Raw genomic sequence first — 56206 nt, 5'->3', positions numbered from 1 at the left:
CTCCGCGAGCCCCGTGCGAAAATCGAAGAGCGTCGCCGCCTTCGGATCAAACGTCCCTTCGGGCGCGCGCAGCAAAACCCCCGTGAAGTGTTGCCGCAACGAATGCCATCGCCGCTCGTCGACCCGCAAATCCGCGAGCCGGAAGCGGCTATCCATCACCCACCTCGCAGAAAACGCCTCGGCCCCGACGCGCACCGTCACGTGGTCCCCACGGTCCACGACCTCCTCCGCGCGCCCGTCGATCACCCGGCACCGCGGCGCGCGCCGGATCTCCTCGAGCACGAGCCGCTGCAAATCGGCCCAGAACAACGTGCGATACGTGCACTCCCCGAGCGGCACGGCATGCATCGCCTCCTGCCCAACGATCCGCAGCTCCTTCCACGCATGACGCACAATCGATTCGAACACGCTCTCCACCGGCGACCAGAACGAGAACGTGCGCAACGTCGCGTCATCGCGCGCGCCGTCAATCACCAGGATCGATCGAAAAGGCGTGTTCGCCTGGAGCCAGAGCCGCGCCAAACAAAGCCCCGACACGCCCGCGCCGACGATGATCACATCAAACGAAGCCACACCGTCAGCCTCGAACGCCGCCCCGCTCAAGCGCCCTCCGCGCGCGCCCCGACGAGCCGCGCCTCCTCCTCGAAAAACGTCGCCAGAATCGGCGCAAGCAGCGCCTCCGCGCGCGCCCCCACGAACGGCGCATCAATCACGAGCACACCCTCGATCCGCCGCTCCGTGCACGTCAGCCCGCGCGACACGAGCACATACCGCCCCTCGCACCGCGCCCGCCGTTCAAGCGGCGCAGGCACCTCCGGCGCAACCACGAACGTCCCCCCATGCTCACGCCGCCGCCACGTGACACGCTCCGTCCAAGCGATCCGCGGCATCAACCGTCGCCCCGCCCCAGGCCACGCCTCCGGCCTCAGCGCATAAAACGCCTCACGCCGCACCACCTCGTCCGCATCCTCGTACGCGCGAAGCTCCGCAGACGCGATCACCCGCGAACCCGCGCCAAACGCCGAGACGATCGTCGGATCGAGCAGCGCAGCTTCCACAGCATCGAGCCTCGCCGAGAGCAGGTGCACGAAGTCGAGCCGCATCACGACCGGTATCGTTCATCCCGCGCGTTTTGTATAGCCCCCCCCGACCTGGGGCCGCCGCGCCGGGGCGCTGCCCCGGGCCCCGCGGGGGCTATCCGCCCCTCGACCCGGACCAGCGCAAGCGCTGGACCCTTTGGGGAAGAACTGCGCGATGCGCAGTTCTTCCCACAGGCCGGTGGCAAGACCAGGGACGGCGTTGCCAGGTGAAGGGGTCTTGACTGGCAACGTCGCTCGCCGGCTCGTTCGATGAACTGCGCATCGCGCAGTTCATCGACCCCGAGTCCAGCGCTTGCGCTGGTCCGGGTCCAGGGGCGGACAGCCCCTGGTCGGGGTCCGGGGTGAAACCCCGGCGCCACGCCACCCCTCAGAACACCCCAAGCAATCCGATCTGCGTGTAGAGCGCGGTGAGTCCGACGGACTGGCCGCCGGTGCCGCTGTCGGGTTCGGTGATCATGTGGTTGCCTGAGATGCCTGTGACGAGGCTCATGGCCACGTGCGGGTGGACCCAGTACCGCACGCCTGGCGCCACGCGCCACCGCACGCGCAGACGCAGCTCGTTGTTGACGGGCACTGGCTGCGGGAACGGATCGGGATCCGTCGTCGTCACCGAATCCCACGTCCCGAGGCCCACGGACACTGCGCCGAAGAGCTCGGCTCGTTTGTCGGCGGACCTTGCGAGGGCTACCTGGAGTTCTGGGGCCACGACGAAGGAATACATGCGCCTCGTGCGCTCGCCCTCGACTTCGTTGCCTGTGTTCGGATCGGTCACTGTGAAATCTTCGGTCTCGCTCCAGTTCGAGAAGTCGAAGCCGATGCCGATCACGAACCGATCGAACTTGTAGCCGATGGACAGCCCGCCCTCGAAGGATGGGAACCCGACGAGGTCGTTGTCGATCATGAGCGGCGTGCTGATGAGACTCGTCTGGAGCGCGAAGCCGCTGTTCACGGGCCGGCCTGCGGGCTCGGGCTCGGTCTGCGCGGCTGCGACCGAGGTCGCGAGGAGCCCCGCGAAGGAAACGGCGAGGGCAAGTGTCGTTCGAACGTGCGTGGACATGTGTGCTGTCTCCGGGAAGGAAGATCTCACCCCTATCACGGAACGTCTTCGCTTGAAAATTGAACCGCAGCGCTCGCTGCGCGCCACGCGCCGTAACGCGAGGGCTCTCGCGCGCGCCCCATTCTGAACGTCATCTGAGGGCGTTTCGCTGGGGCTTCGCCCCAGGCCCCACCAGGGGTTGTCCACCCCTGGACCCGGACCAGCGCAAGCGCTGGACCCGGGGTCGATGAACTGCGCGATGCGCAGTTCATCGAACAGGCCAGGTCAAGACCGGCGAACGACGCGGCCAACCGAGACCGCCACGATCGGCAACGCCGTCCATGGTCTTGCCACGGGCCCGTCGGAGAAACTGCGCATCGCGCAGTTTCTCCGCCTTCGGTCCAGGCCGTGCCTGGTCCGGGGTGGAGGGGGCGGACAGCCCCCTCCTGGGGTGCGGGGCAACGCCCCGCGCGCGCTCGCACCCCTCGTCCCGCCCCCGATTTTGCATTCCGCCTCCGTGCAGCCGCTCCCATCCCTGCCGGAACGACCGCTGCGACGCCTCGCAACGACCACCACCCTCCGAGGGACGCCTCCTCCGCGCGCTCGCAGTGCGCCTCCTGCTGCCTCCGCGCTCGTTCCTGCTTCTCGCAGCCGCCGCCTCCTTGCCGGGATGACCTTTGCGACATCTCGCAACCGTCCTCCCGCGGCCTGCCGCCCTCATTCCCCGCGCTTGCACCTGCCTTCCTTTGCTGCCTCCGACGCCTCCCCCTCCGTGCAATGCTCCTTCCGCCGGTTGTGTGCCCTCTCCGTTCCTGTGCTTGCGCTTTTGCCTGCGTTTCCGTTAGCCTGCTTGCCCCTCGTTCATGTTCGGGAGGCTTCATGCGTCGATTGCGTCCTACGGATGGCACTCCGCTCCACAAGCGGGCGGCTCAGTATCACCTCGCCAAGCTCACGACTGGCGGGGCTCCGATCCATCAGGAGCTGCATGCCGAGATGGCGGCGAAGTATGCCGACTTGAAGGCCAAGGCGCGGGCTGTGGAGGATGCCGAGGATGATGCGAGTGCGGCGTCGGCGCTCGCTGATCATGCCGAGATCAAGCTCGAGAACACGATTCGCGACATCGACGCGGACCTTGGTAAGCTCGATCGACAGGTCCCCACCCTCAGCGCGCAGATCATCGTGTTTCCGCACGGGTATGGCGCGGAGATCGATCCCGAGGGCGCGGCGCAGCTTGCTGGGTTGCCGGCGCTGCGCGCGCGCATCGCGCAGTTCTCTGCGCATGGCATCGTGATCGAGGCGCTTGCTCGGTTCGACGCGGCGCACGAGGCGTTTGCGAAGGCCATCGAAGCCGAGGAGAAGGCGGAGGCGCTCGTGGACACGCTCTTCGCCGAGGAGCTCGAGGCGCGCCGGGCCATCCGCGAGCAGTTCGAGAGCGCCTATGGCCGCTTGCGTGATCACTACAAGGCGCGCCCTGCGCTCGTGGAGGAGTTCTTCCTCAAGGAAGGCAGACGCCGCACGCCGAAGAAGGGCCCGACCGATGGATGAGATGGAGCTTCAGCTTCGCCGGACGGCCGCCACGAAGATGCGCATCATCGGCGTCCTCGGCATCGTCTTTGGCGCGGCCGTCATCGTGGCCGGCGTCGCGGGCGACATGATCCGGCCGGTCGTCATCGGCGGCATCTTCTTCGTGAGCGGCGTGGTCCAGCTCATTCGCGCGAAAAAGCACCTCGCCGGCGCCGACGATCCGCAGATGTCGCCGTACGACTCCTGAAGCGCCTCCGCTCTCCGGTGGGAGGTTCGAGCCTGCACGTCCGCAGGCGGAAAGTGAAACGCCCCCTCTCCCGCGTGCGGGAGAGAGGGCGCCCGGGGGGATGGGGGCGAGTGCTCAGCCCCGCAGGTTCTTCGTGGCGAAGTCCCAGTTCACGAGCTTCGTGAGGAACGTCTCGATGTACTTGGGACGCAGGTTCCGGTAATCGATGTAGTAGGCGTGCTCCCACACGTCGATCGTGAGCAGCGCCTTCTGGCCGTGCTTCATCGGCAGATCCGCGTTGCCCGTCTTCGTCACGGCGAGCTTGCCGTCCTTCTCGACGAGCCAGGCCCAGCCCGAGCCGAACTGCGTCGCGGCTGCGTTCGAGAACTCCTCCTTGAACTTCTCGAACGAGCCGAAGTCGCGCTTGATCGCGTCGGCGAGATCGCCCGTCGGCTCGCCGCCGCCATTCGGCTTCATGCAGTGCCAGTAGAACGTGTGGTTCCAGACCTGGGCCGCGTTGTTGAACACGCCGCCGTCCGAGCGGAGGATGATCTCCTCCAGCGACAGCGACGCCTCGGGCTTGCCGTCGATGAGCTTGTTGAGGTTCGTGACGTAGGCGTTGTGGTGCTTGCCGTGGTGGTACTCGAGCGTCTCGGCGCTGATGTGCGGCGCGAGGGCATCCTTCGCATAGGGGAGATCGGGGAGCGTGAAGGCCATGGTCGCGTGTCCTCGTGAAGTCTCGTGGGTTCGCTGTTCGCCGGCTAGGGGCCCGGCAGGCGGCGAGACTCTACCGATCGGGGAGGCCCCGGGGAAGTCAGAGAGTTCGGAAGGGCCGAACTTTCATCACGGTCGCCCAGGACGCACCCGATCCAGAGGCGCAAAACGCTTCATCCGCCCCCGTGACAGCGCGGATCGTCCACGAGCTCCGCCGACGATCGCTGGTAGCGCGCGCGAACGGCGTCCTCGACCGACAGGAAGCGCATCCCTCGCCGCCGGGCCTCGGCGATGATGGCCGGTAACCCCGCCGCCGTCTCGGCCTTGGTGCTGTGGAGCAGGACGACGCCGTAGGCCCCGCGATCGAGCTGCCTCCGGGTGGACGCGAGGACGCAGAGGCCCGCGCCCGAAGGACACACGCGCTCCGTCGGCGCGATGTTCCACCCGACATGGACCGCGTGGCGCGCGACGATGGGGGCCACCTTGCGGAAGGTCGGCCCCCACCGATGCCCGACATACGGGTCGCCGAAAGGTGCTCGGAAGAGCGTGAGGCGCGGCGCCTCGCTCCCGAGAATCTCCCGCACGACGATCTCGACCTCTGCGATTTCTTGCTCGATCTTTTCCGGTGGCAATCGGGAGATCCGCAGGTGATGTGCCGTGTGGTTCGCCAGGGAGTGACCTTCCTCCACGATGCGCCGCACGATGGCGCGCGCGACCGCGTTTTCGCGGAGGGATGTCCAGCTCTCCGTGTTGAGGAAGAAGGTCGCCTGGACGCTCTCCCGCGCGAGGACGTCGAGCACTTTGGGGGTATTCACGAGATCCGGGCCGTCGTCGAAGGTCAAAACGAGCGTATTGCCCGGAAGGTACGAAGGCCGCCTTCCGAACGGGATCTCCGGAAACGGAGGGCAGCCGCAAAGCGCTCCTTCGATCGGCGCGGCGACGTTGTCCCCTGGAATGGGTCGGTCTGCCGCCGCCGAGAGCCCAGCGAGGAGGGATATCACTCCCGCGATGGAACCGAGGGTATACGTTGCCGCCGCGCGGACCATGAGCGACGCCTCTCCGTCGGCGCGGCTCCGCTCGGTGCTGCGCGCCAATCGACGATCCCGTGAGGCGAGCGGACGCGGCCGTCAACGACCCTTCGTGATTACGAGGGCACGCCGATCGCCTGGAGAAACCGGCCCGGGAGGAGCGCCGACATTCTGCGCTTGCTCCTGTCCCCTGCTCCTCCTACGTTCCCCGCCCGTGAACGAGCTCGTCCGCTTCGCGCTCACGACGTACTACCCCCGCGTGGACGATCTGCCCGGCCTCGCCGAGCTCGGCGTGGACGAGAAGATCCAGCGCCTCCGCCGTGAGTCCACCCTCCTCTTCTGGACCGGCATCGTCGCCGCCAGCGTGGCCTTCCAGCTCGCGCCGCTCCTCACGCTCCGCAAGCCGCTGCTCGCGAGCTGGCTCTCGCCCGAGGACCTCGACCAGCACGCGCACAAGATGGCGTCGCACCCGGCCTACCTCGTCCGGCAGGTGACGTTCCTGATCAAGCTCGTGGGTGGCCTCTTCTGGGGGCAATCCCCCGAGATCCGCGCCTTCCTCGACCTCACCCCGTACCCCGCAGATCCCGGCACCCGCCGCCTCGAAACCTTCGTGCCGCGGCAAGGGCCGCTGCCCGGCGGATCCCCGGAAAAACTCCTCTCGCTCGGCAAGAAGGAACGCGAGCGCGGGCGCGACAAGGACCGCGGCAAAGGACTCCAGGCATGACGACCGCCCTCCACACCGCCCCGAACAAGCGCTCGGACACGTCGCGGGGCCGTCACGAGACGTTCACCTCGTTCGCGCAGCCGGGCCTCGAAACCGAGGTCGACTTCGTGGTCGTCGGCAGCGGCGCCGGCGGCGCGGCCGCGGCCGTCGTGCTCGCGCGGGGCGGCTATCGCGTCGCCATCGTCGAGGCCGGGCCCTGGCGCGCGCCCGAGGATTATCCTTGGACCACGTACGGCACGATCCGCGACCTCTTCCCCGACTGGGGCTCGCTCGTCACGCAGAGCCGCGCGCTCTGGCCGATCGTCCAGGCCTCCTGCGTCGGCGGCTCCACCGTGATCAACAGCGCCATCGTGGTCCGCACGCCGGGCGACGTTTTTACGCGCTGGGAGCGCGAGTACGGCATCGACGGGCGCGCGCTGGAAAAGCGCGTGTGGGAGCACCAGGATCGCATCGAGAGCGAGCTCTCGGCGACCGTGGTCCCGCCCGACGCGCGTGGGCTCTTGAACACGCTGGCCATGGATGCGGCGGAGAAGCTCGGCTGGTCGTCGCATTACATGGTGCGGTACGCGAAGGACTGCGAGGGCTCGGGGCAGTGCTTGCAGGGCTGCCGCAAGAGCCGCAAGCAGAGCACGAACGTCAACTACGTGCCCGAGGTGCTGGAGCGCGGCGGCTACGTGCTCTCGACCGCGCCCGTCAAGGACCTGCTCTTCGACGGCCGCCGCGTGATCGGCGTGACGGGCCGCTTCCAGGATCCGGAGACCCGCAAGTTCGGCGCGCGCTTCACGGTGCGCGCGCGCAAGGCGGTGTTCGTGGCCGCGTCCGCGACGCAGACGCCCATCCTGCTCGCGAAGAGCGGCATCAAGAGCCGCGCGCTCGGCACGCTCTTCCGGGCGCATCCTGGCACCGGCGTGTTCGGCGTGTACGACGATCCGGTCGATCAGAACATCGGCGCGACGCAGGGCTGGGCCTCGACGGCGTTCCGGCAGGATCCGGGCTTGAAGCTCGAGACGCTCGCCATTCCGCCGGAAATGGTGGCGGGGCGTCTGCCGGGCGGCGGGGCCGAGCTCATCCGGCGGTTCCGCGAGTACCGGCACGTGGCGATGTGGGTCGCGGCCGTGCGCGCGGAGTCCGTGGGCACGGTGAAGCCGAGCCTGTTCGGCGGGCCCGTGGTGAAATACCAGCTCGACGAGGCCGACATGCGCAAGCTGCGCAAAGGCCTCGCGATGGTCACGCGGATGCATTTCGAGGCCGGCGCGCGCGAGGTGATCCCGGGGATCTTCGGGCTGCCGTACAAGATCGGCCCGGACGAGATCCACCTCATCGAGGAGGGGCCGACGGATCCGCGCTGCTACGTCGCGATCCTCTCGCACCTCTTCGGCGGCTGCCCGATGAGCGCGGATCCACGGCAAGGCGTGGTCGACGAGCACGGCAAGGTCCACGGCTACGAGGGGCTCTACGTCGCGGATGCGTCGGCGATCCCGACGACGATCGGCGTGAACCCGCAACACACGATCATGGCGCTCGCGTCGGTGTGGGCGGAGAACCTCGTGTCCTGACAGAGGCGCGGGCGCGCGCCGACGTCGCCGGCTTGGCCCGTGCTCGCGCGAGTCCGTACGCTGCGCGCATGCCTGGATTGCCTGGCCCGAGCCGTCCGCCCCACCCCGCCACGATCCAGCGCGCGACCGCGCCCCATCCCGCGAGGATCGTCCAATCCAAGACCACGCTGCCGCAAGCCGGGCCGCGCGCCCCGCACGCCGCGAAGGGCCGAGGCGTGGTTCAGCGGCAGGTCGCGCTCGACGTGCTCCACGCGATGTGCACGACCCTGTTCGGCTCGTACACGAAAGCCGTGGAGTTCCAGGCGATGAGCATCGACGACACGGTGACGATCGCCGGCAACAAATACAGCGGCGGCGTGGCGACGCTGGCCGTCGACTTCCCGGACTGGAATGCGATCAAGACGACGGCGATGCTCGGCGCGACGGTCCTCGGGGACACCGGGGTGACGAAGGGGAAGGACATCAAGACCGCGACCGACGCGACCGCAGCCGCCGTGAAGAACACCAAAGCAGGCGTGATCCTCCTCCTCGACGACACCGAAGCGGGCGGCAATCAACTGCACGCCGAGCAGAAGCTCTTGCACGTGCTGGCCGAACGGATGCGCATCGAGCGCCCCTTCGGGATGAGCGTGCGCATCGCGGGGAGGAATCCGCCGTGTGACTCCTGCCGGGAGGTGCTCGACGCGTTCTCGAAGGCGTACGAGGATTGTGGATACGGGACGCTCGACTACGACCGCAGCCCGGGGCAAGCGCGGGGGCCGGCGCAGCTCGACCTCGCCGCGTTGTACCCCGACGCGGAGTTCCGGTTCGGGGACTTCGTCGGGCAATACACCCGCGAGCTCGGCTGACGCCGGCCCTCGCCTCAGAATCCGACCTGGACCCGCGCGCCCGAGGGCCCGATCGACACCGTCACCGCCTTCGCGGGCTCGGGCTTCTTTGGCCCGCTCCTCGCGATGTACATCCCGGGCAGCATCATCAAGAGGCCGATGCCGGCGATCCCGAGCCCCGAGAGCGACAGCACGGCGCCCGCGCCTCCGTCGAGGCCCTTCGTCAGACCGAGCGCGCCCGTCACCACGCCGCCCACGAAAATGGGCATCCCTGTGCCGAGGAGCACGCCGCCCGCGACGCGATCCCGCACGAGGTAATCGTCGTACGAGGCCCGGACCTCGGTGATCTCGGCGAGCGGGATCTCCCGCGTGTCGTCCCGCGTGCGGATGACGAGCCGATCCCCGAGGACCGCCGAGCGAATCGGCGCGGGATACACGAGCGACGCCGCGCCCTTGCGCTCGACCGTGACGGTCTCGAGGTGGCCGTAGACGACCTTCCGCGCGCCGCTCTTCGTGGTGATCGTGGGAAAGGGCCCGGAGGGGCCGGGCGCGGCATTGGACAGCGCCGAGAGCTCCGAGGGCGCGATCGTGACGTGGCTCGTGCACGCGGCGAGCCCGAGCGAGCTCGCCAGCGCCAGAGCCACCGTCATTGCCTTCGTTCGCGCCCGGGACATCATCCTCCCCGAGCGCGATGCTTTCATGGCCTGCCGTCGCCGGCAAGAAAGCTCGCGCTCGGGGCAAGGTCCCGTCTCACCCTGTGGGCCGCATCTCTGGGATCGGCACGCGTCCGATCGCGTAAGGCAGGATCCGCGCGATGTTGCGCGCGTCGTCGATGCCTCGATGATGCGTGCCGAGGAGCGGCAAGCCGAGCCGTTCGAGCGCGCTCGCCATGCCGTACCGCGTCGTCTCTCCGAGGGCCGCGGAGAAGCGCTTCTTGATGTTCATGTGCCCCCGCAGCGGCAGCGGCACGCCCCAGCGGTTCGCGTCGATCTCGAACTGCTTGCGGTCGTAATCGCCCCACGAGCCGAAGAGCGCGTCCCTTTCCCCGACGAAGCGCCCGAGCGCCTCGATCGCGGCCGGGAACGTGGGCGCGCCGTCGACGTCCGCCTGCGTGATCGTGGTGAGCTTCGTGCAGAACTCCGTGAGCGTCGGCCGGATGACCGGGCGCACGAAGGTCGCGAACTCGCCCACGGGCTCGAGCGTCGCGCCGTCCACGAGGACCGCGCCGATCTCGATGATCTCCATGATCTTCTCGGGGATTCTCCCCTCCTCGTCGCAGGTCGCTTCCAGATCGATCACCAGGAAAAATGCAGGATCCTTTGCCATCGCCGTCCTCCTTGTTGCCGAACCTTGATACGCTCCCGGCGACGAAAATGCCCGGACACGAACCCGGACAGAGCGCGCCCGCAGGCTTTTCCTGGGAGGATTACGTCGCCTGGCTCGTCGCGCAGCACGGCTCGCTCACGGCGGTGGCCGAGCGGCTCTCGTCCCTCCGCGGCTACGAGGACGACGTCTACTCGATCGAGCGCGCCTTGCGCCGGCTGCGCACGCGCGGGCAGCGCGACGGCGGGACCTGGGGCGCGCGCGCGCTTTCGGCCTTTGGCCTGCCGGACGCGCTCACCGAACGGGCCCGCTGGATGGGCGCGTATCACTCGCGCTTCACGGACCTGCCCCTGCCCCTCGCCCAGGACCTCCTGCGCCTCTGGGATCGGCCTCCGGTGAGCGAAGATCCGACCTCGCACGTCTTCCTCGCCCTCGCCCACGCGACGTGCGAGCTGCGCGGAGACGATCGCGACGCCGCACGGACGCACCTCGCTCGCATCCGCCCGCTGCTCGGAAAAGCGCCGCCGGAGGCGCGGATCGAGGCGCTGCTCACGGAGGCCTTCGTCGCGAGCCGGGAGGACGTCGCGCGTGTCCCAGGCCTGCTCGACGAGATCGAGCCGCTCTTCGAGCTGCCGTTGCCGGCGCAGGACAAGGCCTGCCTGTTCGCGCGGTGGATCGATCAACGCGCGTTCGAGCGGAACCGCTCGTGGGGTGGCAAGCAACCGGATCCGGCCGCGGCAGAGGCGCTCTACCGGCTCATCCCGGAGGAAGGGCCGGCATTCGCGCGGGCGCGGCGGGCGAACGGGCTCGCCTACGCGCGCTGGAAGCAAGGTTTTCCGGAGGAAGGCGCGGCGCTCGCGCGGGAAGCGTGCCGGCACGCGGGCGACGGCGGGCACATGCGGATGCGCGCGATGGCGCTCAACATGCTGGCGCGAATCGTGGGTGGCGAGGAAGGCGCGGAGGCGCGGCGGCGGGCGATGGCGATCGCGAACGAGCTGGAGGACGAGGTGCTCCGGCTGCGGTTCGAGCGGCGGATGGGGACCAAGCCTGCGGGGTGATCAGGCCGCGGCCTGCTCGACGTTCTCGCCCTTCTCCGCCACCGCCGGCACGCCGGGCAGCGGCTTCTGATCGTCGCGCAGCTTCTCCACGAACACCTGGTGCACCTCGGCGGCGTGCTCGCGCGCCGTCTCCGCGCGCCAGCCGGACGTCTGGATCGGCGGCAGGACCTCGATGTCGACCGTCGCCTTTTGCACGTAGAGCGTGTGCTTCACCCAGTTCTTGTGCACGCCATGGAGGACGACCGGCACGATCGGAAGGCCCGTGGCGATCGCGAGGTGCACGAAGCCGAGCTTGAACGGCCGGAGGCGCCCGTCGCGGCTGCGCGTGCCCTCCGGCATGATCCAGATGGAGAGCCCGTGCTTTTTCACCGTCCTCGCGATGCCGGACATCGCCGCGATGGCCGATCCCTTGTTCGCCCGATCGAGCCAAAGGTGCCCCGACAGGAGGTAGAGCTGGCCGAAGAAGGGAATCCGGAGGACCTCTTTTTTCATCACGCCGCACCCGCCCACCGGGCAGAGCCAGATGGAGAGGAACGCGTCGAGCGTCGAGGCGTGATTCGCGACGTAAATGGCCGGGTGGCTCTGGTTGATGCGTTCGGCGTCGTGCAGGACGGGCTTCACGCCGGCGATGCGCGTGATCGAATACCCGATGATCTTGCCGTAATAGTTGCAGAGCTTGATCCGGAGGACACGGAACGGCAGGAGGAAAAGCGCGATCACGATGGTCAAGGTGGACGCCACCGCGACCAGGGTGAAGCCGACGACGAAACGAGCGGCCGAGGAGAGCGCGGCCAGGGTCGTTCGCCCCGACGAGGAATCATGGTCCGACATGAAGAAGCGGATCTCCAGAAGGGAAACGTCCGCACCGTACCACGAACCAACGTTAGGATTGCGTCATGATCACGTCCGAGGCCGTCGAGCGAGCCCTGCACGATCTGTACATCGTCGCGGAAGGCACGAAGCTCCGGCGCGAGGACCGCAAAAAGTCGGTCGAGGTGGCCGCGTTGCTCAGCGAAATCGAGCGGCACCGCAAAGATGCTCTCCTCGTGGACGCGGCCGCCGGCAAGGCGTACGTGGGGCTACTCGGCTCCGCGCTGCTCGGGTTCTCGCGGGTCCACGTGATCGAGCGGGAAGCATCACGAATCGCAGCATGCGAGGCAGCAGCCGCGCGGCTCGGCAAGGGGATCGAGCTCGGCCTCGCGGCAGGCGACGTGGGCGATGCGTCATGCTGGCCGGAGGCGCCGGATATCGTGATAGCGCTGCACGCATGCGGAGCGGCGTCGGATGCGATCCTCGACGCGGCGAGCAGAGCGGGCGCAAAATGGCTGTACGTGGTCCCCTGCTGTTACGCGGCAAGCGTCCCGTTCGCCGCGACCGCCGAGGCGAAGGCCGACGCACTCGGGATGCCGCGGCAAGCCGAAGTGCGGCGGCGGTTCATCATGTCGCTCGTCGACGCAGAGCGGGCACTCCGGCTCGAAGCAGCAGGCTACGAGGTGACGCTCACGGCGTTCGTCCCGCCCACGGTGACGCCGCACAACCTGCTCTTCCGCGCGCGGCGCGTCCGCGAGCCCGGGCGCATGCGCGAGGCTGCGGCACGGCTCGAGCGGCTCAGGGCTTGATCTTCGCTACTTCGCGTCCCAGTCGTTGATTCCGCCGAGGTTCGTGACCTGCGTGTAGCCTGCGCCGAGCAGGATCTTCTTGGCTCGGGCGGCGCGGGGGCCGGCGGCGCAGTGCACGACGATTGGCTTCGTCTTGTCGCCGCCTGTGAGCTTCTCGACTTCGGAGAGACGGCCTTCGAGTTCCCCGACGGGGATGTTCGTAGCTTTGTCGAGGTGGCGCTCCGCGTACTCCTCGGGTGTGCGGACGTCGATCAAGATGCCGCCCTCGGCCACGAGCTTGCGCGCGAGTGCTGGGTCGCGATCCGGCAGGCCTGCCTGCGCGGCCGGCTGCTGCGATGGGCCGGGGGGCGCGGCCGACTCGTCCTTCGAGCAGGCCGGGACGAGGGCGAGGACGGAAAGCAGGGCGGCGGCGGAAAATGCTGGGGCTCGCATGGCTCTGGACTCCCTGCCACCGCCGCTGCCGAGGCGCAAGACGCGCCTTGACGCACGCCTCCCACAGCGTATGCCGTCGCCCGCCGATGTACCGCCTGCTGTTCCGCCTGTTCCTCCGCCGCGTGTCTGCCGAGACGGCCCATCACCTCGGCTTTGGCTTGCTCCGGTTCTTGATGGCACTGCCTGGCATGCGTGCCCTCTGGAAGTGGCTCTTTGGCCCGCGGGATCCGCGCCTTGCTGTGCGGGCGTTCGGCGTTGATTTCCCGGGTCCGCTCGGGCTCGCTGCGGGGTTCGACAAGGACGCGCGGGGGTTCGAGGCGCTCGGGGCGCTTGGGTTCGCGTTCGTCGAGATTGGCACTGTGACGGGCGAGGCCCAGGGCGGAAATCCGAAGCCCAGGCTCTTCCGGCTGGAGGCGGATCGGGCGCTCGTCAACCGGATGGGCTTCAACAACGAGGGGTCGCGTGCGGCGGCCGAGCGGCTCGCGAGGCGGCGGCCCGGCGGCGTGATCGTGGGCGCGAACATTGGCAAGACCAAGGTCGTGCCCGAATCCGAGGCCGCGGCTGATTACGTGGCGAGCGCCGAGCGCCTCGCCGCGCATGCCGATTACATGGTGGTCAATGTGAGCTCGCCGAATACGCCGGGCCTCAGGGATCTGCAATCGACGGAGAAGCTGCGTCCCCTGCTCGTGGAGGTGCGCGCTGCGCTCGATCGTGCTTCCCCTGGAAGGCGCGTGCCGCTGCTCGTGAAGATCGCGCCCGACCTCGCGGACGAGGACATCGATGCGATCGGGGACCTCGCGCGGGAGCTCGGCCTCGATGGGATCATCGCGACGAACACGACCATCCGCCGTGATGGTCTCGCGACGGATGCCACGAAGATCGCGGCGATTGGCGCGGGGGGGCTCTCGGGTAGGCCCGTGAAGGCGCGCGCGCTCGCGGTGCTGCGCAGGCTCCGGGCGCGCGTGGGCGATTCGATGGTGCTGGTCGCCGCGGGCGGCGTGGAAAATGCGGACGACGCGTGGGAGCGCATCGCGGCGGGGGCGACGCTGGTGCAGGCGTACACGGCGTTCATCTACGAGGGACCCGCGTTCGCGCGCCGGATCCACGCGGGGATCCTTGCGCGGATGCAAGCCGAGGGGATCGGCTCGATCGCGGAGCTCGTCGGCAAAGAGGCGCGCTGATCAGGCCTCGAAGCGCTCGCGCGCGAGCAGCCGTTCGGCCAGGGCGCGTGGCTCTTCCCGGATCGGGGCCGTCGTGCGCAGTAGGCCCGTCATTCCGAGATCGCCGCCCTTGAGCGCCCATTCCGGCCCGAGCCCCTGCGCGAGCGCATTGCGGCTCGGCGCCGGGATCACGGGCCGCACGACTGTATCCGCCCAGGCCCAGCGCGGCAGCTCGTAACGATACCGGAACGAGCCGTCCGGCTCCTCGAACGCGAGCAAGAGCCGCCGCACGCCCTCCCCCGTCGAGCCGAGCTTCGAAAGCACGGCTCCCGGCGACTCGGGTACGCCCGGCCCGTGGTGGAACACGCGAATCGGGCCGACGGCGTACGAAACCACGTCCCCCGCGTTTGCGCGCCGCTCGGCTTCGAGCAACGCGGCGTACGACGTCCCCCAGAGATCGTCGCGCGCCTCGATGGTCCGCACGAGCTCGCCGAGCGAGGCGAGCGCGATCGGGTACGCGCTCGCCTCGGGCTTCAGCGCGACGAGCCGGCGGATCGCCATGTTCAGCCAGAGGCCGCGTGTATCGGCCGGCCACTCGTCGAAGTCGCCGGCTTCGGCCGCGGCCACGAGGAGCCCTGCGTGCGCGGTGGCCGTCTCCGGGTCGAGCAGCGACCAGACGGCGAGCACTCCATCCGCGTCGAAATGGTTGTTCACGACGACGGTCGGCTCGGCCTGCGGCGACGTCTCGCGGACGAACGTGAGCGCGATCTCGACGGAGGTATCGGCCTTGAAGGCCTTGGGCGTCCGGTTCTTCGCCCAGTGACTCAGATCGAGGGCCGCGCCCGCGACGAGCCCGTCGCAGGAGACGGCGCCTTCGGGCGCCCGCCCGTCCATGGGAACGAATGCGAACTGTCGTGCGGCCATGGGCGGAGGTTAGCACGGAAAGCTCCCGACCGAGCGCGGGTTCCGAGCGGACGCGCGGGAGCCCGATTGACGGTTGCGGTCGTGGGCTCGATACCTCGCGTGAATCGACGACGGGCTCGGCAGGCTCGTCGTCCGGGACCGCCGCGCTTTCGCGCGGGGAAAGGACGATGCAATGAAACACGCATGGACGAGCGCATGGTTCGTGGCACTGACGAGCGTCACGGTGGTGCTCGGGAGCGCGCCGGTCGCCGCGGAGACGCCGGATGATGAAGACGACGAGGCGTCGCTTTCCCTGGAGGTCGAGGAGGTCGAGGACGCATCGTTGGCCCTCACGGTCACGAACCACCGATTGCGGAACCTCGCGACGGGCCTCTGCCTGTCCACCACCGCGGAGCTCGTACCTCAAACCAAGAATTGCCTCCCCATCGCGGCGCACCGCTGGGACATCGTCCCGCTCCAGAACGGCCGGCACCTCATTCGCTCGCGCAACCCGCTCCAGCAGGGCAAGTGCCTCAGCATCGCCGGCGAAACGATCCGCTCGGGCTCGTTCCCCTTCATGGGGAGCTGCGGCGCCCCGGCGGCCCGTCGATGGTTGATTCCCACCCCGAATCCTCGCCGAATTTGTGTCGCGGCCACGAACGGCCTCTCTTGCCTGCAGAGTGTATCCGCGGGGAGCCCTCCCAAGATGTTCCCGGCAAACGCGAGCGCGTACCAGCTCTGGCAGGACCTGTTCTGATGGCCGGATCGCGAAAGGATGCCCCATGAAACACGGATGGCCGATCGCGATTTTCGGGGTCGCGGCGAAGCTCGGGGGCGCGCCGGTCGCCGCGGAGACGCCGGGAGCGGAGGCGGAGGAAGCCGCGGCAGCCCTCGCGGGTCGCGACGTCCGATTGAGAAACGTCGGGACGGGCCTCTGCCTCGGCACCACCGAGGAGCGTTCCCTTCGAATGACGCATTGCACGACGGACCCGGCCCAGCGCTGGGAGCTGGTTCAGCAGGCGAACCTCATGATGAGGATCAACTCGCAGCAGCCGGAGCAGGTGTATCTGTGCGTGAATTACACAGTCGAGGAGCGCGACGAGATCCCGTCGGTTTACCTGGGTCCCTGCTTTGGTCCGCCGACGCGGGCGGTCTGGAAGATCGCCAATACCGATCCGGCGAGGATCTGCGTCCCGAACCGGACCCCCGAGGTGTGCTTGCAGGGCGGAGGTGAAGGCGAGCCACCGCGATTGCAACCTGCGGCACCGGACGCGAATCAGCTCTGGGAAGCCGTGCCTTGAGGCATCACGCCCGCCGCGGGGCGAGCGCGAACACGGCGAGCGGCACGAATCGAGAGCACGAGTGGCCGCCTGGGCCGCTAGAGTCCGGTCCCGAGCTTGGGGGCGGCGGGTGGCAGCGCTCTTCCCGGCGTCGCGGCGCCCACCGAATCGAGGGCCGTGGACCATCGCTCCTCCCAGTCGTTCGACGTGATGGCGAGAAGAGCCTCCGCGGCCCTGTCCGCAGGGGGGCGAGCGCCAGCATCGGACATGGCGACGATTTGAGCCGCCTCGCAGGCGAGCTTCTTGAACGCGACGTACTTCGGATGGTTCGAGGAGAACCAATCGAGGTTTCGATTGTCGCGAATGGCCTCGCGGAGGGACTGGTACCCCTGACGGAAACAACCAAGCACGAGGCGCTCGCGTGCGTCGAGGGAGCGCTCCGTCGCGACCCGCATGACAATCGTCTCGACGCCGCCCTCCGCTTGGGCCGCACGCCCGAGGAGCGCCTGCCGCGTCTCGTCGGTAGGTCCTTCTGGCTTCTGACGGAGAGCAGAGTTCCACAACTTCCACGTCGCAAAGAACTCTCCGTACAGGCGGTAGAACTCCGCGACGGCAGCCAGCACGAGCTCACGTCTCTTCTGACGGAGCGCCCAGTATGCAGCCATTCGCTGACCGAACAGCGCGGCGAGGAGGAGCGTGACGATCGGCCCGGTCACCGCGACCAATACTGGCAGGATGGTCTGGAGCATGTACACCTCGAACGGCGACGCGCCTGGCTGCGCGACCAGCGCGCAGGCGACGCATCCCCTCGATGTTCCCACGATCGTTTTCCGTCGCGCAAGAGCCTGACGGCGGCGGGCTGCCCGCGGGATCACAATGGCACGGCGAGGACCAAGGCGCTCAACTGCGCCCTCGGGACTCCCACGGCCGCGTCATTGGAATGGTGAAGAAAAACGTGCTGCCCCCCCCGACCGTGCTCTCCGCCCAGACTCTTCCGCCGTGTGCCTCGACGAGGCCCTTGACGATCGACAGGCCCAGGCCGGCGCCGCCACGGTCGGCCTTTTTTGCCTGCCAGAATCGATCGAAGAGGTGCGGGATCTGTTGCATGGGAATACCCAGGCCCGTATCCGTGACCCAGAAGAGCACCACTTCCTCCCGCCGAGCCGCACCCACGTGAATCCGTCCGCCCGCGGGAGTGAATTTGATGGCATTGCCGATGAGGTTCTCGAAAACCTGCAAGATCCGATCGCGATCCGCCCATATTTCAGGAAGCTCTGCCGCTACATCGAGATCGAGCTCCAGCGAGCATTCGCGCGCGAACGGTCTCTGTGCCTCCACCGCCTCGATGGCGACCTTATCAGCGGGGATATGGCCACGCATGACGGAGAGCTGCCCCGCGTCGAGGCGAGCCACGTCGAGGAGATCCTGGATGAGACGATTCATCCGCAGCGCGGCTCGCTGAATCGACTCCCCGCGTCGAGAGGTCCCTGGTTCCCGCGCGCGCCGCAGGAGCTCCGCGTGGACGAAGATGGCGTTCAGCGGATTGCGGAGATCGTGCGCGACGATACCGAGCGTGTCGTCGCGTACCCTGATGGCTCGCTGGGCGTTGCGGAAGAGGCACGCGTTCTCCACGGCCAGGGCGGCTCGGTGCGAAAGCTCTTGGGCCACGGCAAACTCCCGCGCCGCGTACCGATGGGTCGTCGTCGTGCGGAGGAGAATGAGGGCGCCCATGAGATTTCCATGGGCAATCAGCGGCACGCCGATGAGGGATTTCGGATCGAGCTCGCGCAGCACCCGCAGGTGCTCCTCGCTCTGCGCGATCGACTCCAGGTACGCGGGCGTCACCTCGTTCACGAGGAGCGGCTGTCTGGTCTCGAAGACCACCGAAATGAGGTGCGGACTCCCTCGATCGAGCTCGAGCCTCTGGAGAGCATCCGCGACGTTTGCCTTGGCGGGCTCCGCATGTGCGACCTTGAAGCGACGTCCCCCGTCCTCGTTCACGAGCTCCGCAATGCAGCAGTCCGCCAGATGGCGGACGACGAGGCTCACCAGGCTGTCCACGGTCTCGTCGTAATCGAGGCTCGAGGCCAGGACGGCGCCGACGTTCACGAGGAGCTGCTGCTCCTTTTCGACCTCCTTGCGCTCGGTGATGTCGCGGAGGATGATGGTGAAGAGAGGCACGCCCTCCACGTCGAGCTTGGAAATGGCTCCTTCTGCTGGGAACTCCACGCCGTCCTTGCGGAGCGCCCAAATGGATCCGCGCTCGGACATCTTTCGCGCCTTCAGCGGGTTCTTCGCGAAGTCGCGGACGTGCTGTTGATGGCGCTCTCTCAGCCGTTCCGGGATCAAGACATCCACGGGCTGTCCGAGGACCTCCTCGCGCTTCCAGCCGAAGATCTGCTCGGCGCCTTCATTGAAAATGATGACCCGTTGGTCCTGGTCGATCGAAATGATGGCGTCGGCGGCGATCGAGATCAGGCCCGCGAACCTCGCCTCCGACGCGCGGAGCGCCTCCTCGGCGCGCTTCCGCTCGCTGATGTCACGAACCAGGCTCTGCCATCGACCGTCGGGGAGGAGCTTGGCGCTCACCTCGACCGGCAAGTATGCCCCCCCCTTGGTCCGTAGCCTCCATTCGGCGACCTCCACGGCCCCCGCGAGGAGCTGTTCCCTGGCATGCGAGAGCCGGGGGAGGTCTGGCGGGGGTATGAAGTCGACCATGGTCTTTCCGATGAGCTCCTCGCGGGCATACCCGAGCATGCGGCAGCCAGCGGTGTTCACATCGGTATAGCGCCCCTCGAGATCGGCGACGAAAATGCCGTCCGGCGCCTGCTCGACGAGCGCCGCGAGCCGTGCCTGGGCCTCGATCCCTCTCTTTCCGGCGATGAGATTATCGACACGAGCGCGCAGCTCGTCGACGGCAAAAGGCTTTGTGATGTAATCCTGGGCGCCCTCGCGCAAGAGCTTCACCCGTAACTCGTCATCCGACTTCGCCGTGAGGAGCACGATGGGGGTCCTATCGAGCTCGCGGTGGGAGCGGATCGCGCGCACGAGCGCGTCGCCGCTCAGCTTCGGCATCATGATGTCGCTCAGGATGAGGTCGGGCTTGAGCTCCAGCGCTTTTTGCAGGCCCTCCGCGCCATCGAACGCCGCCACGACGCGATGCTCGGACGCCAGGCTTTCGAGAATGAATGCGCTCATTTCGCGGTTGTCTTCCACCACGAGCACGAGCGCGCCTCCCGGCTCTCCGACGACCTCGACCGGAGGCCCACCGTGAAGCTCGAAGGCCGCCTGCGATACCACCGCCGGCACATCGGCCGCCCGGGACCGCACGACGGCGTCGGGCGGGGCTCGTCGGGGCAGGTCCACCGTGAACGAGGCTCCACCTTCGGGCGCTTCGGAGACGGAGATCGCGCCGTGGTGCAGGGCGATGAAATCCCGCGCGATCGCGAGGCCCAGGCCCGTCCCACCAAACCGCCGTGTAGCTCCGCCATCCAGTTGGCGGAAGCGTTCGAATACGGCTTCTCGCTTGTCGACGGGAACGCCGGGACCGCTGTCCGCCACCTCGATGACGATGCGATCCTCGGACGGCCGTCGCAAGCTCACGCGGATGCGCCCGCCGGCGGGAGTGAATTTGAATGCGTTCGAAAGCAAGTTGAGGAGGACCCGTTGCATTTTCTCCGCGTCGACCTCCGCCCAGAGCGCGCCCTCTGTCTCGACCGTGAATGCGATGTCCTTCTCCTTGGCCAGCACCTCGAAGTGGCTGGCGACGAAGCGGGTCAATCGCGCCAGATCGATCTCGCAATAGTCGATCGTCATTCGTCCAGCGTCGATCTTTGCGACGTCGAGCAGATCATCGACGTGGTGATGAAGCGTGCGTGCATTACGTTCGATGACCTCGAGGTCGCGACGAAGAGCCGGGCTGATCTCGGGGACATCGAGGAGACGCTGCGTGGGCCCGAGGATGAGCGCGAGCGGCGTGCGAAGCTCGTGGCTGACGCTCGCGAAGAACTCGGACTTCAGCCGGTCGAGCTCCTTGGTCTTCTCGTAGAGCCGCGTGATCTCCTCGTTGGCGCGCACGAGCTGCCGGTTGGCCTCCGTGATCTCCTGTCCTCGGTGGAAGATCTCGGCCTCCATGTTCTCCGCCTGGATACGTAGGTCGGCGGTCAGCTTTTGCGCTTCGAGGCCTGCTTGCTTGACGTGGACGAACTCCGTGACGTCCTCGACGCGATGCGTGACATAGATGAGCTCGCCGTCGGGCCCGAATACCGGGCAGTTGACCTGGGACCACCATCGCTCTTCGAATCCGCCCCCTTCTTCATCAGGCCGGCGGATGTCGTACTGCTGAATTGGCATTGTATCCGGAACGCGCCGACGGAGCACCCGCTCGAGGGACGCCCCGAGGTTCCGGATGGCAGTAGCGCCCTGCTCCGACGTCGCCGGATTGGCAGGGAATACCTCAAAAATGCCGCGACCAAGGATTTGCTCGCGCCTCGTCATCGTCGCGCGCGCATAAGCATCGCTCACCGCGACGATCGTGTACCGAGGCGCATCGGGTTCGACGACGAGGTAGAGCCCGGGGGCCGACTCGAAGAGGGTCCGAAAGTCGGGATCCGCCGTCCGAGGCCCACGCACGGAATACTGCGTAGGAGCGGGATTGTTGCTGCGCCGCATGGCAGTGGCCCGCGCCATTTATCCGTGTGGCATGGACAACTGTCAATCGCTGCATCCTTCCTTCGCAGCGCGCCGCCACGCACGCGTGGGCTCGGCCAAGCAGGCTCTCTCGCCGCACGCGAGCGAGGCGAGAGGCACCGCGGCAACGGTCAACCCCACACGCTCGCTGGTCTTCGCGAGGCAGGGCGTCCGCTCGAAGTGGGCGCACCTTCGGCCAGGCCAGCGGGAGCGGGATGAATCGAACACCATGCCAGGAGGCTCGCACCGGTACAGCGCGAAAGACCGCCCGGTTGTCCTGGAGGAGTTTGTCGGCTCCCCTGACCTCTCGCCAACTGTCGAAAGTGCTGGTGATCATCGACGGAACCGTGATGCTACCACGGGGGCAGAAGACGGGAAGAGGCGAGGCGAAGGCGTGGGCGGAGGCTGAGAACGCCAAGGGGGGGCATCGATGTAGGTGTGGGTGCGGGAGCCGAATCCGGGTGGTGGCGCGGCACTTCAGGGCAGGCATCCCGGGATACATTCGAGGGCATCAGTTCTTGAGCACCGGGCAACGCTCGTCCACGTAGTCTAGAGCACCATGCGCCCCGCTCCCGTTCCCGCTTCCGCGTCCGTCTCCGAGGCGGAGGAATCACCTCGACACTCTGAGGCCATCGCCAAAGGCCTTTGTCGCGACCGCCTCCAAGACAGAGCGAATCTCCTCGACCCTCGAAGGCCGCCGCCAAAGGCCTTGGTCCCGACTGTCTCCGAGGCGGGAGCGAATCGACTCTTCGGCGGTCGCGATGGAGGGGGGACTCGATGCGGAAGCACCCTTTGGCGGTCGCCATCAACCCCCGCGCTCATGGATGCGCGATCACGAGAAGGGCTAACCGCCTCGGTTTTCGCTGTCGCCCCCGCCCCCGCCTTCGCTTCGGATTCCGCAACCCCTGACCCCGTGTAACCCGCAGGATCCGCGTCGTGGTGACGACGGATCGACGCCTTTGGGACGAGTTGGTGCCACTTCGGACCCCATGGCCCGAATGCGGCATTGCGAAAAGAAGTCGTGGCCTCGGCACGGTCATCGGCAGCGCCGAACGTCGCGCCACCCCGAGCGCCTTTGCAGTTGCCTCTATTCGGAGAGCTTTTCGATGGGGATGATGCCACCGGAGGAAAAGCGCGACGCAAGCCGTGGGCGTGGCTTTTGCGACATGTGTTCGCCATCGATGTCACAGCATGTCCGAAGTGTGCGAGCACGATGCGGTGGCGAAACGTCGCGCTCACACCGGATGCGATTCGCGAAGGGTTGGCCCGCGCGGGGCTCTCGGCGCGTGGACCGCCGATGCGTAAGCGTGTGCCCCTCGGGCAACTCTCGCTGCCATTCCCGAAAGCGCACCGGCGAGAGCAGCCCTGAGGCGCCGCCTTCGGTGGACGTCTCGCGCTCGCTGTTTGCCGGCGCCGATGCGTACGTGTGCCAGCAGTGCAAGAACATTCGATGACGAGATCGACTTTCCGCGCGAGGCCCACGTGTGGGCATTGTCGCAAGCCACCTGCGTGCCCCTCTTCATGGTTCGCTTTACTCGACCGTTAAGCGTCGGCTTGTGAGGGGCATGTCGTGGAGAGCGGCCATCACCTTCTCCATGGCCTGCTTCAACTGCGCCACGAGCTCGGGCGAAAGGTCCGGCGTTGGAGCGATGTCGGCGTGCCCGTCGTCCGGTTCGACCCCCCTCGCGTGACGTTCCAGGTCGTCAAGCGCTCCGACGAGGGGCGGGGATTCGCTGTATTACCGAAAAGGTAGGTCGCGGAGCGCACGTACGGATCGCTCACCCGATAGCGCCTCCTCAACAATGAATACGAGCGAATTATCGAATCGAGCGGGGCGATGTCGTCTTTCCGCGCTCCTCGGAATCCTCGCGTCGACTGTCGCGCTCTCCCTGTGCACGGTACCAACCCCGGCCTCGGCGGCGGTAGACTGCGCCCTCATGTGCGAGCACAGTAACTATGGGGGCCAATGTTTCATGTTCCACGTTGAAGACGACCCCACCCTCGGTGCAGGCGACGACATGTTCACGTCGATCAGGGTTTATGCGGGATGCACGTGCACGGTCTACAAGGACCCCAACTACGGCGGCCAATCGTGGACGATTGAAGCGAGGGGTCGCAACATCGATAATAATGCGCTCGGCAGTGACTGGACCGATCAGATCTCGTCCGCCACGTGCAGAGAACTTTAGTATCTCCATCTGTCGCGGAGCTCATCGGCCGCACCTCTGACGAGCACAGGGGAACGATGCGCGCGACGGCGCCGGGCGTGGGGCGACCTCCCAGCACGCTTTCTGCATTGCATGGCGACGGCGGCCGGTACGAGCGGCATCGACCGGAGGAGACGGTCCTTTATCGAGTCGTGCGTGAGCATTGGGCCGCGTTTCGGGAGCGTGTGGAAGCGATTGGGAGTTTGCCGCGATTCGTCGTGCGCGAGGTCGAGGAGTATCTGCGTTGTGGGATCCTTGAATATACAACGCGGCCGAAACTAGATTTTTACTTTCGGATGATTACTCGATTATATTCGCCACAACGCCGGTGCCGACCGTCCGGCCGCCTTCGCGAATCGCGAAACGCAGGCCCTCTTCCATCGCGATCGGCTGGATCAGCGTGACTTCGATCGACACGTTGTCTCCAGGCATCACCATCTCCGTGCCTCTCGGCAGCTCAATCGAGCCCGTCACGTCCGTCGTCCGGAAGTAAAACTGCGGACGGTAGCCGTTGAAGAACGGCGTGTGACGACCGCCTTCGCCTCTGGAGAGCACGTAGATCTCCGCCGCGAACTTCGTGTGCGGCGCGATTGAGCCCGGCTTCGCCAGAACCTGACCGCGCTTCACGTCCTCGGGCTTCGTGCCGCGAAGCAGAATACCAACGTTGTCCCCGGCCCGACCCTGGTCCACCAGCTGCCCGAACGTCACCACGCCCGTGCAGGTGGTCTTCACCGTCGGCTTCAGGCCCACGATCTCGACCTCTTCGCCCACCTTGATCACGCCGCGCTCCACCCGGCCCGTCACCACCGTGCCCCGGCCCGAGATCGAGAACACGTCTTCCACCGGCATCAGGAAGGGACGGTCGAGCGCCCGCTCGGGCTCCGGGACGTTCTCAAACATGTGCGCGCACGTCCGTGCCTGCGCCTGCGCCTGCGCCTGCGCGGCGAGGCCGAGCACGCCGCACGCGACGAGCCCCATCCATACCTTTTTCATGGCTTCCCTCCTCACGGGACCTGCGGGCGTAAAAGAAGCGCTGCCGCCCGTGCTGGATCCATGGTGCAGGCCGGTAGCCCGTCAATCGCGCGCACGTCCGCCCGTGCTCCGGTCCCTCCCGGGAGACATTCTTCCCCGTCCGCGCCCGGAAAGACGCGCTTTGGCTACGCCGCCCGCGGGTCTTCACGCGCCCGACGATCTTGGGGATGGATCTCGCGCCGGCGACGAAGACGGCATTGCCGCGGCTGACGCGGAAGGGAGCGGGGGGAGGTAGGCGGAGAGGTTTTCGCTGTCGATTCCGCTACCGCCTTCGCTGCCGGGGCGCGCCGCAGGGCGATCGGGCTCCTCAGGGGTCGTGCAGCCGGTGAGCGCGAGGGAGAGGAGCAGGGGGGCGCTTGGCGGAATCGATTGGCGTTTCCGTAATATTGAAAGAGGATAGCAAACCGACAGTCCACGACAATCGGGGGCAAAGGCATTTCATCCGATGAGAAGGGCTCCCGACCGGGCAGGCCGTGGCGCAGGAACAGCGTGGGCACGCCATCGCGGAGCGGTGTGGTGAGGGCTCGACGTTGCTCGCCGCGAGGGCGAGTGAGAAGGAGGCGCGGATGAAGACCCTTTACAAAGCGGTTGGTGCCGGAATCTTCGCCATCGCAGCTTGGTCCTCGCTCGCCGGGGTCGCACAGGCGAGCGGAGGGATCGAGAATTGGGTCTTGGAGGGGGGCGGCTGCTATAGCCCCCAACTGGGCGACAACGACTGTAACATTTGCGGCACGTTCCAATGCGTGGCCACCCCCGTCCGCCTGTGTGAAGGCGAATGCGGCACGCACGGTGGGAAGCGGATCCTCTCGAAGTGGGTCGCGCTCATCGAGTGACCTCCCATCACCACGGCCCGAGCGCGCCCGAGCGATCGCGCACGACCCACGCGAGCACGGCCCCGACAATCGGAAAAGGGCGGGACGGCCGCCAAACGGGCGACGATCGAGGAATCCAGCTCGAGGCGCGTGCTCACGTGGACGGGTGAAAGGCGGTAAAATGACCCGGTTCGCTCGGGCGCTTCGGTCGCGGAATGACCGCCTGTTCTTCGCCGGGCCCCGAAAACGCGTTAACCGCACCAGCAATTGAAAGAGCTGATCTTGTCATTCCACTCGAAAAGCCAAGGCGCGTCATCCATGAATACCACCGTCGGGACCCGAAATCGCGGCCCTCGAACACCTGCACGCCGCACCCGGGATCGAACCGCAAAGAGGAGATCCGGCCCTTCCAGTCGTCCCCGACCCAAGCTGTGGGCCCCTCTCCCCACCTCTTCGACGCGCCCCCGTAATTGACGTCCTCGTAAAACGTGACACACGCGTCGGCGCGGGAAGAGGCCGAGACCACGCCCAGCGCGAACAGTCCCACCCATGGCTTTCCGATCATGCTGCACCTCCCCGGCGGAACGCTCCACGCCCCTGGGCATGTCGTTCCGCTCGCAGCGGGGCCCGTCAACCTTCGCCAAGGCGCTTCGGTCGCGAAATGACCGCCTGTTCTTCGCCGGGCAGCTCGTCTCGCTGGTCGGCACGTAATGGCCGTGTACGCGGTGACGTTCATGGGCACGACGCCGATCGGCTCGCTCGGGGCCGGCTGGATCGCCAAGCGCATCGGCGTCCCGACCACGGTCGGCATCGGCGGCGCCGCGAGCGTCTTGGCGGGGCTCGGCTTCGGATGGAAGCTCCCGTCCGTGCGGGCAGGCGCGCGAGAGCTCATTCGAGGGGCCGCCGCCGCATTGAACGAGCTCGCGCAGGCAGGCGAGGGGGATCCGACGGCGCGTTGAGAGGGCCCCGAAAATGCGTCAATCGCACAGGCAAACGTAAGAGCTGATCCTGTCGTTCCACTCTCCGAGCGAATGCGCGGAGCGCGAGAAGATCCACGTCGCGCCATCGAAACCGGCGTTCTCGAACGGCCGAGACCACGCCTAGCGCGAACAGTCCCACCCATGGCTTTCCGATCATGCTGCACCTCCCCGGCGGAGCGCTCCACGCCCCTTGGCATGTCATTGCCCTCGCGGCGGGGGCCCGTCAACCCACGAAGCCGCCCGCTCGCAGGGCGGCGAATCCGGACTTCACGCTTCTCGTCGGCGCCGCGCTACCCCGAAATACCAGCGCGCCTGCCGAGCGCGCCCCAAAGCACCGCCGCCGCGTCGAACGAGCTCGCGCAGGCGGGCGAGGGAGATCCGACGGCGCGTCGAGGCAGCCCCGAAAACACGTCAAAAGCACTTGCAACTGTAAGAGCTGATCGTGTTGTCCCACCCGTCTGGGAGCCTCGCCGTATTGCCTGAGAAGGTCCACCCCGCGCCCCCAAACTCGACGTTCTGGAACACCTCCACGTAGCACGTGGGATCGAGCGTCAAAGAGGAGATCCGGTCGTTCCACTCGCTCGCGATCCAATGATTGTCCCCTATTCCCGCGCTCACCGACGCGCCCTCGTAATTGACGTCCTCGTAAAACGTGACACACGCGTCGGCGCGGGAAGAGGCCGAGACCACGCCCAGCGCGAACAGTCCCACCCATAGCTTTCCGATCATGCTGCACCTCCCCGGCGGAGCGCTCCACGCCCCTTGGCATGTCATTGCCCTCGCGGCGGGGCCCGTCAACCCACGAAGCCGCCCGCTCGCAGGCTTGGCGCTCGGCTTCGGCCTGCGGCTGCCCTCCCTGCGGCAGGCGCGCGAGAGCTCATTCGAGGGGCCGCCGCCGCGTCGAACGAGCTCGCGCAGGCAGGCGAGGGGGATCCGACGGCGACGCGTCGAGAGGGCCCCGAAAACGCGTCAAGGGCACTCGCAAACGAAAGAGCTGATCTTGTCGTTCCACTCGCCGAGCAAAGGCATGTCGTTCCAGTAGGTCTGCGTCGCGCCAGCGAAATTGGCGCCCTCGAACACCTGCACGCCGCACTCGGGATCGAGCAGCCAAGAGGAGATCCGGTCCTTCCACTCGTCCCCGACCCAAGCTCGGCTCCCCTGTCCCGCGCGCATCGACGCGCCCCCGAAATTGACGTCCTCGTAAAACGTGACACAGGCGTCGGCGCGGGAAGAGGCCGAGACCACGCCCAGCGCGAACAGTCCCACCCATAGCTTTCCGATCATGATGCACCTCCCCGGCGGAGCGCTCCACGCCCCTCGGCATGTCGTTGCCCTCGCAGCGGGCCCCGTCAACCCACGAAGCCGCCCGCTCGCAGGGCGGTGAATTCGACATTTTTGCTTCTCGGCGCCGCCGCGCTATCCCGAAATGCCCGCGCGCCGCCCGAGCGCGCCCCAGAGCACCGCCGCCGCGAGCGCAGGCGCGCCGCACGCGACCGCGAGCACCGTCCACACGAGCGGGCCCGACGCGCGCGGGACGTTGTAAACGAGAATTTCACCCTCGAGCAGGAACCGTCGCCCCGCCGCCCCCCGCCGCGGCCGTATCCCCGACTACGGCATGACGCCACCACGGGTGGGACTCGCGCGGAAAGTCGAGCTCGTCATCGAATTCTCTGGCACTGCGGGTGCACGTACGCATCGGCGCCGGCAGACAGCGAGCGCGAGACGTCCACCGAAGGCGGCGCCTCAGGGCTGCTCTCGCCGGTGCGCTTTCGGGAATGGCAGCGAGAGTTGCCCGAGGGGCACACGCTTACGCATCGGCGGTCCACGCGCCGAGAGCCCCGCGCGGGCCAACCCTTCGCGAATCGCATCCGGTGTGAGCGCGACGTTTCGCCACCGCATCGTGCTCGCACACTTCGGACATACTGTGACATCGATGGCGAACACATGTCGCAAAAGCCACGCCCACGGCTTGCGTCGCGCTTTTCCTCCGGTGGCATCATCCCCATCGAAAAGCTCTCCGAATAGAGGCAACTGCAAAGGCGCTCGGGGTGGCGACGTTCGGCGCTGCCGATGACCGTGCCGACGAAACGACTTCTCTTCGCAATGCCGCAGGCGCGAGCACGCCGTGAAACCGCACCATATGAAAACGCGGCGGCGGCACCATCGCGCATACCCGAGCGAGAAAATCGTAGGGATCCAGCACGACGCACCTCGTCAGCGTAGTTCCCACGGTAGCGAACACACTCATTGGCGAAGTTGTACCTCCGGCAATACCTCCTCGGTCAGATGCACAGCGCCATCGTTCATCCGCCGTCCGAGGCATGATGGACTGAACCCACGTCGCTTGCACGAAAATGCGACCAGTCGCTCGAATCCGCACCCTTCGCATTCCACGCGCATGAAGCCGTATTCGAGAATCCCGCAGCGCAGATACTCCTCGACCTCGCGCACGACGAATCGCGGCAAACTCCCAACCGGCTCCACGCGCTCCCGAAACGAGTCCCAATACGAACGCACGACTCGGTAGAGAACCGTCTCCTCAGGTCGATGCCGCTCGTAGCGGTCGCCGTCGCACATGCAGTGCAGAAAGCGAACCGGAAGGCCCCACGCACGTCCCCCAAGGGACTCGCTCAGCCCTCAGTCTCCTCCTGAGCGAATATTGTTCGATACATATTTCAAGATATTGCGCGAAGAGCTCGGCTCAAGCCTGCCGACGTTGATTCCGCAAGTCTACTTGCATTATGACCCGTACACGGTCAAGGAGCTTCGGGCCGGCCGTCACCTTGTTCGACAGCGCATGGACTTTTTACTGCTTTTCTCACACCACGAACGCGTGGTGATCGAAATCGACGGCGTCCAGCACTATTCATACAGCAAAGGAGTTGCGAGTCCCGAGAAATACGCCGAGATGGTTGCCGCAGATCGGGGGCTGAGACTTGCTGGGTACGAAATTTATCGCTTCGGCGGGGCGGAATTTGGTGATCCCACAGCTTGCGAGAGCTTTTTCCGACAGCTTTTCCGAAAGCACGGGCTTAGGTGCAGCCGCCCATAGCGGACGCCGAACGAGCGGTCAGGTGACATTCCTGCCGATGGCCAGGCGCGAGACGGGGCGTTCCGAGGGCCCGAAAAACGGCGCTTCACGGGCGACAAATCCAATCCCCGCCGCCCCGGCGCCAGAGCCCTGCCGCTCGCTCGATCGACGCGCGTCCCTCGTGCTATAGGGCCGCCCGCTGGAGGCATTCCGGGATGGCGAAACCATCGAACGCGCAGAAGGGACTGAAGATCGCCGCCGAGGTCGTTGCTGGGAAGCGGGACTGCGCCGATCTGGGGCATGGCATCACGGTTGGCGAGCCGATCTCCGGCGAGGAGGCCAAACGGATGCTCCTCCAAGAGCTCGAGGACCAACATGGGGCCGACAAAACGCTGGCGGCGCATCTCCGGGCCGCCGAGGCCCTCTGGTCGAAGATGGCAGCCGAAGGGGTGGAGGAAGGCACACGAGGTCGATTCGAAGCGCTCTTCGTCTCGAGCGATCGTGCGTCGGCCGAATCCCTCGCCGCCGAGCTTGGAGGTGACGAGGACTGGGAGGCCAACGTCTCGGAGGACGGCGCCGGACAGCTCCGCGTCGAGGTCGTCACCCGACCTCTCGTCCGCGGCCCTGAAGTCGTGGTCGAGCTCGCGAACCAGATGGTCATCCACGCCCGTGAATTCGGCTGCGAGTTCGTCTCCATTCAGCCGACGACCCCGAAGGCCCGGCGTCCCTGGTGGCGATTCTGGTCCTAATCCCGAGCCGATCGCGCTCGAGCCCGAGGAGAACGTGGAGGCACCGTTTCGAGCCGGCGCTGGCCTCGGTGTTTTGGGCGGGGACGGCCGAGCAGACGCCTGCCTGCGTCGAGCAGGTGCTTTCGCAGGGTGTCGGCGTCGACGGCCGCGAACTCGGGAGCGCCGCCGGCCATCGCGAGTCCTGCGGACATGACGTGCACCGTGATCACATCGGCGAGATTCGGCTCGGCGCCGGCGAAGACCTTTCGCAGCTTGGTTTTGAGGTCCTCGTCCCTCGGCGCCTGCAATGTCCGGTTGATGAGACGCTTGAGCCCGGGGTCGCTGTTGAACAGTCCTATCAGCGTACGCTCGCGGACGATGAGATCGACGAACCCGCCGAGCGCGTGATCGATCTGCGCGCCTCGGCTCCGTTTCGTGCGCGCTTCGTCGAGGATCTGGTCCATCTCCTGCAAGGCGGGTCCGACCACGGCCTCGGCGATCTCGTCCTTCGACTTGAAGTGATAATACAGCGCGGCCTTCGTGACGCCGAGCTCGTCGGCGATCATCTGCATCGACGTGCCCTCCATCCCGTGTTCGCCGAACAGCTTCAGCGCGGTGGTGAGCAGTCGTGACCTGGTGTCGTGGACAGCGGTGCCGGCAGTCATGGCCCTCCTCGCGGGAACCGAGACAGTACCCCGGTCCTCGCCGTGCGGCATGCTTTCCGTTCGGCCCATCCAGCTTACCGTTTGGTAAGCCACGTCCTGACCGTTCGGCTTGCCACAAACTTACCGATCGGTTAGTGTGGATCCCGAACCGAGGAGGAACCATGACTGCCGATGCCATTCCGCTCGCCATCACCAGGACCTGCCCGTACGCGCCGCCTGCGCAGCATCAACAGCTCCGCAAGGAGGCTCCCATCGCCAAGGTGAAGCTGCCCTCGGGCGCGACGGCTTGGGCTGTCACGAGGCACGAGGACATTCGAACGGTCCTGTCCGATCCACGGTTCAGCGCCAGCCGGCGCAATCCCGGCTTCCCCCACCTGACCGCAGAACCGCCGCAGGCCTTGAGCGCCAAGCCGTTCCTGATCGAAATGGACGGGCAAGAGCACGCGTCGGCACGAAGGGCCGTGGTCGGCGAATTCTCCGTCAAGCGGATCGCCGCGCTCGCGCCGCGCATCCAGCAGATCGTGGACCAGTACATCGACGCCATGCTGGCCGGGCCCCGCCCGGTCGACCTGGTGCAGGCGTTGTCCCTGCCCGTGCCATCGCTCGTGATCTGCGAGCTGCTCGGCGTGCCGTACGATGACCACGAGTTTTTCCAGGCACGCTCCTCGAAGCTGGTGGCTCGTACGTCGTCGCTCGAAGAAAAGGCGGTCGCCTTCTTCGAGCTCGTGGGGTATCTGAACAAGCTCGTGACCGACAAGGAAGAGAATCCGACCGACGACTTGCTCGGCCGCCAGATCGTCAAGCTGCGCGAAGAGGGCGCCTACGATCACGAGGCCATGCTCAACCTGGCCTTCATCCTCTTGATCGCGGGCCACGAGACCACCGCGAACATGATCTCGCTGAGCACGCTGATGCTGCTGAAGAATCCCGAAAAGCTCGCGATCCTTCGGCAAGATCCCGAAAAGACCCCGGCGGCCGTCGAGGAGCTCTTGCGTTACTTCACCATTGCGGATGGCGGCCTCGCTCGGGTCGCCACCGAAGACGTGGAGCTCGGGGGGATGCACATCCGGGCCGGGGAAGGCGTCGTCCTGCTGGCCAACATCGGCAATCGTGATCCGGAGGTCTTCGAGAACGGGGACGATCTCGACGTCGAACGTGGCGCCCGGAACCACGTCGCCTTTGGCTTCGGCCCGCATCAGTGCCTCGGTCAGAACCTGGCCCGGCTCGAGCTGCAAATCGTCATCGATACGCTCTTCCGGCGAATCCCCGAGCTACGCCCCGCCGTGCCCGAGGAGGAGCTGTCCTACAAGGAAAACTCCACCGTGTACGGCATGCACGAGTTCCCGGTCACCTGGTGATTCCCGGCGTCCGGGGCGGGGTTTCAGGGGCGATCCATCCAATCCCGGGAGCTCCTCCCGCCGCCCCCGTGGGAGGGGCTCAGGGGCGGAACACGGCGACGAACGCGTCGGACGCCATCACGTCCGGGTTCATGCTGGCGATTTCGGCCGTCTCCGCCTCGAACTTGACGACACCACGATACATCCCCGCAATGGCGATGTTGCCGAGCGCGTCCGTCCCGACGGCCTCTGCGTGCTGATAGTCCTCCGCGAGGAAACGCGGGGTGTTGATGGCGGCTCCCTCGGCCGAGAACTTCGCAAGGAAGATGTCTTCGTCGCTGCCCGGCTTGAGGCCGACGCCGAAGTTCACGGCGCCCACGATCGAGCCCGTGAGCACGACGTGGCCCCCGCTGTCCGCGGCCACCGCGGGCTTGGCCTCGGCCAGGTTCGTCCCGAACCCGAGCGACCATACCGCCGCGCCCCCGGCAGAGAGGCGCGCGAGGAACAGGTCGGTCGCTCCCTGCGACTGGATCGAATTTCCCATCGCGGGGTCCGCGAACGCGAGCCCGCCCTCGAACGTCCCGGCGAGGAACAACCCGCCCCCCGGGGCGAGCGCCATCGAGGTCAGGAGTCGATTGCCCTCGCCCTGCGCGCTGCCGAACGACCTCGACCACGCGAGCTCGTTCGACGCGTCGAACGAGAGCACGAACAGGTCATTGCCGCCCGTGCTCTGCAGGACGCCGGTCCCCGTCTGGAGCAACGTGCCCTGGAACGACCCGCCCACGAAAAACCCTCCGCCCGGCGCCGCGACGACCGCGGTCGCGGCCTGATTGAGCGAATTGCCGTCCACGTCGCCGAAGGACCGGCTGAACGTCGGCTGGCCGCTCGCATCGAATTTGACCACGAACACGTCGGTGCCGCCCACGCTGAGGAGCTGGTCGGTGCTCGATCCGAAATCGAGCGCGCCCGCGAAGCCGCCCGCGACGATGATCTCGTTCTTGCTCGAAACCGCGAGCGCGGCGGCCGTCTGCGCCATCGGCCCGCCGTATTGCTTGCTCCACACGTCCTTGCCGTTCGCGTCGAGCTTCACCACGTAAATGTCCGCCGCGCCCTCGCTCGTCAGCGTCTTCGGGCCGACCTCCATGGATCCATCGAACGAGCCGGCGAGGATGACGTTGTCCGCGGCATCGACCGCGATACCGGAGACCTCCTGCACGCCGGGACCGCCGAGGTGCCGCTGCCAGAGCACCTTGCCGCTCCGGTCGAGCTTCACCACGAAGACGTCGTCGTCTCCCTTCGAGCTGAACGTCTCGCCGACGTCGATGTCGCCCTGGAACGTGCCCGCGACGATGATGTGGGAGGCATGATCGAAGACGACCGCGCGCCCCGCCTGCGCGCCCATGCTGCCGAACGCGCGTGCCGAGAGGCCGTCCGTCGAGCAACGAGGGATGCCGTCGCAGTTCTCGTCGATCGTCTCCGTCTCGCAGTTCTCGGGGCCGGCGACGATGGCGTCCGCGCAGGCCCGGTCGTACGCGAAATCGTCGATGCCCGTCGCGGCATTGCAGCCGGGCACCGTCGCGCCCCCGAGCGCGCTCGTCAGCGCCATGATCCCGAGCCTCGCGCGTGTCAGCATGCCCCAATCCTCCTCGTGGGTCTCGCGGCGCCCTAGAAGGCGCCCTCCACCCGCATCGTGCCGAGCCCCACCTGCACCCGCAGCACGCCCGTCCCCGCCGCCTCATCCGCCGGCGCACGGCCGAACGGCCGAACGAGCGCGAGCGCCACGCCTGCGCCGACGAGCGCGGTCCCCAGGACGAACCCCACCGTCGACGCCGTCCCGAGCGCGCGCGCCGAATCGCCGACCGGACGATCCGCGGGCAAGCAATGTTTGGCGGGGCAACGCTCCTCGAGCTCGCTCACCTTGGAGAGCGCGATCGCGCCCGTCACGATCCCGATGCCGAGCCCGAGGCCCCCCGCGCCGAACGCGGCGATCGCCGGATAAAGCGGCCCTTGCCAGCGGAGCGAGAGCGAGACGTTCAGCCGATCGCCCTCGCTCGTCGTCACCCGCTTCACGTCGGAGACGAGCCCCCGCCCCGTGGCCTCGATGGTATGGGTGCCCGGATTGACCAGGATGGGATCCGCGAGCAATGCGGACTCGATCGTCTTCCCGTCGATCGTGACCTGCACGCGTGTCGTATCCGGGCTCGTGATCGAGAGCCGTACCGACGGAATGCGTTGAAGCAGGCTCGACTTCTCGGTCTCGGCGCTCGTGCGTGCGTCGCGGAATGCGGCCGGCGACGTGTTCGTGATGAGCGGGTCCGTGAGGATCTCGTCGTACGCCTTGTGCGCCTCGACCAGCTTCCCCAGCTTGTCGTACGCGCGCGCGACGTAGAGCACGTGCGGCGGCGCGTGCACGAGCGCCTCGGCCTGGCGGAATTGCTCGATCGAATCGGCGTATCGGCCGGCGTCGAAGAGATCGGCCGCCTTGCTCGCGAGCGAGCGCGCGGCGTTTCGATCGGCGATCGTGGGCTCCGCCGCGGCAGGCGCAGGAGCGAAGCAGAGAGCTGCGGCGCAAGCGACGACCGCGGCGCGTCGCAGGTACGTTTCGGAGCAGAGGCCTCTTTGCACGGACCCTCTCAATAACCGAAGTTGCGTTGCTTCTTGACCGGACCGGTGCGTACGGGGGCGACACCGGCGTCCTCCACCACGCCCGCCTCGGCGTCTGCTTCCACCTTCGGCTCCGGAGGCTTCGGCGAGGTCGCGGCGGAGGCCGCCGAGACCTTCACCGCCGGGATGGCCTTCGACAGCCCGCGCTCGGCGAGGATCGGCGTGTCCGTGGAGCGGGCCTCGGACGTCCCCTTCGGCGAATTGAAAGCAATGAACAGGACGGCGATGACGACGACCGCCGGGCCCACCGCGATCGCGGCCAGACGCGCCGGGGTCATGGGCCTCGGCGCGAGCGGATGCACCCGCGCGATCGTCGTGCCCGGCAGCGTGCTCGTCTGCATCTCCGCGGGTGCAGGCGACGGCACGCTCGCCGGCACGAACGGCGCCGGCCCGGGGGGAGGTCCGAACAGGACCGGCGGCGGCGGCGCGCCGGGCGGGGGCGTCGCGACCCGCGAGGCGGCGCCCGGCGGCGGTGCCGGCGCTGCTTGCGGAGGGGGCGGCAGCGGAGGGGCGGCGATCGGGACGTCCGCGTCCGCCGGCGGCCGGATCTGCGGCATCGAGCCCGGGCTCGTGGTCATCAGGCGACCGAGGCTCGGCATCAGCTCGCCTGGGTACAGCCGGCCCACGATGGCCGCGAAATCCGAGGCCATCTCGACCACGTTCCGATACCGCTTCTCGGGGTCCTTCGCGAGCGCGCGCTCGAAGAATGCATCGATTTCGGGCGTCACATCCGGCACGATCGACGACGGCGGCGCCGCGGGCTCGACGCAAATCTTCACCACGAGGTCCCCCACCTGATCCCCGCGGAACGGCAGGACCCCTGTGATGCAACGATACGCGACGACCCCGACGGACCAGATGTCGCTGCGCGGATCGATGTTCTTCACCCCCCGCGCTTGCTCCGGGCTCATGTACTGCGGCGAGCCCATGACCACGCCGCTCTGCGTGACCTCGTCGGCCACATCCGAGACGAATGCCTTCGCGAGGCCGAAATCGAGGATCTTGACGATCTCCTCGTCCTCGACCTGGGCCATGAAGATGTTGCCGGGCTTGAGGTCGCGGTGCACGATCCCGAGCTCGTGCGCGCGCCGGAGCCCGCGCGCGAGTTGCAGCAGGATCGAGGCGACCTGCCGGAGCGAGAGCCGCCGCTCCCGCCGCAGCCGAGCGCCGAGATCCTCGCCCTGCAGGAGCTCCATCACGATATACGGCAGATCGCCGTCGACCCCGTGATCGAAGATCTGCACGATGTTCGGGTTGCGAAGCTGCGCGGCCGCGCGCGCCTCCCGCTCGAACCGCGCGCGCGCGTCGCCGGCCGCCGTCTTCGCCGGATCGATGAACTTGATCGCGATCGGGACGTCGAGCTGCAGGTGCCGCCCGACGAACACCGAGCCCATGCCGCCGCGCGCGAGCTCGTGGGACAGCAGGTACTTGCCGCCCGCGATCACCGCCCCCGGCGCCAGACGCGTCATCCTGTACCTCCCCCGTCACTGCGGTGGCGCTTGCTGGAAGTTCGTGGTTGCGCGTCGCTCGGGCGAAGCATGGCGGAGCCGAAACGCCGTGGACGATATCACGGCTCACGCCCTCACGTCTCGAAAACCGCGGGCCGACCGTAGGTTCCCCCGCAGACTGCGCCGTGGTTCATCTCACCGATTCACGCTCCAAACCTGCCCGGCTCCCTTCTCCTCGACGAAAAGGATTGATTGGAAGACGGGGTTATGCATCGCGCGGGGCGCTTCGCTGAAGAAACCTACGCGCGGGGCGGACGTGGGCGACAAAGCCGAGATTCCGGGAACTCTCCTCGCATCCAAGGCGTCTGAGCCCTCCCGCGAGGTACCGCCCCATGCTCCAGCCAAACGCCCCTGCCCCCGCCTCCGTCGCCGCCCCCGCCTCCGCTTCCGCTCCCGCTTCCATCGCCGCCCCCACTTCCGTCGCCGCCTCCGCTCCCGGCCGCGTCCCTCGCCTCTCGCTCCCGTACGCCGTCCTCGGCGCCGTCGGCGGATGGATGGCCGCCGACTTCTTCCGCGTCGGCGCCCTCAAGCTCATGGACGCCGGCCTCCGCCCTGCGTTCGTCGTCGTCACCCCGCTCTGCGCCCTCCTCCTCGGCGTCCTCGTCCAGCCCACCGTCCACTGGCCTCGCCGCGCCGCTGCGTTCTTCGCGGCCGCCGTGGGCGTCCTCTCGGCCGGGCTCATTGGCGGAGCGCTCATCGGCGTGATGCGCTGGTCGCGCTGGGGCCTCGGCGAGGGCGCCGCGACCGGATTCGTCTGCGCGCTCGGGTTCTTGCCCGCCTTCGCCCTCGTCCTCGCCGCCGCCCGCCGCGTCGGCCGCGCCCGCCCTGGATCCCTCGTCGATCGCGCCGATCGCCGCGCCGTCTGGCTCGCCGTCGCCGTCAGCGTCGCCCTCGGCACCCTCGCCGCCCTGCCCGATTGGAACGTCTTCCCCACCGGCGTCCGCCCCTCCCTCGAGGTCTCGCGCACCCTCGGCCTCGCCGCCGTCGCCGCCATCTTCGCGCTTTGCCTCGGCGACGCCGTGGCCCTCGTGCGGGCGCTCCGCGTCGAGCGCCTCCTGCCTGCCATGCGCGCGGCGTCCGGCGACGACCCGCGTGTCGCCTGGTCGCCGCGCAAGCTCGACCTCGGCCTCGGCGCGGAGACGCGGGCGTCCGTGCTCTCGGCCGCTGTCGTTTATCGCGAGCACGACCGCGTCCTTGCCGTCGTCCACGGCAATCCGCGGGACGCGCGCCGCGCCCTCCTCGGCGCGTTCGCCTGCGGCGTCGTCGCCCTCGGCATCGGCGGCGCTTGCGTCGGCCTCACGGGCGCGCGCACCGCGAGCGCCGCCGACGCGAACGAGCCCGCTCGGATCGCCGCCGAAGCACGATAATCCCCTGTGCACCCGGCTTGCATTTCCCCGATCCTCCGTGCGACCTTCGCGCCGGAGGATCTTGCATGCCGGAATCCTTTTCTCCCGTTCGCCTCGGCCGTAGCAATCTCGAAGTCGTCCCCCTCGGGCTCGCGTCGGCTTATGGCGCCAAGGGGAGCGACGTCGAGTACGCCTTCGAGCGCGGGATGGACTTCTTTTACTGGGGCTCGTACCGCTCGCCGGATTTCGGCGAAGGCTTGAAGCGCCTTGGAAAACGCTCGCGCGAGCGGATGAAGGTCGTCGTCCAGAGCTACTCGCGTTCGCCGTCCGGCATCGGCAAATCGCTCGAAAAGGCGCTGCGCCAGCTCGAAATGGATCACGCGGACGTCTTGCTCCTCGGCTGGTGGAACCTCCCGCCGAAGGACACGATCCTCGACGCCGCCGCGGATCTCGTGCGCCGGGGCCGCGCGCGCTCGGTCATGGTTTCCTGCCACAACCGCCCCGCGTTCAAGCGCCTCGCCCGCGACCCGCGCATCGACCTCCTGATGATCCGTTACAACGCGGCGCACCCCGGCGCGGACAAGGATGTGTTTCCGCATCTCCCGGATCCTGCCCCTGGAATCGTCACCTACACCTCGACCTCGTGGGGCCAGCTCCTCGATCGCAAGCTCGTCCCCGCCGACGAGCGCCTGCCGCGCGCCGCGGATTGTTACCGATTCGCCCTCTCGAACCCGAACATCGGCGCGTGCTGGGCGGGCGCGAAGGACCAGGCGCAAATCGACGAGGCCTTGAAGGCGCTCGAAGAGGGCCCGATGAGCGAGGAGGAGCTCGCGTGGATGCGGCGGATCGGCGCGCGGGTGCGGGAGACGTCGAAGCTGACGGCGCGCGGGATGGGGATCGCGGATCGGCTGGTCAACCTCTACTCGGGTTTTGGTTTTCGCACGACGACGGAGCTCGGCGAAGGCTGACGCAATGGTGATACCGTGGACGACATGAACGACTGGCTTTACAGGACCCCCTCGGCGCTGCACGGCAAGCGCGCGTTTCGGCTCGGCCTCGCGGCGAATTACGGTATCGACGAGGACGGCGTCCGCGCCGCGATCGATCGCGGGGTGAACGTCTTCTTGTGGACCTCGCGGAACAAGGGGATGCGCGCGCCCGTCAAGGCGGCGATGGGCGCGCGGCGCGACGAGGTATCGGTGATCGGCTACGCGCAGATCGGCTGGTTCGGCTGGGGCGTGCGCTCGGGCGCGGAGAAGCTCCTGCGCGAGCTCGGCACGGATCACCTCGACGTGTACTTGCTTGGCTGGCTGGGCACGAGCTCCGCGTGGACGGAGGCGACGCAAAAAGAGCTCCTCCATTTGCGCGAGAGCGGCAAGGTCCGCGCGATCGGCGTGAGCATCCACGACCGGCCGCGCGCGGGCAGGCTCGCGGCCGACTCGCCGCTCGACCTCTTGATGATCCGGTACAACGCGGCGCACCCGGGCGCCGAGCGCGACATTTTCCCGCACGTGAAGGAGCATTCCCCGTCGGTGCTCGCGTACACGGCGACGGCGTGGCGCAAGCTCCTCTCGCGCCCGAAGGGCTGGGACGGGCCGGTCATGAGCGCAGGCGATTGTTATCGGTTCCAGCTTTCGAGCCCGCACGTGGACATGGCGCTGACGGGCCCGAAGACCCGCGCCGAGCTCGAAGAGAACCTCGCTGCGCTCGAAAAAGGGCCGCTCACCGAGGACGAGATGAAGTGGATGCGGGAGTTCGGGCGGAAGGTGCACGGGTAGACGGCCGCGTCGTCGCCACTCCGTGCGTCCCCGGCCGCGTGCCCGTGCGAGCCACCCGCCAGCGCGGACGGGGGGCCCACGGCTGACGTGTGGACCACCCGTCACCTCGACGGGTGGATCTTCGAGCACGTGCGAGCCACCCGTCAACGTGGACGGGTGGATCTCTGACCGCGTCCGAGCCCACCGCAGTCGCGCCGAGCGGTTTCCCACCGCGTCCGAGCCCTCGCGCGACGCCCCGAAGCTTGACTTCGCTGGCAACTGGCCGTTTACTGCAACGGAAAATCGTTTGCATGCCAACATGCGGACGATGGATCGTTGTCGAGGGAGCGGGTCGTGTCGTCTGATCTGGCAGCCGGGGCCATTTTCGCCGGGCGTTATCGCATCGAGCGTCGTATCGCCGAAGGGGGCATGGGGGCGGTGTACGAGGTCGTCCACCTGGAGACGAACCGCCGCCGCGCGCTGAAGGTCATGCACGCGAAATTCGTGCAGAGCGACGACCTGCGCGGACGCTTCCGGCAAGAAGCGCGTGTCGCCGCGGAGATCGAGAGCGAATACATCGTCGACGTCTTCGATGCAGGCATCGATGACGCGACCGGAATGCCCTTCCTGGTCATGGAGCTCTTGCGTGGCGAGGAGCTCGGCAAACGGCTGCGCCGCACGGGCCCCTTGCCCCCGGCGGAGGTTCTCGCGTACCTGCATCAGACCTCGCTCGCCCTCGACAAGACGCACCGCGCGCGCATCATCCACCGCGATCTCAAGCCCGACAATCTGTTCCTCTGCGAGCGCGAGGATGGCCTCCCGCGCATCAAGGTACTCGATTTCGGCATCGCCAAGATCGTGGCCGCCGGCGCCACGGCGGCAGGCGCGACGCAATCGCTCGGCACCCCACTCTACATGGCGCCCGAGCAGTTCTTGATGGAATCGTCGGTCTCGCCCGGGACCGACATCTTCGCGCTGGGGATGATCACGTTCACGCTGCTCGTGGGCAAACCCTACTGGCACGAGGAGTCGCGACAAGGCGCGAACGTCTTCGCCTTCGCAGCGCAGGCGGCACTCGGCCCACGCGAGGCAGCGACGACACGGGCCGCCCGGCTCGGCACGAGCCTGCCACCCGCATTCGACGATTGGTTCGCACGCGCGACGGCGAAGGCGCCCACCGAGAGGTTCCCATCGGCCACGAGCGCCGTGAAGGCGCTCGCCGAGGCGCTCGGCTTGCCGCAGCCGGGACACGTCGCCCTCGGCGCCTCGCCGCCGACTTCGAATTCGCGGCCGGCGTTCCCCTCGCACCCGCCCCACGTGGAGAGCGCCCCCGTGGCAGCGCAGGCAACGGTGCCGATGGGACCGATGCGCGGGCCGACGCCGAGCGGTGCGGAGCCCGACGCGGGGGCACCCGCCGGACATCCTGGGGCGGCGATGGGCCCGGTCCCGACACCGCTCGGGAGCGGCATCACCGCGGCACCGGCGACGCGTTCATCGCGGCCCACGGGGCTCATCGCCGCAGGTGCGGGGCTCGCGTGTCTGCTGGTCGCGGTGGTCCTCTTCGTGGTGGTCTCGGGGATCGAACAAACCGAAACGCCCCGCGCGGCCACGTCAGCGCCGGTATCCGAGGAGTCGGCCGTGGCGAGCGCCGCGAAAGACGTTCCCCCGCAGGCCGATCGACCCGACCAGGTTGCGGGCGTCGCGTCGACGACGCCTCCACCGCAGCAGGAGGGAGCCGTGAATGCAACGCCTGAGCCGACCGGCGGCCCCGTGAACGGCGAGACCTCGGGGAAGACTGCGCCGACGACGACGAATTCGAGGGTCTTCACGAACGAGGACGAATCCGCGATGCGCAAGCAGCTCGAGCCGAAGGTCTGGTCCGGCCGGGCAACCGAGCAGGAAATCAGGCTGCTCATCGCCATTTGCAAGCACCAGCGCGACCAGGGATGCAGGGATCGCGCGGTTGCAATGCTCAAGCAGAAGCAAGGCACCTGAAGATGGGCACGTGATCGGCTTGACGATCTCCACAAGTGCTGGCTCCGGCGCCTGCGTCGAACCTTCTTCCCCTTGCCCTCCACCTCCCGCCCCTTTACGTTCCCCGCCCAATGCCCCCTTCCGCCCGCGGTGAAAGCCACGTCCTCACCCGCGAACCCGATCTCCTCATCGGCCACTTCATCGGTCACGTCGGCGTGGACGACATGCAGCGCGTCCTCGACATCCAGCGCAGTTTCTCCGAAGGCAAGCCCGGCATCTTCTTGCTCGCCAACGTCGAGCGCATGGAAACCGTCACGCCCGAAGCGCGCCGCCTCGCCTCCGAGGCGCCCAGCGCAGGCGACGCCGCCGTGCCCATCCTCGGCGCCGCCCTCGTCGGCGCACGTTTTCACGCCCGTATCCTCGGCGCCATGATCTTCCGCGCATCCCGCATGTTGAACCGCGGCCTCCACTTCCACGTCCGCTTCTTCGATACCGAAACCGCAGCCCTCGCCTGGTTCGACGAGCTCCGCCGCAACCGCCGCCCCGCCGGCTGAATCCCCCTCCCCTCCCCGCCGATACGCTCCCCCCCTCGAAATGCCCCCTGCCCTCGAAGAAAACGAAATCCTCACCGAGGAGCCCGATCTCGTCCTCATTCATTTCCGCGGCCATGTCAGCGCAGACGAGGCGAGGCGCCTCTACGACACCCAGCTCCGTTTCTCCAAAGGCAAACCGCACCTCTTCCTCATCCTCGACGTCGAGGAATTCGGAGAAATGCCCGCCGAAGCACGCCGCGTCGTCATCAACGGTCCCAAGGACCGAACGCCCGTCGCCCCCATCCTCGGCTGCGCCTTCATCGGCGCAAATTTCCACACCCGCGTCCTCGGCACCATGATCTTCCGCGCCGCGCGCCTCCTCCGCGGCGTGAACACCTTCCCCGTCCACTTCTGCGATACCGAAGCCGAAGCCCGCGCCTTCATCGACACACTCCGCCGCAAGATTGACGTCAACGCCCAGCACTGACGCGTCAGCGCCGGGGTTTCCACCCCGGACCCCGACCAGGGGTTGTCCACCCCTGGACCCGGACCAGCGCAAGCGCTGGACTCGGGGTCGATGAACTGCGCGATGCGCAGTTCATCGAACAGCCGGTGGCAAGACCGGCGACGGGCTGGCCCGCCAAGACAGCAGCGCTGACGGTTCAAGCTTGAAACAGGCCCCCGCGGTCTTGCCACCGGCCTGCTGGAAAAACTGCGCACCGCGCAGTTTTTCCACCTGAGGTCCAGGGCGTGCCCAGCAAAGGGGGGCGGACAGCTAAAAACGAGGTTTCCCCGCGACGACTGCGCTCTGCGCAGTCGTCGCCCAGAGGTCCAGGGCTTGCCCTGGTTCGGGTCGAGGGGCGAACAGCCCCCGCGGGGCCCGGGGCAGCGCCCCGGCGAAGCGCTCCCCGATGAGCCCCCCTCAGTCAGATGGCGAGCATCCCGCCGTCGACCAGGAGCTCCGTACCTGTCACGAACTTCGCGTCGTCTGACGCCAGGTATGCGACTGCTGCCGCCACGTCTTCGGGCTCGCCGAGCCTCCCCAGCGGGATCGGCTTCGCCAGGTTTGCCTTCGACTGCGCTGGATCCTTGGACTTCTCCACCATCGCGTCGACCATCGGCGTATCGATGAAGGCTGGGTGCACCGAGTTTACCCGGATCCCGTAACCTTTCCGCGCGCAATGCACCGCCACCGACTTCGTGAACGTGCGCACGCCGCCCTTGCTCGAGCAATAGGCTGCGAGGTTCGGCGCGCCGATGATGCCTGCCACGCTCGACAGGTTCACGATCGCCCCGCCTCCGCGCTCCTTCATCAGCCGGATTGCGTGCTTGCAGCCGAGGAACGTGCCCTCCGTGTTCACCGCGTGCACGAACCGCCATTGCTCGAGCGTCGTCGATTCCACGTCGCCCACGACGCCCACGCCCGCGTTGTTCACGAGCACGTCGAGCCGACCGTGCTTCGCGACGACCGCGTCGAGCACCGCGATCCACTCTGCCTCCTGCGTCACGTCGAGTGCGGCGAACTCGGCCCGCGCCCCGAGCTCCGCGGCGAGTGCTTCGCCTCGGTCCTGCGCCACGTCCGTGATCACCACGACCGCGCCTTCTGCGTGCAGCCGCCGCGCGGCCGCCGCCCCGAGCCCCGACGCGGCCCCCGTGACGACCGCTACCTTTCCCTCGAATCGCTGCATGGCTCGGAGGAGAGCGGAGCCGCCTCCTCCGTGTCAAGCTCGCTGCAAGAAAGGCGGTACCCGGCCTGGACAGACGAACGACGTTTCGATCGTGTCCCCACGGGTACTCTTGGCGGTGCTCCCCATGACCATGTTCGAAACGATGAACGCGGAGACCATGCTCGCGCCTGGGGATGGATTTGCCCAGGCCAAGACCGCGGTTGCGCTCGGAAGACCCCTCTCCTCGCTGCCGCCGCCCTCGTCGGCCCTACGAACCACCGTGCTCCCGCGCGTCGAGGATGACGGCGCCGAGGTCCGGCTCGTCGCCGAGTCCAAGTCGCGGTACGAGCCGATCAAGACCCTCGGCGCGGGCGGCATGGGGGAGGTCGTGCTCGTGCACGATCAGGACATCGCCCGCAAGGTCGCGGTCAAACGCCTGCTGCCCGAGGCGAGTGATCCGGTGATGCTCGCTCGCTTCGTGGACGAGATCCGCACCGTCGGCCGCCTCGAGCACCCGAACATCGTGCCCATCCACGACGTCGGCGTCGACGAGCTCGGCCGTTACTTCTTCGTGATGAAATACGTCGAGGGCGAGACGCTCGAGACCATCATCCGCAGGCTCGCGGACGGCGATCCCGACTACCACCGCAAGTACACCTTCGAGCGCCGCGTCGAGATCTTCGTGGACGTCCTTTCGGCGCTCGCGTACGCCCACGCGAACGGCGTCGTGCACCGGGACGTCAAGCCGGGGAACGTGATGGTCGGACGTTACGGCGAGGTCGTGCTGATGGACTGGGGCATCGCCAAGCCCGTCGCGGCCGAGCGGGATCTCGCGCGGGGCGCGGACGCGACGCTGGGCGAGGAGACCGACCGCGGCCGCATGTTCATGACGCACGTCGGCTCGCTCGTCGGCACCCCCGCGTACATGTCGCCCGAACAGGCGCGCGGCGAGGTGGACAAGCTCGATACGCGGAGCGACCTCTACAGCGCATGCGTGCTCTTCCACGAGCTCGTCACGTTGCGCCACTACCTCGCGGATCGGCAGACGCTCGGCGACATCCTGACGGGCGTCATGGAGCACGAGCCCAGCGTTCGGGACGTGAAGCGGAGCTGCCACCACACGCAGGAAGGGCTCCCGCCCGAGCTCGTGCACTTCGCCGTTGATGGGCTCGCGAAGGACCCGGAGAAGCGATACGCCTCTGCGGGGCAGATGATCGAGCTCTTGCGGCAGGCCCTCGAAGGTCGGATCCACGTGGCCTGCACCGGCACCCTGGCGAAGCGGTTCCTGCGCGAGGCCGCGCGCGGTGTCGACCGGCACCCCCGCCTCATGTTCTGGGGCCTCGTGGGGACGTTCCTCGCCGTGATCTTCTCCGCCGTGACCCTCGTCCGAATGATCGTGGCCTAGCGTACGGCGGTGGCACGTGTGCCGGGCACGTGCTGGCACACGTGCCAGGCGGACGGCACGCGGGGGGCCGGTCAGGCGGCGATGAGCCGCGAGCGCAGGGCCTTGGCGAGCTTGCGACCGTCCTCGGGGACGGGCTCGAACCGCAGGGTGCGCTCGCTCGTGTGTTCGTTCGGACGCACCGAGAGCCGGTGCCCCCGCGCCAGGCCCACGTGCAGGCCGGGGAACCGCGCGTGGAGCTCCTTGGCGAGCTCCAGCCGGTCGCCGGTCGGCAGGGCCAGCACGACGAGCGCGCAATCGAAGTGGCCTGGGCCGTCGAGGGCTACGAATGCCTCGCGGCGGGTGCCGACCTGCACCACCTCGAGCCCCTCCGCTCGCAAGCCGCGGGCGATGATCTCCGTCCGGTCGTGATCGTCGTCGATGAGCAGGACACGCGCCATGAGTCCGCACCTCTCGTGGTAGCGCCGACCTGATTGCAATCGTCATGCCGCCGCTCGACCCTCACCCAGGCGCAACGCGACCTACGCCTCTGGGTTCGCATGGTGGGCTGGCTGAGGAGTCTAGACCTCGACCTGCGGCCTACGCGCCGCAACCCACCGAGTCACGGGCGGCGGGGGCGGATGGCGCGGGCGCGCGAGCCTGGGCTCCACGGCACCGTCCGACGAACGAGCGAAAAGTCCTTGGAGATCGGGCACCTCTGCGAAAGGACCTCAGGCTGATTCTCGGAAGGCGCTCGGAGGGCCGTCCTTGCAGGGTTTGCATGAAGGGTGGCGTGCACGTGGCGGAACGACGTGCGAACCCCGGCGCGGGTGCGGGCGAGAGCTTGCGCGTCAGGGCGAAGGCTTTGCGCTCTCGGGGACGATCGACGGCAGCGCCTCTTTCAAGAGCTCGAAGGAGCGCTTGCGGTAGGCGTGGTAGGTCGGGATTTCCCATTCGCTCCAGGTGTACGAGACCACCCCGGCTGCGGGGATGACCCACGAAGCGTCGGCCTTCAGGGCGCGCGGCAGCGAATCCGTCACCTGCCCTTCCGCCTCCTCGGCGCCGCCGAGCGTCGCCACCATGATCCCGAACGCGGGGGTCTTCGTGGTGGTCAGCTCGACCTCCCTGGTCTTCGGACCGGGCACGTGATCATCGACCACGAGGCGCTGCGAGGGGTCCGTCACGTTGAGCAGGGTCCACGGGATCCGGACCTCGAGCGTCCCGTCCTCGATCGAATACCAGAAATTGTTCGTCGAGCGCACCGCCTCGGGGCCGGTCCGGAAGCGGCCCGTGTCCTGCCAGACGATCGGCGCGATCATCTCGCCCTGGTACCAGAACGAGTTGTTCGTGATGGTGCGGACCGGGTTGAACAGGCCGTCGTCGTTGGGGGCCGTACGATAGAGCTGCCAGTACTCCCGTTTTCTGTGCCAGATGCCGAAAAGATCGTAAGGCTGGTCGACGAGCAACGCGACGTCCTGTTCCGACTCGATACGAAGGAGGAATTCGATGCGCCGCTCGGTGCGGAGCGAACACTCGGGATCGAGGCACGCGTCGCCGGCCTCGGGCAGGTAGGTATCGAGGCCGACCACGTAATCCACGTGATCCCAGTCGACCTTTCCATTGCCGTCCGGATCGAGCGACGCGACCCGGATCAGGAGGTGCAGGAACCCCTCGTCGGAGTCCACCTTGATCTCGCGGAGGGTGCGCATGGGATCGTACACGTCGCCCTGCGGCGCGAGGGGCGGACCCTCTTGCCAGGCGTTCGGCTCGACCAGAAAATCGTCCCCTTTCCCGTCGAGCACGTGCGCGAGCCCCTCCGGGCCGGGGCGCATCGCGATGAAGCCGAAGTTTTGCTCCGGGCTCATCGGGTTGTACCAGACCCGCCGCCGCTCCGCGGGCAGCTCCACGCGATCGACCACCCAGGCCCGCTTGAACCATTCGTCGATGAGCTCGAACAGGAACGCGCCGTTCATCCCGGCGGTCCGGATCGTCCGGAGCGACCGCGAAACGGCGTCGGCTTGCTCTTTCTCGTCGAGATCGCCGTGGTGCAGCCCTGATTTGGCGTAATGCCCGGATCCCTGGCTCGAAGGGTGCCCGATCTCGCCGATGATCAACGTGCGGCCGGCGTAGAGCTCCCGCAGGTGGTCGAGGTAGCCGAGGTACGAGTTCGGCCCCATGTCGTCCTCGACCTGGTAATCCGGCTCGTAGAGGATGAACTCGGGATAATACGGGTAGGCGTGATAGGAGAAGAAGAGCCCGGGGCCAAAGCCCGGGGTGACCTCGATCTTCAGGAGATCGAGCTGCTCGATGTCGTCGACGGACTCCGGATACTCGTATTCGACCACATGGTCGATCGGATCGAGCGTGGGCCAGTTCGAGAACCCGATGGGGTGCTTCACGTCGTACCGCTCTTCCTCGTAGACCGTGAGGTAATCGAGGTGCTCGGTCACGAACGCCTCCATCGGCGTCGCGTTCTCGATGGAAAACCACGTGCCGGAGAACGAGACCTCGCAGGGCAGCTCGTGGCAGTGATCCTTGTAGTATTTTTGCTGCGTGCTCATGATGGTGAGCGGCTCGACCTCGCGGCCGACCAGCCAGCCGAGGAGCCACGGAGATACGTCGGCCGTGTACTTGCCGAACGCGCGGCCGTAGTTCATCGGGTTCTCCGGCGTGCCGTAGGGGATCTCGCGGTTGCCGTGGACGACGTCGACGACCTTCTCGATCTCGTCGCGGAACCAGATGCGGATCGATTCGTCGAGGTAATCCGGGACGCCCGTGAACTCGGGATCCTCTTCCGGCTCCTTGAGCCACGCCCCTTGCAAGAGGTAGAGCGGGTGCTCCGGGTGCTCGGTGTTGTGGCGCAAAAGCTCCTCGTAAAAGAGCGGGGATTGCACGGTGTAGATGCGCACCGAGTTGGCCCCGAGCTCCGCGATCGTCTCGATCCACTCGGCGATCTGCTCGCGCGTGGCCACGAATTCGCCCGGGGACGTGCCCGGAATCGCGTGGCTGTAATTGACCCCGATCGGCCAGAACGGCTCGAAATGGTCGCCCTCCACGCGGATCTCGAATCCGTCCTCGCCCGCGCGGAATTTATACCCTCGATCCTCGTCGGGCCCCTCCCCTCCGCTGCCCGCCGTGCCTCCTCCGCTGCCTGCCGTGCCTCCTCCGCTGCCCGCCGTGCCTCCTCCGCCGCCCGACGCCGCGCCGCCCGACACCACGCCGCTCGTGATTCCTCCATCGGGAGCCCCGCAGGCCGCCGTCGCGAGTGCGACGAACGAAATGAGGGGGCCCGCGAGGACGCGAAGGACGGACGCCGTGCGGAAACGATGGGTGCTCCATTCCATGACCATCAACATAGCAATGTAAGGATTGAAATCCCGGGACAGCCCGATCCTGGAAACGAAATCATTTCAATGTTTCGTCACGACATACGCGGCCGCCCGGAGCGATCCGGACGAGCGGGCCTGGCGTCGGGTCGGGCCCGATTCCAGGCGCCGGCGAGGGGCCGAGCGTGGTAACGTCCGCCCATGGCACGCGTCACGGTGGAGCGTCTCGGTCATGTCGTCCGCATCGGCCTGAACAGACCGGAGAAGCGCAACGCATTCGATCTCGCCATGCTCGACGAGCTCGCGCAGGCGTACACGGCCTACGAGGAGGACGAGGGGCTCCGATGTGGCCTCCTCTTCGCCCACGGAGGCCATTTCACGGGCGGTCTCGACCTCGCGGAGGTCGGGCCCGCAGTCGCGTCGGGCCGCGCGCTCTACCCGAAGGGGAGCGTGGACCCACTCGCGATCGGCCCGCGGCGCCTCACGAAGCCGATGGTCGTCGCGGTGCAAGGATATTGCTTCACGATCGGCATCGAGCTCGCGCTCGCCGCCGACATCCGCGTCGCGGCCGAGGACACGCGCTTCTCACAGCTCGAAGTGCAGCGCGGCATCTTCCCGTTCGGCGGCGCCACGCTCCGGTTCCCGGCGCTCGCAGGCCACGGCAATGCCATGCGCTGGCTGCTCACGGGCGACGTGTTCGATGCGAAGGAGGCGTATCGGATCGGGCTCGTGCAGGAGGTCGTCCCCGCAGCCGATCTGCTGGATCGCGCCACGTGGATCAGCGAGCGGGTCGCCGCGCAGGCGCCGATCGCGGTCCGCGCCACGCTCGCGTCGGCGCGCGCGGCGATGACCGAAGGCCCCGAGGTGGAAGCCGCGCGCCTCGAAGAACGAGCCCGCGCCCTCATGGGCACGGAGGATGCCGCCGAAGGCATGCGCTCGTTCGTCGAGAGGCGCGCCGGCCGCTTCCAGGGGCGCTAGGCGTCCGTCAATCGTAACGAGCGAGGATGAAGTAACGCGCATCCGGGACGCCGAGCTCGCCCGCGCGTTCCGCGTGCGCGGCGTCGCCGAGATCGACCTCTTCGCTCTCCGGGCTCTCGTACTGCACGTACGCAACCTTCAGGCCCCACACGCCCTCTTCGTGCGGCATCTGCTCCATGTCCACGCCGCGCATGTACTCGCCGGGCCCTTCGCCGTCCTTGGTCCCGAGCATGCCGAATGCGAGCGTCGCGGCCGTCAGAGGTCCTACGCACGTGAAGTACATCGACACGGACGCCTCGTCCCATTCTTCACGCTCGCGCCCTTCGAGCTTCTCGCCGACCGCCGCCCACACCTCGTCCGGCACCGCCTTCGCCCGCTCGAGCGCGTGCAGCGCGACGTCACGCAGGATCGTATCCGGCCCGTACGTCCCGCCGCGCCCGCCTTCGAAGCCGACGTGCACCTCCGCGTAGGCCGTATCGTCCGGCGCAGGCCCCGTATCCGTGAGATCGCCCGACGCCACGACCGTCAACGCATGCCCCGACTTCGCAGCAACCGCCTCGACATGCTTCGCAAACTCGCCGAGCTGCCTGCGCGTCATGCCACCCGTCGAGAAGCGCTTGCCCGCGACGAGCACGCCCTCCGTATCCTCGTCGAAGCTCACCTCATGGGGGCTCGGCTCATCGTCGCCCTCCTCCTCGTCCCCACGGTCCTCGTCCTCGAAATCGTCCGTATCCTCGTCGCTCATGCGGCGCACGGTAGAGGAGTTCGTACGGATTCGCACGGAGAAAACGGCGGCCGGCGCACCCATCCGGGCGCCTCTTCACCGCCTCGCGCCTTCCTGATAGAAGGTCGGGCCATGTCCACTTCCTACGAACTGCTCTACTTCCCGCTCCGTGGCCGCGCCGAGCCCATCCGGCTCATGTTTGCCACGGCGAACGTCGATTTCACCAACACGCCCGTCACGAACTGGCCCGAGCTCAAGCCGAAGACGCCCCTCGGCCAGGTCCCCGTGCTCATCGAGCGCAGCGAATCCGGCGAGCGCCAGCTCCCGCAGAGCATGGCCATCGTCCGCCACCTCGCCCGCGTCTTCAACCTCGACGGCAAGGACGAGGTCGAGAAGACGAACACCGACGTCGCCGCCGAGACCATCAATGATTGGCGTACCAAGTTCGCGCCCGTGCAGTTCGCCGCGTTCATGCACACCGAGCAAGCCGTGATCGACAAGTACTGGGCCGACCTGCCCGGCACGCTGCGCACGCTCGAAGGCCTGCTCGGGAGCTGTACCTGGTTCGGCGGCGGCGAGTCGCCGACATACGCGGACGTGCTCGCGTTCGACGCGCTCGACAACCACGTGGGCATGAAGCCCGAGAGCCTCGCAGACTTCCCCCGGCTCCGCGCCCTCCACGACCGCTTCCGCGCGCTCCCGAGCGTGGCCGCGTACCTCGCAAAGCGCGGCTGAGAGGGTGTCCACAGCGTGCCGTCGGGGTTTCACCCCGAACCCCGACGAGGGGCTGTCCGCCCCTCGACCCGGACCAGGGCCAGCCCTGGACCTCTGATGCATCGACCGCGATGCGGTCGATGCACAGGCGTCTGTGGAACTGGGCTGAACCCTCCAGGAGGGTAGGCGAACGCAAGGCATTGCGGCGCGCAAGCCCTCCCCAGGGTCGACGGCCGCTCCACGTTGCGTTTCCCCACCCTCGGATGGGCCCGAACGTCGCTTCGCGTTGCGCTTGCCGACCCTCGGATGGGCTCGAAGGCCCTCTCCACGTTGCGCTTGCCGACCCCCCGATAGGCTCGAACGCCGCTCCGTGTTGCGCTTGCCGACCCCCCGATAGGCTCGAACGCCGCTCCGCGTTGCGCTTGCCCACCCACGGACAGGCGACGACGCCGCTTCGCGCTGCGTCCCGACACCCCATGAGAGGCCCTTCGACGCAGCGCCGAGCGATGCTCCACCCCCTCGAAGGCCCAGGCGACGCTCGATCGAGCGTCGTCCCCCCCTTTCGCGGTAGGGGTGGTGTTCGATGCATCCCGCCGCCGGCCCCCCTCCTCACTGGGCCGGCTCCGCGCGCTCGTGCCCTTCTCGGGGGCTACGCCGCGCCCATTGCACCAGCGTCTTTGCACGCCGGATGTCGGCTCGGGCCATCCCCGAATCGCATGAGCCGACGACCGATGGACAAGCAACTCCTGCGGCTGCGCATGTGGCTCCGGTGCCACGTGGCATGGATGTTGTGTATGCCAAGGATGTCCGAAGCGATGTGGACGTACTGCGCATCGAGCTGCAAAGGGAGTCGAGTCGACAAAGGGGGCATCATGAAACGAACGATCTGGTTGACCTTCCTGGGCTGTGCAGCCCTGTTCGTATTGAATGGCCGTGTCGCCGGTGCCGACACGCCGTCGGCACCGCCGGCAGCGCCGGGGAGCGTGGCAGAGGCGTCTTCCGAGCTGCACGCCGCCTGGACGTACTGCGCCGACGAGGACGGGTGGTGCTCGTTCACGGGAACCCGTAAAGTGGCTTATGGAGCGCGTGGCGTTTTTGCTCATATATCGGCGACCGACGGCGTCACCTGCAACAACGCAACGTTCGGTGATCCGCTCGTTGGTGTGCGCAAGGGATGCTGGCTTTGGAGCGACTGAGGCCGTGAGATGCCTGTGATCGGCGGCGACACGTCGTCGGTCACAGGCCGCCTCGCGTCGAGGCCGCTCACCGATCGGATCCCGATGGGTGCGCCGCCCAGCATGCTCGTGGCGCGTTGCCACACGCCGCAGACTTGCGCGGACGCCTTTCGGATCCTGCAGACGCTCGCGCCCCTCTGATCGGATCTTGCCGCCCCGCGCCAGTTGAGGCAAAGCGGCGACGTGGAAGAGCTCGGAATTTCAACCGGAAAGGTCCTCCTCACGGGCGCGAGCGGCTTCATCGGCGGCCGCTTGCAAAGCGCGCTCGTCGATCGAGGCGTGGACGTCGTCTCGCTGCGGCGACGTGGCTCGCCGCCCGCGAAGCGGGGGCGCTCGGTCGAGGTCGAGTACGACGATCGCGCGGGCCTCGAGCGCTTGATCGCCGAGGAGAAGCCCGACTACGTGCTGCACGTCGCGGGCGCGACGAAGGGCGTCGAGTACGCCGATTTCCAGAGGGCGAACGTGATGCCCACGGAAAACCTGCTCGAAGCGCTGCGCAAGAAGCACCCCGAGGTGCGCCGCTTCGTGCTCGTCAGCTCCCTCGCGAGCTTCGGCCCTTCGAGCGCCACGCGCCCCCACGTCGAGACGGATACGCCGCGCCCCATCGAGTTCTACGGCCAGAGCAAGCTCGAAGCCGAGCGTATCGTCGAGCGCGCCGGCGACGTGATCCCCTGGACCGTCCTGCGCCCCGGCGGCGTGTACGGCCCGGGCGACGTCGACTACTTCAACCTCTTCCGCGAGGTCGAGCGCGGCCGGAACGTCTTCTTCGGCAACAAGAAGCGCTGGTTCTCCGGCATCTACGTCGACGACCTCGTCACGGCGACGCTCGTCTCCGCGACACACGACGGCGCGAAGGGCCGCGCGTTTTTCGTGTGCGACAACGACCCCGTGACCTGGGAGCGCTTCCAGGGGGCGATCGTCGAGGCGAGCGGCCAGCGCGTGCTCACCGTGGATCTGCCGGAGATGCTCGTCGACGTGGCCGCGTTCGGCGGCGAGATCGCGACGCGCTTCGACAAGAAGCCGCGCCTCTTCAACCGGCAAAAGGCGAAGATGGGCGCGCAGGAGGCGTGGACGTGCAAGAGCGACGCGCTCCGCGAGGCCACGGGCTGGCGCTCGAAGGTGCGGCTCGCGGAAGGCGTGCGCCTCGCCCTCGAATGGTATCGCCGCGAGAAGTGGGTCTAGGGCAATGGGATATTGCCTCGGCTATGCGCTGATCGAGGGGGGCGACGCGGCGTTCTCGATGGACGCCTCGGCCGTCACGTTCGGCCCGGGCGCGCTCGCGGAGGTCGGCGAGGAGGCCGCGGCGCTCGGGCTGCGGCGCGTCGCGCTCTTCACGGATACGCGGCTCGCGCGGCTCCTGCCCGTGGAGGAGGCGCGCCGCTCGCTCGGGCGCGCGGGCATCGATGTCGTCGTTTACGACGAAGTGCACATCGAGCCGACGGAGCGTTCGTTCGCCGAGGCCGCGCGGTTCGCCGCGGAAGGCAGGTTCGATGGGTACGTGTCGGTCGGCGGCGGATCGGTCATCGATACGTGCAAGGCCGCGTTGCTTTACGCGACCTACCCGGCCGACTTTTATGCGTACGTGAACCGCCCGATCGGCGAGGGCCGCGAGGTGCCGGGTCCCCTGCCCCCGCACGTTGCTTGCCCGACGACGACGGGCACGGGCGCCGAATGCACGGGCATCGCGGTCTTCGACGATACGAGCCGCAAGGCGAAGACGGGCATTGCCTCCCGAAGACTCCGCCCGACCCGGGCGATCGTCGACCCCACGGCCACGCGGACGATGCCGAAGAGCGTGGTGGCGGCGAGCGGGTTCGACGTGGTGACACACGCGCTCGAATCGTTCACGGCGCGGCCCTATTCGACGCGGCCGCGGGCGCCGGAGGCGAGCAAGCGCCCGATGAGCCAGGGAGCGAACCCGTGGAGCGACATGGGCTGCAAGAGCGCGCTCGAGCTCGCGGGGCGTTATCTGCTCCGCGCAGTCGAAGATGCGGACGACGAGGAGGCGCGTGAGGGAATGGCGTGGGCGGCGACGCTCGCGGGCATCGCGTTCGGCAATGCGGGCGTGCATTTGCCGCACGCGATGTCGTACGCAGTCTCGGGCTTGTGCCGCTCGTTCACGATGCCGGGGTATCCCGAGGGCGAGCCGCTCGTGCCGCACGGGGTGTCGGTCGTGGTGAATGCGCCTTCGGTGTTCCGGGCGCTCGCCCAAACGAACCCAGCGCGGCATCTGGAGGCCGCGGCGCGGCTCGGCGCGGACGTGCGCGGCGCCGCGACGGAGGACGCGGGCGAGGTGCTGGCGACGCACCTCAGCGGAATGATGCGCGCAGCGGGCATCCCGAATGGGCTCTCCGAGGTGGGATACGGGGAAGCCGACGTGGAGGCGCTCGCCGCCGGGACGATCGTGCAGGCGCGCCTCGTCTCGAATGCGCCGTGTGTCATCGACGAAGAGGGGCTGCGGGGGCTCTTCCGCGGGGCTTTTGCTTATTGGTGAGGCCGGGGCGTGCTAGCCTCGGCGCTCCCATGAGCGACAAAGCCACTGATCTCAGGCAACGCCTGATCCGCAACTTCAACACGGCGAACCTCGAACGTTTCCAGCGCGCGCCGCTGTACGACACCCTGGCCGCCACCCTCGGCCCGGGCACGGCGGCGAAAAAGCTCGGCGCCTCGATCGACATCATGCCCCCGGGCGCCCGGAGCTGTCCCTACCATTACCATTACGTGCAGGAGGAGATGTTCATCGTCCTCGAAGGCGAAGGCACGCTGCGCGTAGCCGGCGAGCATTTGCCCATCACGGCCGGCGACGTGATCTTCATCCCGCCGGGCCCCGAGTACCCGCACCAGATCCTCAATACCTCGAACGCGCCCCTCAAATACCTGTCCATCAGCACGATGGAGTACCCCGAGATCTGCGAGTACCCCGATTCGGGCAAGTACCTCGCGAAGGCCGAAGCAAAGCCCGGGGCCTTCCGCGTGGTGCAGCGCAAGGAGACGTCGGTCGATTACTGGGACGGAGAGCCCTGAAACGGCGAGCCCCCGAGCGCACCAGCGCCGACCTCGTGACGTACCGGCACGTCAAGTTTCCTGTTCCCTTGCTCGCAGGGTTTTGCTAGAGGCGCCGCGTCACGCCACGAAGCAGGGAAAGGAACCGCTACCCCCATGAAGAGCTCGATCCGTACCGTCGCATCCATGTTCGTCGTCGCCGCCGCCCTCGCGGGGTGTGGCAAAGGTGAAGAGGCCCTCGTCCGCGTGCAGGTGCCCGAGGCGAAGTGCGAGGTCGCCATCCCGGGGAACATGCAGATCTCGGACGCGTCGGCAGGGGGATTCTGGGTCGTCCCGAAGGGCAAGAGCAAGATCGACGGGATGCTCGTCGCCGTCACGCCCGTCGGGCCGATGGGCGACCTCGCGCCCCCTGATGCGCAAGACGTCAAGGTCGAAAAGGACCAGAAAAACCCCGACGGCTCCGCCGCGCGCGAGGGCTCGTACAAGACCGCCGTCCAGACGTTCTACGTGGCGGAGTACGCCTACCCGATCGGCAAGGACTGGCTGCACTGCAACATCAAGGCGGCGAAGGTCGAGCGGCGAGACGAGGCCGCCAAGATCTGCCGCGTGCTCGCGCCGAAGGCGCTGTAGTTGAAGCGTCGCGCCGGGGCGCTGCCCCGGACCCCGCGGGGGCTATTCGCCCCTCGACCCGAACCAGCGCAAGCGCTGGACCATTTGGGGAAAAACTGCGCGATGCGCAGTTTTTCCCACAGGCCGGTGGCAAGACCGTGAAGGTCGTCGCACGCAGCGAATCGTTGCCGGCTGAAACGTCAGCGCCGCTGTTTTGGTTGGCAGGGTCGTCGCTGGTCTTGACTCGGCCTGTTCGATGAACTGCGCGTTGCGCAGTTCATCGACCCCGGGTCCAGCGCTTGCGCTGGTCCGGGTGCAGGGGCGGACAGCCCCTGCTGGGGCCTGGGGCAACGCCCCAGCGAAACGCCTCCCAGATGCGCTCTCCTACTGCGGGAACGAGCCGGAGCAGGACTCCAGGGCGGAGCGCTGCACACCGCAAACCTGTCGCCACGAGCAGACTGCGCCGGCGACGCAATCGATGTACTCCTCGAATGCGTCTTCACAGCCGCGAGCCTCCGCGTCCGACTGGAGCTTCTTGCCGTCGGTGAGGCAATCGTTCGGGTCGACCTCGCTGCATTCGCCGAGGTCCTCGCAGACGCCGTCGACCGTGTTCTGACAGCCCAGGCTCAGCATTGCGAGGCCGAGCGCCACGAAAAGAACGCGATTCAATTCGCACCTCCCATCTTCGCGCCGCCGCTGCCGCCCGCGCCGCCGATTCCGCCGGCGCCGCCGCTGCCGCCCGCGCCGCCGATTCCGCCGGCGCCTCCGCTGCCGCCGGCACCGCCGCTGCCGCCTT

Annotated in this window: 52 protein-coding genes and 1 pseudogene (1 of these 53 cut by a window edge); 29 read left to right on the top strand and 24 right to left on the bottom strand. The window is 67.7% G+C overall.

Annotation, left to right across the window (positions count from 1 at the left end; all coding sequences use genetic code 11):
- From QHF84_RS43135 to QHF84_RS43125, 3 genes are all read right to left on the bottom strand, one after another.
- A protein-coding gene (locus QHF84_RS43135) for a lycopene cyclase family protein (RefSeq protein ID WP_281319421.1) crosses the window boundary here: on the bottom strand, positions 1-573 show its start. It extends 585 nt beyond the left edge of the window; the window shows 573 of its 1158 coding nt (coding positions 1-573); the start codon lies at positions 571-573; its stop codon lies beyond the left edge, outside the window.
- 26 nt (positions 574-599) lie between these two features.
- Positions 600-1103 carry a DUF2505 family protein gene (locus QHF84_RS43130; protein ID WP_281319452.1) on the bottom strand — a complete coding sequence of 168 codons (504 nt, stop codon included), beginning with the start codon at positions 1101-1103 and terminating at the stop codon, positions 600-602.
- A gap of 364 nt (positions 1104-1467) precedes the next feature.
- Positions 1468-2157, bottom strand: coding sequence for a hypothetical protein (locus QHF84_RS43125; RefSeq protein WP_281319420.1), 690 nt, complete (start codon positions 2155-2157; stop codon positions 1468-1470).
- 858 nt (positions 2158-3015) lie between these two features.
- Between QHF84_RS43125 and QHF84_RS43120 the strand changes: the two genes are divergently transcribed.
- Both QHF84_RS43120 and QHF84_RS43115 read left to right on the top strand, forming a co-directional pair.
- Positions 3016-3681 carry a hypothetical protein gene (locus QHF84_RS43120; protein ID WP_281319419.1) on the top strand — a complete coding sequence of 222 codons (666 nt, stop codon included), beginning with the start codon at positions 3016-3018 and terminating at the stop codon, positions 3679-3681.
- On the top strand, positions 3674-3907 hold the full coding sequence (locus QHF84_RS43115) for a hypothetical protein (RefSeq protein WP_281319418.1): 234 nt from the start codon (positions 3674-3676) through the stop codon (positions 3905-3907). Before QHF84_RS43120 ends, QHF84_RS43115 begins: the two co-directional genes overlap by 8 nt.
- 114 nt (positions 3908-4021) lie before the next feature.
- On the opposite strand, the gene QHF84_RS43110 is transcribed toward QHF84_RS43115, so the two are convergent.
- Both QHF84_RS43110 and QHF84_RS43105 read right to left on the bottom strand, forming a co-directional pair.
- Positions 4022-4603 (bottom strand): superoxide dismutase, encoded by a 582-nt coding sequence (locus QHF84_RS43110; RefSeq protein WP_281319417.1) that lies wholly within the window; start codon positions 4601-4603, stop codon positions 4022-4024.
- A gap of 170 nt (positions 4604-4773) precedes the next feature.
- Positions 4774-5694 (bottom strand): polysaccharide deacetylase family protein, encoded by a 921-nt coding sequence (locus QHF84_RS43105; protein WP_281319416.1) that lies wholly within the window; start codon positions 5692-5694, stop codon positions 4774-4776.
- 148 nt (positions 5695-5842) lie between these two features.
- On the opposite strand from QHF84_RS43105, the gene QHF84_RS43100 reads away from it, so the two are divergent.
- The 3 genes from QHF84_RS43100 to QHF84_RS43090 all read left to right on the top strand — a co-directional run bounded on the left by QHF84_RS43100 (position 5843) and on the right by QHF84_RS43090 (position 8756).
- A complete protein-coding gene (locus QHF84_RS43100) occupies positions 5843-6352 on the top strand; it encodes a hypothetical protein (RefSeq protein ID WP_281319415.1) in 510 nt (169 codons plus the stop codon).
- Positions 6349-7908 (top strand): GMC family oxidoreductase, encoded by a 1560-nt coding sequence (locus QHF84_RS43095; RefSeq protein WP_281319414.1) that lies wholly within the window; start codon positions 6349-6351, stop codon positions 7906-7908. Before QHF84_RS43100 ends, QHF84_RS43095 begins: the two co-directional genes overlap by 4 nt.
- Before the next feature lie 68 nt (positions 7909-7976).
- Positions 7977-8756, top strand: coding sequence for a hypothetical protein (locus QHF84_RS43090; RefSeq protein WP_281319413.1), 780 nt, complete (start codon positions 7977-7979; stop codon positions 8754-8756).
- 14 nt (positions 8757-8770) lie between these two features.
- Here the strand turns inward: QHF84_RS43090 and QHF84_RS43085 are convergent, their stop codons facing one another.
- Both QHF84_RS43085 and QHF84_RS43080 read right to left on the bottom strand, forming a co-directional pair.
- Positions 8771-9385 (bottom strand): hypothetical protein, encoded by a 615-nt coding sequence (locus QHF84_RS43085; protein WP_281319412.1) that lies wholly within the window; start codon positions 9383-9385, stop codon positions 8771-8773.
- A gap of 100 nt (positions 9386-9485) precedes the next feature.
- Positions 9486-10061, bottom strand: coding sequence for a 3'-5' exonuclease (locus QHF84_RS43080; protein WP_281319411.1), 576 nt, complete (start codon positions 10059-10061; stop codon positions 9486-9488).
- A 47-nt stretch (positions 10062-10108) separates the two neighbouring features.
- On the opposite strand from QHF84_RS43080, the gene QHF84_RS43075 reads away from it, so the two are divergent.
- The gene (locus QHF84_RS43075) at positions 10109-11116 is read left to right on the top strand and encodes a hypothetical protein (protein ID WP_281319410.1); all 1008 of its coding nucleotides are present in this window, start codon (positions 10109-10111) and stop codon (positions 11114-11116) included.
- On the opposite strand, the gene QHF84_RS43070 is transcribed toward QHF84_RS43075, so the two are convergent.
- Positions 11117-11947, bottom strand: coding sequence for a lysophospholipid acyltransferase family protein (locus tag QHF84_RS43070; protein WP_281319409.1), 831 nt, complete (start codon positions 11945-11947; stop codon positions 11117-11119). It lies immediately after the preceding gene.
- Between the two features lie 65 nt (positions 11948-12012).
- On the opposite strand from QHF84_RS43070, the gene QHF84_RS43065 reads away from it, so the two are divergent.
- A complete protein-coding gene (locus QHF84_RS43065) occupies positions 12013-12735 on the top strand; it encodes a methyltransferase (protein WP_281319408.1) in 723 nt (240 codons plus the stop codon).
- A 6-nt stretch (positions 12736-12741) separates the two neighbouring features.
- On the opposite strand, the gene QHF84_RS43060 is transcribed toward QHF84_RS43065, so the two are convergent.
- A complete protein-coding gene (locus QHF84_RS43060; RefSeq protein ID WP_281319407.1) occupies positions 12742-13167 on the bottom strand; it encodes a rhodanese-like domain-containing protein in 426 nt (141 codons plus the stop codon).
- Positions 13168-13253: 86 nt separating this feature from the next.
- On the opposite strand from QHF84_RS43060, the gene QHF84_RS43055 reads away from it, so the two are divergent.
- Positions 13254-14348 (top strand): quinone-dependent dihydroorotate dehydrogenase, encoded by a 1095-nt coding sequence (locus QHF84_RS43055; RefSeq protein WP_281319406.1) that lies wholly within the window; start codon positions 13254-13256, stop codon positions 14346-14348.
- Here the strand turns inward: QHF84_RS43055 and QHF84_RS43050 are convergent, their stop codons facing one another.
- A complete protein-coding gene (locus QHF84_RS43050; RefSeq protein WP_281319405.1) occupies positions 14349-15251 on the bottom strand; it encodes a DUF6687 family protein in 903 nt (300 codons plus the stop codon).
- A gap of 172 nt (positions 15252-15423) precedes the next feature.
- Here QHF84_RS43050 and QHF84_RS43045 point away from each other — a divergent pair, with 172 nt between their 5' ends.
- A complete protein-coding gene (locus tag QHF84_RS43045) occupies positions 15424-15987 on the top strand; it encodes an RICIN domain-containing protein (protein ID WP_281319404.1) in 564 nt (187 codons plus the stop codon).
- Between the two features lie 25 nt (positions 15988-16012).
- Positions 16013-16531 (top strand): hypothetical protein, encoded by a 519-nt coding sequence (locus QHF84_RS43040; RefSeq protein ID WP_281319403.1) that lies wholly within the window; start codon positions 16013-16015, stop codon positions 16529-16531.
- Positions 16532-16608: 77 nt separating this feature from the next.
- Here QHF84_RS43040 and QHF84_RS43035 read toward each other — a convergent pair whose 3' ends face one another.
- The 3 genes and pseudogenes from QHF84_RS43035 to QHF84_RS43025 all read right to left on the bottom strand — a co-directional run.
- Positions 16609-17331 (bottom strand): hypothetical protein, encoded by a 723-nt coding sequence (locus QHF84_RS43035; RefSeq protein WP_281319402.1) that lies wholly within the window; start codon positions 17329-17331, stop codon positions 16609-16611.
- 79 nt (positions 17332-17410) lie between these two features.
- Positions 17411-21142: an ATP-binding protein gene (locus tag QHF84_RS43030; RefSeq protein WP_281319401.1), complete on the bottom strand. Its 3732-nt coding sequence runs from the start codon at positions 21140-21142 to the stop codon at positions 17411-17413.
- A 2564-nt stretch (positions 21143-23706) separates the two neighbouring features.
- A pseudogene (locus tag QHF84_RS43025) lies at positions 23707-24294 on the bottom strand (EF-Tu/IF-2/RF-3 family GTPase); the annotation flags it as partial.
- Between the two features lie 710 nt (positions 24295-25004).
- Here QHF84_RS43025 and QHF84_RS43020 point away from each other — a divergent pair.
- Complete coding sequence (locus QHF84_RS43020; protein WP_281319400.1) at positions 25005-25271, top strand: hypothetical protein; 267 nt, start codon at positions 25005-25007, stop codon at positions 25269-25271.
- Positions 25272-25960: 689 nt separating this feature from the next.
- Positions 25961-26209: a hypothetical protein gene (locus QHF84_RS43015; RefSeq protein WP_281319399.1), complete on the top strand. Its 249-nt coding sequence runs from the start codon at positions 25961-25963 to the stop codon at positions 26207-26209.
- 432 nt (positions 26210-26641) lie between these two features.
- Here the strand turns inward: QHF84_RS43015 and QHF84_RS43010 are convergent, their stop codons facing one another.
- Positions 26642-26959, bottom strand: coding sequence for a peptidase inhibitor family I36 protein (locus QHF84_RS43010; protein ID WP_281319398.1), 318 nt, complete (start codon positions 26957-26959; stop codon positions 26642-26644).
- 240 nt (positions 26960-27199) lie between these two features.
- Positions 27200-27514: a peptidase inhibitor family I36 protein gene (locus QHF84_RS43005; RefSeq protein WP_281319397.1), complete on the bottom strand. Its 315-nt coding sequence runs from the start codon at positions 27512-27514 to the stop codon at positions 27200-27202.
- 1962 nt (positions 27515-29476) lie between these two features.
- Between QHF84_RS43005 and QHF84_RS43000 the strand changes: the two genes are divergently transcribed.
- A complete protein-coding gene (locus QHF84_RS43000; RefSeq protein WP_281319396.1) occupies positions 29477-30010 on the top strand; it encodes a hypothetical protein in 534 nt (177 codons plus the stop codon).
- Here the strand turns inward: QHF84_RS43000 and QHF84_RS42995 are convergent.
- Entirely contained in the window at positions 30007-30654 is a 648-nt protein-coding gene (locus QHF84_RS42995; RefSeq protein ID WP_348652933.1) for a helix-turn-helix domain-containing protein, read from the bottom strand. The two genes, QHF84_RS43000 and QHF84_RS42995, sit on opposite strands and share 4 nt — an antisense overlap.
- A gap of 161 nt (positions 30655-30815) precedes the next feature.
- Here QHF84_RS42995 and QHF84_RS42990 point away from each other — a divergent pair, with 161 nt between their 5' ends.
- Complete coding sequence (locus QHF84_RS42990) at positions 30816-32012, top strand: cytochrome P450 (RefSeq protein WP_281319394.1); 1197 nt, start codon at positions 30816-30818, stop codon at positions 32010-32012.
- Positions 32013-32091: 79 nt separating this feature from the next.
- On the opposite strand, the gene QHF84_RS42985 is transcribed toward QHF84_RS42990, so the two are convergent.
- From QHF84_RS42985 to QHF84_RS42975, 3 genes are read right to left on the bottom strand one after another with little or no spacing between them, the layout of a single operon-like run.
- Complete coding sequence (locus QHF84_RS42985; RefSeq protein ID WP_281319393.1) at positions 32092-33624, bottom strand: hypothetical protein; 1533 nt, start codon at positions 33622-33624, stop codon at positions 32092-32094.
- A 32-nt stretch (positions 33625-33656) separates the two neighbouring features.
- Positions 33657-34616: a hypothetical protein gene (locus tag QHF84_RS42980; RefSeq protein ID WP_281319392.1), complete on the bottom strand. Its 960-nt coding sequence runs from the start codon at positions 34614-34616 to the stop codon at positions 33657-33659.
- An 8-nt stretch (positions 34617-34624) separates the two neighbouring features.
- Complete coding sequence (locus QHF84_RS42975) at positions 34625-36124, bottom strand: serine/threonine-protein kinase (protein WP_281319391.1); 1500 nt, start codon at positions 36122-36124, stop codon at positions 34625-34627.
- 371 nt (positions 36125-36495) lie between these two features.
- Between QHF84_RS42975 and QHF84_RS42970 the strand changes: the two genes are divergently transcribed.
- The 6 genes from QHF84_RS42970 to QHF84_RS42945 all read left to right on the top strand — a co-directional run bounded on the left by QHF84_RS42970 (position 36496) and on the right by QHF84_RS42945 (position 42260).
- Entirely contained in the window at positions 36496-37530 is a 1035-nt protein-coding gene (locus QHF84_RS42970; protein ID WP_281319390.1) for a hypothetical protein, read from the top strand.
- 65 nt (positions 37531-37595) lie between these two features.
- A complete protein-coding gene (locus QHF84_RS42965; protein ID WP_281319389.1) occupies positions 37596-38477 on the top strand; it encodes an aldo/keto reductase in 882 nt (293 codons plus the stop codon).
- Positions 38478-38501: 24 nt separating this feature from the next.
- A complete protein-coding gene (locus tag QHF84_RS42960; RefSeq protein ID WP_281319388.1) occupies positions 38502-39287 on the top strand; it encodes an aldo/keto reductase in 786 nt (261 codons plus the stop codon).
- 333 nt (positions 39288-39620) lie between these two features.
- Positions 39621-41261 (top strand): serine/threonine protein kinase, encoded by a 1641-nt coding sequence (locus tag QHF84_RS42955; protein WP_281319387.1) that lies wholly within the window; start codon positions 39621-39623, stop codon positions 41259-41261.
- A gap of 110 nt (positions 41262-41371) precedes the next feature.
- Complete coding sequence (locus QHF84_RS42950; RefSeq protein ID WP_281319386.1) at positions 41372-41794, top strand: hypothetical protein; 423 nt, start codon at positions 41372-41374, stop codon at positions 41792-41794.
- Positions 41795-41834: 40 nt separating this feature from the next.
- Positions 41835-42260, top strand: coding sequence for a hypothetical protein (locus tag QHF84_RS42945; RefSeq protein ID WP_281319385.1), 426 nt, complete (start codon positions 41835-41837; stop codon positions 42258-42260).
- A gap of 439 nt (positions 42261-42699) precedes the next feature.
- Here the strand turns inward: QHF84_RS42945 and QHF84_RS42940 are convergent, their stop codons facing one another.
- Entirely contained in the window at positions 42700-43461 is a 762-nt protein-coding gene (locus QHF84_RS42940; protein WP_281319384.1) for a glucose 1-dehydrogenase, read from the bottom strand.
- 124 nt (positions 43462-43585) lie between these two features.
- Here QHF84_RS42940 and QHF84_RS42935 point away from each other — a divergent pair, with 124 nt between their 5' ends.
- Positions 43586-44845: a serine/threonine-protein kinase gene (locus QHF84_RS42935; protein WP_281319383.1), complete on the top strand. Its 1260-nt coding sequence runs from the start codon at positions 43586-43588 to the stop codon at positions 44843-44845.
- A gap of 71 nt (positions 44846-44916) precedes the next feature.
- On the opposite strand, the gene QHF84_RS42930 is transcribed toward QHF84_RS42935, so the two are convergent.
- Together QHF84_RS42930 and QHF84_RS42925 are read right to left on the bottom strand one after the other, a co-directional pair.
- Entirely contained in the window at positions 44917-45282 is a 366-nt protein-coding gene (locus QHF84_RS42930) for a hypothetical protein (protein WP_281319382.1), read from the bottom strand.
- 390 nt (positions 45283-45672) lie between these two features.
- A complete protein-coding gene (locus QHF84_RS42925; protein WP_281319381.1) occupies positions 45673-48165 on the bottom strand; it encodes a hypothetical protein in 2493 nt (830 codons plus the stop codon).
- A 183-nt stretch (positions 48166-48348) separates the two neighbouring features.
- On the opposite strand from QHF84_RS42925, the gene QHF84_RS42920 reads away from it, so the two are divergent.
- Positions 48349-49125 (top strand): crotonase/enoyl-CoA hydratase family protein, encoded by a 777-nt coding sequence (locus tag QHF84_RS42920; protein WP_281319380.1) that lies wholly within the window; start codon positions 48349-48351, stop codon positions 49123-49125.
- A 7-nt stretch (positions 49126-49132) separates the two neighbouring features.
- On the opposite strand, the gene QHF84_RS42915 is transcribed toward QHF84_RS42920, so the two are convergent.
- Positions 49133-49870, bottom strand: coding sequence for a hypothetical protein (locus tag QHF84_RS42915; protein WP_281319379.1), 738 nt, complete (start codon positions 49868-49870; stop codon positions 49133-49135).
- A 111-nt stretch (positions 49871-49981) separates the two neighbouring features.
- Here QHF84_RS42915 and QHF84_RS42910 point away from each other — a divergent pair, with 111 nt between their 5' ends.
- The 7 genes from QHF84_RS42910 (at position 49982) to QHF84_RS42880 (ending at position 55431) form a co-directional block, all read left to right on the top strand.
- A complete protein-coding gene (locus tag QHF84_RS42910; RefSeq protein WP_281319378.1) occupies positions 49982-50584 on the top strand; it encodes a glutathione S-transferase family protein in 603 nt (200 codons plus the stop codon).
- 851 nt (positions 50585-51435) lie between these two features.
- Positions 51436-51759, top strand: a complete 324-nt coding sequence (locus QHF84_RS42905) for a hypothetical protein (protein ID WP_281319377.1) — start codon at positions 51436-51438, stop codon at positions 51757-51759.
- 9 nt (positions 51760-51768) lie between these two features.
- Positions 51769-51939, top strand: coding sequence for a hypothetical protein (locus QHF84_RS42900; protein WP_281319376.1), 171 nt, complete (start codon positions 51769-51771; stop codon positions 51937-51939).
- Between the two features lie 42 nt (positions 51940-51981).
- Positions 51982-52980 carry an NAD(P)-dependent oxidoreductase gene (locus tag QHF84_RS42895; RefSeq protein WP_281319375.1) on the top strand — a complete coding sequence of 333 codons (999 nt, stop codon included), beginning with the start codon at positions 51982-51984 and terminating at the stop codon, positions 52978-52980.
- Positions 52981-52984: 4 nt separating this feature from the next.
- The gene (locus tag QHF84_RS42890; protein WP_281319374.1) at positions 52985-54292 is read left to right on the top strand and encodes a hydroxyacid-oxoacid transhydrogenase; all 1308 of its coding nucleotides are present in this window, start codon (positions 52985-52987) and stop codon (positions 54290-54292) included.
- A gap of 29 nt (positions 54293-54321) precedes the next feature.
- Positions 54322-54822, top strand: coding sequence for a cupin domain-containing protein (locus tag QHF84_RS42885; RefSeq protein WP_281319373.1), 501 nt, complete (start codon positions 54322-54324; stop codon positions 54820-54822).
- A gap of 135 nt (positions 54823-54957) precedes the next feature.
- The gene (locus QHF84_RS42880; RefSeq protein ID WP_281319372.1) at positions 54958-55431 is read left to right on the top strand and encodes a hypothetical protein; all 474 of its coding nucleotides are present in this window, start codon (positions 54958-54960) and stop codon (positions 55429-55431) included.
- Positions 55432-55794: 363 nt separating this feature from the next.
- Here the strand turns inward: QHF84_RS42880 and QHF84_RS42875 are convergent, their stop codons facing one another.
- Complete coding sequence (locus QHF84_RS42875; RefSeq protein WP_281319371.1) at positions 55795-56079, bottom strand: hypothetical protein; 285 nt, start codon at positions 56077-56079, stop codon at positions 55795-55797.
- Positions 56080-56206: the final 127 nt, after the last annotated feature.

Source organism: Polyangium sp. y55x31, assembly GCF_029946505.1.
Taxonomy (GTDB): domain Bacteria; phylum Myxococcota_A; class Polyangia; order Polyangiales; family Polyangiaceae; genus Polyangium.
The sequence above is the reverse complement of the archived record's forward strand: the minus strand, read 5'-3'. Positions and strand labels throughout refer to the sequence as shown.

Excerpts from the sequence above, each read along its gene's own strand:
- QHF84_RS43130 (WP_281319452.1), bottom strand. The coding sequence starts at position 1,103 with ATGCGGCTCGACTTCGTGCACCTGCTCTCGGCGAGGCTCGATGCTGTG.
- QHF84_RS43125 (WP_281319420.1), bottom strand. The coding sequence starts at position 2,157 with ATGTCCACGCACGTTCGAACGACACTTGCCCTCGCCGTTTCCTTCGCG.
- QHF84_RS43120 (WP_281319419.1), top strand. The coding sequence starts at position 3,016 with ATGCGTCGATTGCGTCCTACGGATGGCACTCCGCTCCACAAGCGGGCG.
- QHF84_RS43115 (WP_281319418.1), top strand. The coding sequence starts at position 3,674 with ATGGATGAGATGGAGCTTCAGCTTCGCCGGACGGCCGCCACGAAGATG.
- QHF84_RS43110 (WP_281319417.1), bottom strand. The coding sequence starts at position 4,603 with ATGGCCTTCACGCTCCCCGATCTCCCCTATGCGAAGGATGCCCTCGCG.
- QHF84_RS43095 (WP_281319414.1), top strand. The coding sequence starts at position 6,349 with ATGACGACCGCCCTCCACACCGCCCCGAACAAGCGCTCGGACACGTCG.
- QHF84_RS43090 (WP_281319413.1), top strand. The coding sequence starts at position 7,977 with ATGCCTGGATTGCCTGGCCCGAGCCGTCCGCCCCACCCCGCCACGATC.
- QHF84_RS43085 (WP_281319412.1), bottom strand. The coding sequence starts at position 9,385 with ATGACGGTGGCTCTGGCGCTGGCGAGCTCGCTCGGGCTCGCCGCGTGC.
- QHF84_RS43080 (WP_281319411.1), bottom strand. The coding sequence starts at position 10,061 with ATGGCAAAGGATCCTGCATTTTTCCTGGTGATCGATCTGGAAGCGACC.
- QHF84_RS43075 (WP_281319410.1), top strand. The coding sequence starts at position 10,109 with ATGCCCGGACACGAACCCGGACAGAGCGCGCCCGCAGGCTTTTCCTGG.
- QHF84_RS43070 (WP_281319409.1), bottom strand. The coding sequence starts at position 11,947 with ATGTCGGACCATGATTCCTCGTCGGGGCGAACGACCCTGGCCGCGCTC.
- QHF84_RS43065 (WP_281319408.1), top strand. The coding sequence starts at position 12,013 with ATGATCACGTCCGAGGCCGTCGAGCGAGCCCTGCACGATCTGTACATC.
- QHF84_RS43060 (WP_281319407.1), bottom strand. The coding sequence starts at position 13,167 with ATGCGAGCCCCAGCATTTTCCGCCGCCGCCCTGCTTTCCGTCCTCGCC.
- QHF84_RS43055 (WP_281319406.1), top strand. The coding sequence starts at position 13,254 with ATGTACCGCCTGCTGTTCCGCCTGTTCCTCCGCCGCGTGTCTGCCGAG.
- QHF84_RS43050 (WP_281319405.1), bottom strand. The coding sequence starts at position 15,251 with ATGGCCGCACGACAGTTCGCATTCGTTCCCATGGACGGGCGGGCGCCC.
- QHF84_RS43045 (WP_281319404.1), top strand. The coding sequence starts at position 15,424 with ATGAAACACGCATGGACGAGCGCATGGTTCGTGGCACTGACGAGCGTC.
- QHF84_RS43040 (WP_281319403.1), top strand. The coding sequence starts at position 16,013 with ATGAAACACGGATGGCCGATCGCGATTTTCGGGGTCGCGGCGAAGCTC.
- QHF84_RS43020 (WP_281319400.1), top strand. The coding sequence starts at position 25,005 with ATGAAGACCCTTTACAAAGCGGTTGGTGCCGGAATCTTCGCCATCGCA.
- QHF84_RS43015 (WP_281319399.1), top strand. The coding sequence starts at position 25,961 with ATGGCCGTGTACGCGGTGACGTTCATGGGCACGACGCCGATCGGCTCG.
- QHF84_RS43010 (WP_281319398.1), bottom strand. The coding sequence starts at position 26,959 with ATGATCGGAAAGCTATGGGTGGGACTGTTCGCGCTGGGCGTGGTCTCG.
- QHF84_RS43005 (WP_281319397.1), bottom strand. The coding sequence starts at position 27,514 with ATGATCGGAAAGCTATGGGTGGGACTGTTCGCGCTGGGCGTGGTCTCG.
- QHF84_RS43000 (WP_281319396.1), top strand. The coding sequence starts at position 29,477 with ATGGCGAAACCATCGAACGCGCAGAAGGGACTGAAGATCGCCGCCGAG.
- QHF84_RS42995 (WP_348652933.1), bottom strand. The coding sequence starts at position 30,654 with ATGACTGCCGGCACCGCTGTCCACGACACCAGGTCACGACTGCTCACC.
- QHF84_RS42990 (WP_281319394.1), top strand. The coding sequence starts at position 30,816 with ATGACTGCCGATGCCATTCCGCTCGCCATCACCAGGACCTGCCCGTAC.
- QHF84_RS42985 (WP_281319393.1), bottom strand. The coding sequence starts at position 33,624 with ATGCTGACACGCGCGAGGCTCGGGATCATGGCGCTGACGAGCGCGCTC.
- QHF84_RS42975 (WP_281319391.1), bottom strand. The coding sequence starts at position 36,124 with ATGACGCGTCTGGCGCCGGGGGCGGTGATCGCGGGCGGCAAGTACCTG.
- QHF84_RS42970 (WP_281319390.1), top strand. The coding sequence starts at position 36,496 with ATGCTCCAGCCAAACGCCCCTGCCCCCGCCTCCGTCGCCGCCCCCGCC.
- QHF84_RS42965 (WP_281319389.1), top strand. The coding sequence starts at position 37,596 with ATGCCGGAATCCTTTTCTCCCGTTCGCCTCGGCCGTAGCAATCTCGAA.
- QHF84_RS42960 (WP_281319388.1), top strand. The coding sequence starts at position 38,502 with ATGAACGACTGGCTTTACAGGACCCCCTCGGCGCTGCACGGCAAGCGC.
- QHF84_RS42950 (WP_281319386.1), top strand. The coding sequence starts at position 41,372 with ATGCCCCCTTCCGCCCGCGGTGAAAGCCACGTCCTCACCCGCGAACCC.
- QHF84_RS42945 (WP_281319385.1), top strand. The coding sequence starts at position 41,835 with ATGCCCCCTGCCCTCGAAGAAAACGAAATCCTCACCGAGGAGCCCGAT.
- QHF84_RS42940 (WP_281319384.1), bottom strand. The coding sequence starts at position 43,461 with ATGCAGCGATTCGAGGGAAAGGTAGCGGTCGTCACGGGGGCCGCGTCG.
- QHF84_RS42935 (WP_281319383.1), top strand. The coding sequence starts at position 43,586 with ATGACCATGTTCGAAACGATGAACGCGGAGACCATGCTCGCGCCTGGG.
- QHF84_RS42930 (WP_281319382.1), bottom strand. The coding sequence starts at position 45,282 with ATGGCGCGTGTCCTGCTCATCGACGACGATCACGACCGGACGGAGATC.
- QHF84_RS42925 (WP_281319381.1), bottom strand. The coding sequence starts at position 48,165 with ATGGAATGGAGCACCCATCGTTTCCGCACGGCGTCCGTCCTTCGCGTC.
- QHF84_RS42920 (WP_281319380.1), top strand. The coding sequence starts at position 48,349 with ATGGCACGCGTCACGGTGGAGCGTCTCGGTCATGTCGTCCGCATCGGC.
- QHF84_RS42915 (WP_281319379.1), bottom strand. The coding sequence starts at position 49,870 with ATGAGCGACGAGGATACGGACGATTTCGAGGACGAGGACCGTGGGGAC.
- QHF84_RS42910 (WP_281319378.1), top strand. The coding sequence starts at position 49,982 with ATGTCCACTTCCTACGAACTGCTCTACTTCCCGCTCCGTGGCCGCGCC.
- QHF84_RS42905 (WP_281319377.1), top strand. The coding sequence starts at position 51,436 with ATGAAACGAACGATCTGGTTGACCTTCCTGGGCTGTGCAGCCCTGTTC.
- QHF84_RS42900 (WP_281319376.1), top strand. The coding sequence starts at position 51,769 with ATGCCTGTGATCGGCGGCGACACGTCGTCGGTCACAGGCCGCCTCGCG.
- QHF84_RS42890 (WP_281319374.1), top strand. The coding sequence starts at position 52,985 with ATGGGATATTGCCTCGGCTATGCGCTGATCGAGGGGGGCGACGCGGCG.
- QHF84_RS42885 (WP_281319373.1), top strand. The coding sequence starts at position 54,322 with ATGAGCGACAAAGCCACTGATCTCAGGCAACGCCTGATCCGCAACTTC.
- QHF84_RS42880 (WP_281319372.1), top strand. The coding sequence starts at position 54,958 with ATGAAGAGCTCGATCCGTACCGTCGCATCCATGTTCGTCGTCGCCGCC.